At 67.4% G+C, this 56770-nt stretch carries 50 protein-coding genes and 8 tRNA genes (2 of these 58 running past the window's edge); 19 read left to right on the forward strand and 39 right to left on the reverse strand.

Annotation, left to right across the window (positions count from 1 at the left end; all coding sequences use genetic code 11):
* Together lplT and thiD are read left to right on the forward strand one after the other, a co-directional pair.
* Positions 1 to 1021: the 3' portion of a lysophospholipid transporter LplT gene (lplT, locus tag VXM69_RS30500; RefSeq protein ID WP_034188865.1), read on the forward strand. It extends 287 nt beyond the left edge of the window; 1021 of the gene's 1308 nt are visible here — the last part of the coding sequence; its start codon lies beyond the left edge, outside the window; the stop codon is at positions 1019 to 1021.
* Between the two features lie 58 nt (positions 1022 to 1079).
* Positions 1080 to 1889 carry a bifunctional hydroxymethylpyrimidine kinase/phosphomethylpyrimidine kinase gene (gene thiD, locus VXM69_RS30505; protein WP_034188866.1) on the forward strand — a complete coding sequence of 270 codons (810 nt, stop codon included), beginning with the start codon at positions 1080 to 1082 and terminating at the stop codon, positions 1887 to 1889.
* 18 nt (positions 1890 to 1907) lie between these two features.
* On the opposite strand, the gene VXM69_RS30510 is transcribed toward thiD, so the two are convergent.
* The 4 genes from VXM69_RS30510 to tsaB are packed head-to-tail and all read right to left on the reverse strand — an operon-like array spanning position 1908 to position 5110.
* Complete coding sequence (locus VXM69_RS30510; RefSeq protein WP_226228366.1) at positions 1908 to 2870, reverse strand: DUF1853 family protein; 963 nt, start codon at positions 2868 to 2870, stop codon at positions 1908 to 1910.
* Positions 2867 to 3859 (reverse strand): uracil-DNA glycosylase family protein, encoded by a 993-nt coding sequence (locus tag VXM69_RS30515; protein ID WP_367189718.1) that lies wholly within the window; start codon positions 3857 to 3859, stop codon positions 2867 to 2869. Before VXM69_RS30515 ends, VXM69_RS30510 begins: the two co-directional genes overlap by 4 nt.
* A complete protein-coding gene (gene rimI, locus VXM69_RS30520) occupies positions 3846 to 4346 on the reverse strand; it encodes a ribosomal protein S18-alanine N-acetyltransferase (protein WP_034188869.1) in 501 nt (166 codons plus the stop codon). Before rimI ends, VXM69_RS30515 begins: the two co-directional genes overlap by 14 nt.
* On the reverse strand, positions 4343 to 5110 hold the full coding sequence (tsaB, locus tag VXM69_RS30525; RefSeq protein WP_367189719.1) for a tRNA (adenosine(37)-N6)-threonylcarbamoyltransferase complex dimerization subunit type 1 TsaB: 768 nt from the start codon (positions 5108 to 5110) through the stop codon (positions 4343 to 4345). Before tsaB ends, rimI begins: the two co-directional genes overlap by 4 nt.
* A gap of 147 nt (positions 5111 to 5257) precedes the next feature.
* Here tsaB and VXM69_RS30530 point away from each other — a divergent pair, with 147 nt between their 5' ends.
* The 3 genes from VXM69_RS30530 (at position 5258) to aceA (ending at position 9144) form a co-directional block, all read left to right on the forward strand.
* Complete coding sequence (locus tag VXM69_RS30530) at positions 5258 to 5527, forward strand: acyl-CoA-binding protein (protein ID WP_034188871.1); 270 nt, start codon at positions 5258 to 5260, stop codon at positions 5525 to 5527.
* A gap of 361 nt (positions 5528 to 5888) precedes the next feature.
* The gene (locus VXM69_RS30535) at positions 5889 to 7439 is read left to right on the forward strand and encodes a DEAD/DEAH box helicase (RefSeq protein ID WP_034188872.1); all 1551 of its coding nucleotides are present in this window, start codon (positions 5889 to 5891) and stop codon (positions 7437 to 7439) included.
* Positions 7440 to 7836: 397 nt separating this feature from the next.
* Entirely contained in the window at positions 7837 to 9144 is a 1308-nt protein-coding gene (gene aceA / locus VXM69_RS30540; RefSeq protein WP_124610100.1) for an isocitrate lyase, read from the forward strand.
* Positions 9145 to 9347: 203 nt separating this feature from the next.
* Here aceA and VXM69_RS30545 read toward each other — a convergent pair whose 3' ends face one another.
* Together VXM69_RS30545 and VXM69_RS30550 are read right to left on the reverse strand one after the other, a co-directional pair.
* The gene (locus VXM69_RS30545; protein ID WP_034188874.1) at positions 9348 to 9782 is read right to left on the reverse strand and encodes a universal stress protein; all 435 of its coding nucleotides are present in this window, start codon (positions 9780 to 9782) and stop codon (positions 9348 to 9350) included.
* Positions 9783 to 9911: 129 nt separating this feature from the next.
* Entirely contained in the window at positions 9912 to 10847 is a 936-nt protein-coding gene (locus VXM69_RS30550; protein WP_034188875.1) for a LysR family transcriptional regulator, read from the reverse strand.
* A gap of 154 nt (positions 10848 to 11001) precedes the next feature.
* Between VXM69_RS30550 and VXM69_RS30555 the strand changes: the two genes are divergently transcribed.
* Both VXM69_RS30555 and aceB read left to right on the forward strand, forming a co-directional pair.
* The gene (locus VXM69_RS30555) at positions 11002 to 11763 is read left to right on the forward strand and encodes a haloacid dehalogenase type II (RefSeq protein WP_124610101.1); all 762 of its coding nucleotides are present in this window, start codon (positions 11002 to 11004) and stop codon (positions 11761 to 11763) included.
* A gap of 67 nt (positions 11764 to 11830) precedes the next feature.
* A complete protein-coding gene (aceB, locus tag VXM69_RS30560) occupies positions 11831 to 13423 on the forward strand; it encodes a malate synthase A (protein WP_343727426.1) in 1593 nt (530 codons plus the stop codon).
* Between the two features lie 123 nt (positions 13424 to 13546).
* Here aceB and VXM69_RS30565 read toward each other — a convergent pair whose 3' ends face one another.
* Positions 13547 to 13963 carry a gamma-glutamylcyclotransferase gene (locus tag VXM69_RS30565; RefSeq protein ID WP_124610102.1) on the reverse strand — a complete coding sequence of 139 codons (417 nt, stop codon included), beginning with the start codon at positions 13961 to 13963 and terminating at the stop codon, positions 13547 to 13549.
* A gap of 255 nt (positions 13964 to 14218) precedes the next feature.
* Between VXM69_RS30565 and VXM69_RS30570 the strand changes: the two genes are divergently transcribed.
* Entirely contained in the window at positions 14219 to 15097 is an 879-nt protein-coding gene (locus VXM69_RS30570; RefSeq protein ID WP_034188878.1) for a helix-turn-helix domain-containing protein, read from the forward strand.
* 23 nt (positions 15098 to 15120) lie between these two features.
* Here VXM69_RS30570 and VXM69_RS30575 read toward each other — a convergent pair whose 3' ends face one another.
* The 9 genes from VXM69_RS30575 to gltX form a co-directional block, all read right to left on the reverse strand.
* Positions 15121 to 15585 carry a GNAT family N-acetyltransferase gene (locus VXM69_RS30575; protein ID WP_034188879.1) on the reverse strand — a complete coding sequence of 155 codons (465 nt, stop codon included), beginning with the start codon at positions 15583 to 15585 and terminating at the stop codon, positions 15121 to 15123.
* Positions 15586 to 15740: 155 nt separating this feature from the next.
* Positions 15741 to 15817, reverse strand: a tRNA-Asp gene (locus tag VXM69_RS30580).
* Between the two features lie 73 nt (positions 15818 to 15890).
* Positions 15891 to 15966, reverse strand: a tRNA-Glu gene (locus VXM69_RS30585).
* A 65-nt stretch (positions 15967 to 16031) separates the two neighbouring features.
* Positions 16032 to 16108 (reverse strand) — tRNA-Asp (locus tag VXM69_RS30590).
* A 79-nt stretch (positions 16109 to 16187) separates the two neighbouring features.
* Positions 16188 to 16263: transfer RNA gene (locus VXM69_RS30595), tRNA-Glu, on the reverse strand.
* Positions 16264 to 16326: 63 nt separating this feature from the next.
* Positions 16327 to 16403 (reverse strand) — tRNA-Asp (locus VXM69_RS30600).
* A gap of 81 nt (positions 16404 to 16484) precedes the next feature.
* Positions 16485 to 16560, reverse strand: a tRNA-Glu gene (locus VXM69_RS30605).
* Between the two features lie 137 nt (positions 16561 to 16697).
* Positions 16698 to 16773 (reverse strand) — tRNA-Ala (locus VXM69_RS30610).
* A gap of 127 nt (positions 16774 to 16900) precedes the next feature.
* Positions 16901 to 18310: a glutamate--tRNA ligase gene (gene gltX / locus VXM69_RS30615; RefSeq protein ID WP_034188880.1), complete on the reverse strand. Its 1410-nt coding sequence runs from the start codon at positions 18308 to 18310 to the stop codon at positions 16901 to 16903.
* 279 nt (positions 18311 to 18589) lie between these two features.
* On the opposite strand from gltX, the gene VXM69_RS30620 reads away from it, so the two are divergent.
* Positions 18590 to 19504, forward strand: a complete 915-nt coding sequence (locus VXM69_RS30620; RefSeq protein WP_034188881.1) for a patatin-like phospholipase family protein — start codon at positions 18590 to 18592, stop codon at positions 19502 to 19504.
* A gap of 135 nt (positions 19505 to 19639) precedes the next feature.
* On the opposite strand, the gene VXM69_RS30625 is transcribed toward VXM69_RS30620, so the two are convergent.
* From VXM69_RS30625 to VXM69_RS30650, 6 genes are all read right to left on the reverse strand, one after another.
* Complete coding sequence (locus tag VXM69_RS30625; RefSeq protein WP_034188882.1) at positions 19640 to 20314, reverse strand: C40 family peptidase; 675 nt, start codon at positions 20312 to 20314, stop codon at positions 19640 to 19642.
* A 128-nt stretch (positions 20315 to 20442) separates the two neighbouring features.
* Positions 20443 to 22065, reverse strand: coding sequence for a dipeptide ABC transporter ATP-binding protein (locus VXM69_RS30630; protein WP_343727427.1), 1623 nt, complete (start codon positions 22063 to 22065; stop codon positions 20443 to 20445).
* Positions 22062 to 23159, reverse strand: coding sequence for an ABC transporter permease (locus tag VXM69_RS30635; protein ID WP_034188884.1), 1098 nt, complete (start codon positions 23157 to 23159; stop codon positions 22062 to 22064). The genes VXM69_RS30630 and VXM69_RS30635 overlap by 4 nt, the downstream gene beginning before the upstream one ends.
* A 48-nt stretch (positions 23160 to 23207) precedes the next feature.
* Positions 23208 to 24251 (reverse strand): microcin C ABC transporter permease YejB, encoded by a 1044-nt coding sequence (locus VXM69_RS30640; RefSeq protein WP_034188885.1) that lies wholly within the window; start codon positions 24249 to 24251, stop codon positions 23208 to 23210.
* A gap of 51 nt (positions 24252 to 24302) precedes the next feature.
* Entirely contained in the window at positions 24303 to 26186 is a 1884-nt protein-coding gene (locus tag VXM69_RS30645) for an extracellular solute-binding protein (protein ID WP_367189720.1), read from the reverse strand.
* A gap of 150 nt (positions 26187 to 26336) precedes the next feature.
* A complete protein-coding gene (locus VXM69_RS30650) occupies positions 26337 to 26702 on the reverse strand; it encodes a hypothetical protein (RefSeq protein ID WP_034188887.1) in 366 nt (121 codons plus the stop codon).
* A gap of 296 nt (positions 26703 to 26998) precedes the next feature.
* Between VXM69_RS30650 and VXM69_RS30655 the strand changes: the two genes are divergently transcribed.
* From VXM69_RS30655 to VXM69_RS30670, 4 genes are all read left to right on the forward strand, one after another.
* A complete protein-coding gene (locus VXM69_RS30655; RefSeq protein ID WP_367189721.1) occupies positions 26999 to 30217 on the forward strand; it encodes an efflux RND transporter permease subunit in 3219 nt (1072 codons plus the stop codon).
* Complete coding sequence (locus VXM69_RS30660; RefSeq protein ID WP_124609706.1) at positions 30207 to 31382, forward strand: efflux RND transporter periplasmic adaptor subunit; 1176 nt, start codon at positions 30207 to 30209, stop codon at positions 31380 to 31382. The genes VXM69_RS30655 and VXM69_RS30660 overlap by 11 nt, the downstream gene beginning before the upstream one ends.
* Positions 31375 to 32790, forward strand: coding sequence for an efflux transporter outer membrane subunit (locus VXM69_RS30665; protein WP_367189722.1), 1416 nt, complete (start codon positions 31375 to 31377; stop codon positions 32788 to 32790). The genes VXM69_RS30660 and VXM69_RS30665 overlap by 8 nt, the downstream gene beginning before the upstream one ends.
* A gap of 110 nt (positions 32791 to 32900) precedes the next feature.
* Positions 32901 to 33158 carry a DUF4148 domain-containing protein gene (locus tag VXM69_RS30670; protein WP_367189723.1) on the forward strand — a complete coding sequence of 86 codons (258 nt, stop codon included), beginning with the start codon at positions 32901 to 32903 and terminating at the stop codon, positions 33156 to 33158.
* 73 nt (positions 33159 to 33231) lie between these two features.
* Here the strand turns inward: VXM69_RS30670 and VXM69_RS30675 are convergent, their stop codons facing one another.
* Genes VXM69_RS30675 through VXM69_RS30685 form a run of 3 tightly spaced genes read right to left on the reverse strand, consistent with a single transcriptional unit; the run spans position 33232 to position 35994 of the window.
* The gene (locus VXM69_RS30675; RefSeq protein ID WP_069706664.1) at positions 33232 to 33897 is read right to left on the reverse strand and encodes a winged helix-turn-helix domain-containing protein; all 666 of its coding nucleotides are present in this window, start codon (positions 33895 to 33897) and stop codon (positions 33232 to 33234) included.
* A gap of 19 nt (positions 33898 to 33916) precedes the next feature.
* A complete protein-coding gene (locus VXM69_RS30680) occupies positions 33917 to 35308 on the reverse strand; it encodes a HAMP domain-containing sensor histidine kinase (protein WP_034188991.1) in 1392 nt (463 codons plus the stop codon).
* Positions 35309 to 35319: 11 nt separating this feature from the next.
* Positions 35320 to 35994 carry a response regulator transcription factor gene (locus tag VXM69_RS30685; protein ID WP_034188892.1) on the reverse strand — a complete coding sequence of 225 codons (675 nt, stop codon included), beginning with the start codon at positions 35992 to 35994 and terminating at the stop codon, positions 35320 to 35322.
* A 218-nt stretch (positions 35995 to 36212) separates the two neighbouring features.
* On the opposite strand from VXM69_RS30685, the gene VXM69_RS30690 reads away from it, so the two are divergent.
* Positions 36213 to 36512, forward strand: a complete 300-nt coding sequence (locus VXM69_RS30690; RefSeq protein ID WP_034188893.1) for a DUF4148 domain-containing protein — start codon at positions 36213 to 36215, stop codon at positions 36510 to 36512.
* A gap of 113 nt (positions 36513 to 36625) precedes the next feature.
* Here the strand turns inward: VXM69_RS30690 and cyoD are convergent, their stop codons facing one another.
* From cyoD to cysS, 12 genes are all read right to left on the reverse strand, one after another.
* Positions 36626 to 36958: a cytochrome o ubiquinol oxidase subunit IV gene (gene cyoD, locus VXM69_RS30695; RefSeq protein ID WP_011352504.1), complete on the reverse strand. Its 333-nt coding sequence runs from the start codon at positions 36956 to 36958 to the stop codon at positions 36626 to 36628.
* Complete coding sequence (gene cyoC / locus VXM69_RS30700) at positions 36959 to 37567, reverse strand: cytochrome o ubiquinol oxidase subunit III (RefSeq protein ID WP_034188894.1); 609 nt, start codon at positions 37565 to 37567, stop codon at positions 36959 to 36961.
* Positions 37567 to 39573 carry a cytochrome o ubiquinol oxidase subunit I gene (gene cyoB, locus VXM69_RS30705; RefSeq protein WP_367189724.1) on the reverse strand — a complete coding sequence of 669 codons (2007 nt, stop codon included), beginning with the start codon at positions 39571 to 39573 and terminating at the stop codon, positions 37567 to 37569. Before cyoB ends, cyoC begins: the two co-directional genes overlap by 1 nt.
* A gap of 3 nt (positions 39574 to 39576) precedes the next feature.
* Positions 39577 to 40464, reverse strand: a complete 888-nt coding sequence (cyoA, locus tag VXM69_RS30710) for a ubiquinol oxidase subunit II (protein ID WP_034188896.1) — start codon at positions 40462 to 40464, stop codon at positions 39577 to 39579.
* A 269-nt stretch (positions 40465 to 40733) separates the two neighbouring features.
* Positions 40734 to 42263: a NuoM family protein gene (locus VXM69_RS30715; protein WP_034188897.1), complete on the reverse strand. Its 1530-nt coding sequence runs from the start codon at positions 42261 to 42263 to the stop codon at positions 40734 to 40736.
* A 482-nt stretch (positions 42264 to 42745) separates the two neighbouring features.
* Entirely contained in the window at positions 42746 to 44134 is a 1389-nt protein-coding gene (locus VXM69_RS30720; RefSeq protein WP_124670801.1) for a hypothetical protein, read from the reverse strand.
* A 205-nt stretch (positions 44135 to 44339) separates the two neighbouring features.
* Positions 44340 to 44433: transfer RNA gene (locus VXM69_RS30725), tRNA-Ser, on the reverse strand.
* Between the two features lie 110 nt (positions 44434 to 44543).
* Positions 44544 to 45797 carry an aspartate kinase gene (locus VXM69_RS30730; RefSeq protein ID WP_034188899.1) on the reverse strand — a complete coding sequence of 418 codons (1254 nt, stop codon included), beginning with the start codon at positions 45795 to 45797 and terminating at the stop codon, positions 44544 to 44546.
* Between the two features lie 343 nt (positions 45798 to 46140).
* Positions 46141 to 47562: a tRNA lysidine(34) synthetase TilS gene (gene tilS / locus VXM69_RS30735; RefSeq protein ID WP_367189725.1), complete on the reverse strand. Its 1422-nt coding sequence runs from the start codon at positions 47560 to 47562 to the stop codon at positions 46141 to 46143.
* 46 nt (positions 47563 to 47608) lie between these two features.
* A complete protein-coding gene (locus VXM69_RS30740) occupies positions 47609 to 48580 on the reverse strand; it encodes an acetyl-CoA carboxylase carboxyltransferase subunit alpha (RefSeq protein ID WP_006478433.1) in 972 nt (323 codons plus the stop codon).
* A gap of 103 nt (positions 48581 to 48683) precedes the next feature.
* Entirely contained in the window at positions 48684 to 49511 is an 828-nt protein-coding gene (locus VXM69_RS30745; protein WP_034188901.1) for a DNA-3-methyladenine glycosylase, read from the reverse strand.
* Positions 49512 to 49554: 43 nt separating this feature from the next.
* Positions 49555 to 50952, reverse strand: a complete 1398-nt coding sequence (gene cysS, locus VXM69_RS30750) for a cysteine--tRNA ligase (protein WP_034188902.1) — start codon at positions 50950 to 50952, stop codon at positions 49555 to 49557.
* Between the two features lie 233 nt (positions 50953 to 51185).
* Here cysS and VXM69_RS30755 point away from each other — a divergent pair, with 233 nt between their 5' ends.
* The 4 genes from VXM69_RS30755 to VXM69_RS30770 all read left to right on the forward strand — a co-directional run bounded on the left by VXM69_RS30755 (position 51186) and on the right by VXM69_RS30770 (position 53928).
* Positions 51186 to 51908: a tetratricopeptide repeat protein gene (locus VXM69_RS30755; RefSeq protein WP_034188903.1), complete on the forward strand. Its 723-nt coding sequence runs from the start codon at positions 51186 to 51188 to the stop codon at positions 51906 to 51908.
* 40 nt (positions 51909 to 51948) lie between these two features.
* The gene (locus VXM69_RS30760) at positions 51949 to 52524 is read left to right on the forward strand and encodes a peptidylprolyl isomerase (RefSeq protein ID WP_034188904.1); all 576 of its coding nucleotides are present in this window, start codon (positions 51949 to 51951) and stop codon (positions 52522 to 52524) included.
* 88 nt (positions 52525 to 52612) lie between these two features.
* Complete coding sequence (locus VXM69_RS30765; protein WP_006478428.1) at positions 52613 to 53104, forward strand: peptidylprolyl isomerase; 492 nt, start codon at positions 52613 to 52615, stop codon at positions 53102 to 53104.
* Positions 53105 to 53127: 23 nt separating this feature from the next.
* Positions 53128 to 53928 (forward strand): UDP-2,3-diacylglucosamine diphosphatase, encoded by an 801-nt coding sequence (locus tag VXM69_RS30770; RefSeq protein ID WP_034188905.1) that lies wholly within the window; start codon positions 53128 to 53130, stop codon positions 53926 to 53928.
* Positions 53929 to 53980: 52 nt separating this feature from the next.
* On the opposite strand, the gene cysE is transcribed toward VXM69_RS30770, so the two are convergent.
* Entirely contained in the window at positions 53981 to 54754 is a 774-nt protein-coding gene (cysE, locus tag VXM69_RS30775) for a serine O-acetyltransferase (RefSeq protein ID WP_034188906.1), read from the reverse strand.
* A gap of 296 nt (positions 54755 to 55050) precedes the next feature.
* Positions 55051 to 55875, reverse strand: a complete 825-nt coding sequence (locus VXM69_RS30780) for an RNA methyltransferase (RefSeq protein ID WP_124609701.1) — start codon at positions 55873 to 55875, stop codon at positions 55051 to 55053.
* Positions 55876 to 56155: 280 nt separating this feature from the next.
* Here VXM69_RS30780 and VXM69_RS30785 point away from each other — a divergent pair, with 280 nt between their 5' ends.
* On the forward strand, positions 56156 to 56770 hold the 5' portion of the coding sequence (locus tag VXM69_RS30785; RefSeq protein WP_034188908.1) for an inositol monophosphatase family protein. 189 nt of this gene lie beyond the right edge of the window; 615 of the gene's 804 nt are visible here — the first part of the coding sequence; its start codon is at positions 56156 to 56158; its stop codon lies beyond the right edge, outside the window.

Genomic DNA, 56770 nt, shown 5'->3' on the forward strand with positions numbered 1-56770 from the left:
GATCGTCGGCTTCGGCGCGGCCGCCTACTCGCCCGCCAAATACGGGATTCTCACCGAGCTGCTGCCGGCCGACCGGCTGGTCGCCGCGAACGGCTGGATCGAAGGCACGACCGTCAGCTCGATCATCCTCGGCACCGTGCTCGGCGGCGCGCTGATCAGCCCGCACATCGCCTCGCACGTGATCGCGCACACGCCCGCCTGGATCGGCACGCCCGCCGAAGCGGCGATGGCGATCATCATGGCGATCTACGTGGTCGCCGCGCTGTTCAACCTGCGCATTCCCGACACGGGCGCCCGCTACCCGAAGCAGGAACGCGGCCCGGTCAAGCTCCTCACGGATTTCGCCGACTGCTTCATGGTGCTGTGGCGCGACAAGCTCGGGCAGATCTCGCTGGCCGTCACGACGCTGTTCTGGGGCGCGGGCGCGACGCTGCAGTTCATCGTGCTGAAGTGGGCCGAGGTATCGCTCGGCATGTCGCTGTCGGAAGGCGCGATCCTGCAGGCCGTGGTCGCGGTCGGCGTCGCGGCCGGCGCGATCGCCGCCGCCGCCCGGATCCCGCTGAAGAAGTCGCTGACCGTGCTGCCCGTCGGCATCATCATGGGCATCGCGGTGATGCTGATGGCGTTCTACACGCGCGACCTGTTCCCGGCGCACTGGGCCGTGCACGTCGGCCACCTGCGCATGCCCGTCTACCTGATCATCGCGTATCTCTTCCTGATCGGCGTCGGCGCGCTGTCGGGCTACTTCGTCGTGCCGATGAACGCGCTGCTGCAGCATCGCGGCCACGTGCTGCTGTCGGCCGGCCACTCGATCGCGGTGCAGAACTTCAACGAGAACCTGTCGGTGCTCGTGATGCTGTGCCTGTACGCGGTACTCGTGTGGCTCGACGTGCCGGTCGGCGTCGTGATCGTGCTGTTCGGCACGTTCGTCTGCCTGACGATGTGGCTCGTGATGCGCCGCCACCAGGCGAACCAGCGTCAGTTCGACTCGGTCGCGCTGATCGGCGAATCGCGGCACTGACGCTACACTTCCCGTTTCCGTCCGCCGGCACCGGTCTTCGAACCGGCGCGCTGCCCTCATGACGCAACCGATACCCAACCTCCTGACGATCGCCGGCTCCGATTCGGGCGGCGGCGCAGGCATCCAGGCCGACCTGAAGACCTTTTCCGCGCTCGGCGCGTACGGCGCGAGCGTGATCACCGCGCTGACCGCGCAGAACACGCGCGGCGTGACGGGGGTACACGCGCCGGACGCCGCATTCGTCACCGCGCAGCTCGACGCGGTGTTCGACGACATCCGCATCGATGCGGTCAAGATCGGCATGCTCGCGAACGCGGCGATCGTCCACGCGGTCGCCGACGCGCTGCGGCGTTACGCGCCGCGCTTCGTCGTGCTCGACACGGTGATGATCTCGAAGAGTTCGCACGCGCTGCTCGCGCCCGATGCAGTCGATGCGCTGCGCGACGCGCTGCTGCCGCTCGCGACGGTCGTCACGCCGAACCTGCCCGAAGCGGCCGCGCTGCTGGGCGATGCGCCCGCCACCACCGAGGACGACATGGTCCGGCAAGGCCACGCGTTGCTGCAAACGGGCGCGCGCGCGGTGCTGATGAAAGGCGGTCACCTGCCCGACGCGTCCGCGAGCCCCGACTGGCTCGTCGAGGCGGCGCGCACCGTGCGGCTCGACGGCGCGCGCGTGCCGGTCAGCAACACGCACGGCACCGGCTGCACGCTGTCGTCGGCGATCGCCGCACTGCTGCCGCAGCAGCCCGACCTCGAAGGCGCGGTGCGTGAAGCCAAGGCCTACCTGACCGGCGCGATCGCCGCGAGCGGGCACCTCGACGTCGGCCGCGGCGTCGGCCCCGTCCATCACTTTCATCGCTGGTGGTAAGCGCCCGCTGACGCGGCGTCAGTGATCCTGCGCGGCGAACGCCCGCGCACGCGCCGGCCAGTCGTCGGGCACGACGAAGCCGCGCGCCGTTTCGCGCCACGTGCCGTCGCTGCCCTTTTCATGGATGCCGATCAATGAGGGCGCCTCGCGCGTCAGCACGGGCGGCAGTTCCAGGGGCGCCGCCAGCGGTTCGGGTTCGAAGCCGGCATCGGCGGCAACCCGCCGCGGCGCGAGCCACGCCAGCCGCGGCAATACACTCCACGCGAGACCGGCACGCTGCGCGGCCGCCCACGCCCGCCACTGCGCGTGCGTCAGCCAGAATCCACGCGGATGATCCGGCGCGATTTCCGCTGAAACCGGCGGCAACGGCGCGCCGTGCGGATAGAACAGCCAGCCCTTGATGAACATCTGCGCGTCGGACGGCGCGCCATAGCCGAGCCGCGCGAACCCGTCGTGTTCGCCGAGCCGCAACTGGTGATCGAGCAACCGGCCGCGCTTGCGGTCGAACCGGTCGACGAGATTGGGGCCGACGAAATCGGCGAGCGTCGCGCCATCGTGCACCGGTGCGCACAGATAGCACTTCACCGCGAGTTCCCAATGCAGGCGCTGCCCGTCCGGCGCGTCGACGAGGAAATCGACTTCGCCGAGCGTCCTGCCGTTGCTGCGCAGCGGGAGATTGGCCGCGACCAGCCGCAGCGACGGGCCGTGCGTGAGGAAATATTCGAGCAGGCATTCCGCGTAACGACCGAGCCGGGTCGGCCGGAACCCATCGAGCGCGCGATGCAGCGGCTCGGGCTGCGCATCGAGCGCGGCGAGCCACGCTTCGACGGCCGCTCGCCCGGCCGCATCCGGCCACGGCCGCGCAAGCGGCGCGCCCGGCACCGCGGTCAGCAGGCTCGGGCTGGCCAGCAGCCAGCCGAGATCGCGAACCGCGGTATCGCGCAGCGTATCGACGAATGCGTACGCCGCGCCGGTCGTCATTGCCCGGCCGGCCCGCTCGCGTCGGCGCCTTCCGTACGCTGGAACGTGTCGCGCGCAAGGCACAGGTCGGCCCACGCCTTCGACTTGTCCTGCAGGCTGCGCAACAGGTACGCCGGGTGATAGGTGACGATCACCGGCACGCCTTCGTAGGCATGCACGCGGCCGCGCAGCGACGCGATGCTCGCGTCCGTCTTCAGCAGCGTCTGCGCGGCGAAACGGCCGAGCGCGACGATCAGCTTCGGCTTCACGAGCGCGACCTGGCGCTGCAGATAAGGCTCGCAGCTGGCGACCTCGTCCGGCTCCGGGTTGCGGTTGCCGGGCGGGCGGCACTTGATCACGTTCGCGATGTACACGTTGTCGCCACGCTTGAGGGACAGCGACTGCAGCATGTTGTCGAGCAGCTTGCCGGCCTGGCCGACGAACGGCTCGCCCTGCTTGTCCTCGTTTTCGCCCGGCGCTTCACCGATCAGCATCCAGTCGGCTTCGCGGTCGCCGACGCCGAACACCGTGTTGGTCCGCTTCTCGCACAGCCGGCACAGCGTGCAGTCGGCCACGCGCGCGGCCAGCGCCTCCCAGTCGAGGGCGGCGACCGGCGGGCCGGCGGGACGCGCTTCGGCCACCGGCGCGGGATCGCCCGGCGGCGCCGCGTCGAACCACGCGAAATCGTCGGCGCCGGCGGGCGGCACGTCGTCCATCGGCGGGATCGTGTCGGCCGAGGCAACCGGCGCGGGCGCGCGATCGCCCGCGGCAACACGGCGCGCCGGTGCAGCATCGTCTGCGCTTACCGCTGCAGGCGACGCATCGTCTTGTACCGGCGGGCGCGCCGTGCGTCCCGGCCGCTCGGCCGCGGCGGCGGACACCCCGTCGTCCGCCCCGGCTTGCGCAAGAACAGGCGCTTCGGCCGCCGCACCGTTATCCGCGCGCTGCCCGCGTCGCACCCAGATCTGCGCGAGGCCCAGTTCCTCGAGCGCCGCTTCAGCCCATGCCATGCGCGTTCCCCTCGTCCTTGTTCAGCGTCAGACGCATCACGATCGCGTCCTCCCGGCTGCGATGCTTCGCCGGATAGTAGTTCTTGCGGCGGCCGATCGTCACGAAGCCGAACCGTTCGTACAGATGAATCGCACGCGGATTGGACGGCCGCACCTCGAGCAGCACCCCGTCGAGCCGCTCCGCGCGCGCAATGCGCACGGCCTCGCGCAGCAGCGCAAGGCCCGCGCCCGCGTGCTGCGCGGCCGGCGCGACGCACAGGTTCAGCAGGTGCATCTCGTCGATCACGGGCATCAGCACGCAATAGCCGACGAGCGTCCCCGTCACGTGCCGCAGGCACACGCCCAGGTAGCCGTTGCGCAACGAATCCTCGAAGTTGCCGCGGCTCCACGGGAATTCGTACGCGACGTGCTCGATCGCGACGACCTCGTCGAGATCGGCGTCCGTCATCGGCGTGAGATAGCGGTCGCTCAGCAAAACCCCTGTCATCCCTTCGCTCCGCCCGTCTGCGCGGCCCGTGCCGCGACGCGCTCGGCGGTCGTCTGCGCGACCTTGTCACGCACGTATTCCGGCGCGGCCTGATCGGCCGGCACCACCCGCCCGGCGCGGAAGGCGCGCAGCGCGGCATGCGCGACGGCCAGCGCATGCGGCATCGCGTCGCCGTCGATCACGGCCGCACGCGCCGCGGCCGGCAACTGCGCGCCGAACGCGGCGGCCGCGTTGCCCGCGAGCGTGAACGGCACGTCGGGCACACCGACGGCACCCGGCGCATCGAGCGAAGCCGGATGCAGCGTGCGCCAGTCGCCGGCGGCGGCGTCCCATTCGAAATCGGCCCAGTAGGCCTCATCCATCCGCGCATCCAGCGCGGCCAGCACGCGGGTCGTGCCGGGTGGGCGCAGCCGCGCGTGCTCGGCGCACGCGAGCAGCGTGCCGATCGGCACGACCGGCAGCCCGCCGCCGAACGCGAGGCCTTGCGTGATGCCGGTCGCGGTGCGCAGGCCCGTGAACGAGCCGGGGCCCGCGCCGAACGCGATCGCGTCGCAATCGGCGAGCGTCAGCCCCGATTCGGCGAAGAGTTCCTGGATCGCCGGCAGCACGCGCGTGCTCGACACGGCGCCCGTCGGTTCGTGGCGGACCCAGGTTTGCGGGGAGGAAACGGCGTCATCGGCATGGGCCGAGCGCAGCAGCGCGACCGAGCAGTATTCGGTCGACGTATCGATGGCGAGGAGCACTGTTTGCGTCATGGCCGACATTGTAATGCGGCGCCCCGCTCCCACGGGCGATCGGGACCGATCCGTGCGCATACGCGGCAGCGGCGGCGGTTTGGAAGGATCGCTCGACCCCGCGCGGCGGTCCGCTTGTTAAGATCGCCCGATCTGAAACCCTTACGGAGACACCCGATGAGCGAACTCGCCGCCCAATTCGACCAGGCCCAGATCGACGTCAAGCAACTGACCGAACGCCCGGGCAACCTGACCCTGCTGCGCCTCTACGCGCTGTTCAAGCAGGCCACCGACGGCGATGCGCATGGCGACAAGCCGGGCTTCACCGACATCGTGGGCAAATACAAGTACGACGCGTGGGACGCGCTGAAGGGCACGTCGCCGGATGCGGCAAAGCAGCAGTACGTCGAACTCGTCGAATCGCTGAAAAACGGCACGGCTTCCTGAGCGGATCGCCCGCCGCCGCAATAGGCAATCAAATCAGTGGCGCAGCGCAGCAAATATCTTTATAATGCTGGCTGCGTCACCTCCCGCGCTCGGCTCGCAAGCCGTTCCGGCCAGACGCCTCGTAGCGTTAAGCTCCAATCCGGTTTAGAACCTGTCCCCTCCTGCTTCGACCTTCGCGGTCGTCACTTATCAGGCTGGCGGCCCCGCTCCTGAAGCGCGCCGCACCCAAAACAGCTTCTAATGCCTCATCCGCCGACGGTTCGGCGGATTGCACCCGTTTCCCGATTTGCTCGCTGAATCCGACGACTTGGGTATGCGCGATTGGCGCCGACGTTTCACCCACTGTGTTTCAAGGATTGTTATGACTTCGAGCATCAACTCCAGCCCGCTCAACGCGATCGCCGACCAGGCGCTCGGTCTCGACGACGCCGCCGCACCGGCCGCGGTCGAACCGGCGTCGGACGAGCCGAGCTTCGCGTCGCTCGGGTTGTCGCCGGAGATCGTCTCCGCGCTGCAGGCCGCCGGCTACGTGAAGCCGACGCCGGTCCAGCAGCGCGCGATTCCGGCCGGCATCGCCGGCCGCGACCTGCTGGTGTCGAGCCCGACCGGTTCGGGCAAGACCGCCGCATTCATGCTGCCCGCGATCGAACGTTTCGCGCAGCTCCAGAAGACGCTGGCGCAGCAACCGCGCGCGCCGCGTGAACCGAACCAGGGCGACCGCCGTGCGCGCCGCCCGCAACCCGTCGCGCGCCCGGGCCTGCTCGTGCTGACGCCGACCCGCGAACTCGCGATGCAGGTCACCACGGCCGCATCGACGTACGGCAAGCACCTGAAGCGCCTGCGCACGGTCAGCATCCTCGGCGGCGTCGCCTACGGCCAGCAGCTGATGCTGCTCGCGAAGAACCCGGAAATCCTGGTCGCCACGCCGGGCCGTCTGCTCGATCACCTCGAGCGCGGCCGTATCGACCTGTCCGAACTGAAGATGCTCGTGCTCGACGAAGCCGACCGCATGCTCGACATGGGCTTCATCGAAGACATCGAAACGATCGTCGACGCCACGCCCGCGTCGCGCCAGACGATGCTGTTCTCGGCCACGCTCGACGGCAAGATCGGTTCGCTGACGAGCCGCCTGCTGAAGGATCCGGAACGCATCGAGATCCAGCAGCGCCTCGAGTCGCGCGCCAACATCGCGCAGACCGTGCACTACGTCGACGACCGCGATCACAAGGATCGCCTGCTCGATCACCTGCTGCGCGACGACGCACTCGACCAGGCCATCATCTTCACGGCGACCAAGATCGACGCCGACCAGCTCGCCGGCCGTCTTGCCGATGCAGGCTTCGAATCGGCCGCGCTGCACGGCGACCTGCCGCAGGGCGCGCGCAACCGCACGATCCGTGCGCTGCGCGAGCGCCGCGTGCGCGTGCTGGTGGCCACCGACGTCGCGGCACGCGGCATCGACATCCCGGGCATCACGCACGTGTTCAACTACGACCTGCCGAAGTTCGCGGAAGATTACGTTCACCGTATCGGCCGTACCGGCCGCGCAGGCCGTTCGGGCACGGCAGTGAGCCTCGTGCACCACGCCGAGCAAGGCGCGCTCAAGCGCATCGAGCGCTTCGTGCGCTCGCCGCTGCCGGTCAACGTGATCGAAGGGTTCGAGCCGCGCAAGGCGCCCCCGCGCAACGGCGGCACCGGCGGCCGCGGCCGTCCGGGCGGCGGTAACGGCGGCGGTCGTCGCTTCGGCGGCAAGCCGGGCGGCGGTTACGCCGGCAACGGCAGCGGCGGCCGCAGCTACGGCGGCGGCAATGGCGGCGGCTGGAGCGGCAAGCCGGGTGGCAGCCGTGACGGCGGCCCGCGTCGCGACGGCCAGCGCAGCGGCGGCCCGCGCCGCAGCAACTCCGCGTCGTAAGCACGCACGGGCGGCGCCTCGCCGCCGCCCCACGGATGGGCCCCACCCGTCCAGCCGACCGGCGCACCTGCGCCGGTTTTTTTTCGCCTCGCTCGACATTTCACGATGCGAAAAATTTTTTTGCGTCGTAAAAAATCATGTTGCACGGCACAACCGGTGCGATTGCGGGATGGGAAAAAGCATTTCTTATCTCGAAATGATAAATATAAATCGTTGATTTAAAACGGTTAAAAATTTACCCGATCCCGTGGAAAGCCCCCTGTTTCGCGCCTGCCGATTTGCCTAGACTCTTATACAAGACTTCACGAAACGGAATGGCACGCGCCCCGCTTCGCGAACCGCATCACGACCGTCAGATTCGGCGCATTCGGCAATACACCGCATCAAGGAGCTCATCATGTCGCGTCAGCAACAGGCACTGGAACTGCAGAAGCAATGGGAAACCGATCCGCGCTGGAAGGGCATCAAGCGCGGCTACTCGGCGGAGGACGTCGTCCGCCTGCGCGGCTCGGTCCCGATCGAGCACACGCTGGCCAAGCGCGGCGCGGAAAAGCTGTGGGGCCTCATCAACAACGAACCGTTCGTCAACGCGCTCGGCGCGCTGACCGGCAACCAGGCGATGCAGCAGGTGAAGGCCGGCCTGAAGGCCATCTACCTGTCCGGCTGGCAAGTGGCCGGCGATGCGAACGTCGCGGGAGAAATGTACCCGGACCAGTCGCTGTACCCGGCGAACTCGGTGCCGCTCGTCGTGAAGCGCATCAACAACACGCTGACGCGCGCCGACCAGATCCAGTGGTCGGAAGGCAAGAACCCGGGCGACGAAGGTTATGTCGACTTCTTCGCACCGATCGTCGCCGACGCGGAAGCCGGTTTCGGCGGCGTGCTGAACGCGTTCGAGCTGATGAAGGCGATGATCGAGGCCGGCGCATCGGGCGTCCACTTCGAGGACCAGCTCGCGTCGGTGAAGAAGTGCGGCCACATGGGCGGCAAGGTGCTGGTGCCGACGCGCGAAGCCGTCGCGAAGCTGTCGGCCGCGCGTCTCGCGGCCGACGTGATGGGCACGCCGACCGTGCTGGTCGCGCGTACCGACGCGGAAGCGGCCGACCTGATCACGTCCGACGTCGACGACAACGACAAGCCGTTCCTGACCGGCGAGCGCACGGTGGAGGGCTTCTTCCGCACCAAGCCGGGCCTCGGGCAGGCGATCTCGCGCGGCCTCGCGTACGCGCCGTACGCCGACCTGATCTGGTGCGAAACCGGCAAGCCGGATCTCGAGTACGCGAAGAAGTTCGCGGAAGCGATCCACAAGCAGTTCCCGGGCAAGCTGCTGTCGTACAACTGCTCGCCGTCGTTCAACTGGAAGAAGAACCTCGACGACGCGACGATCGCGAAGTTCCAGAAGGAACTCGGTGCGATGGGCTACAAGTTCCAGTTCATCACGCTGGCCGGCTTCCACGCGCTGAACTACTCGATGTTCAACCTCGCGCACGGCTATGCCCGCACGCAGATGAGCGCGTTCGTCGAATTGCAGCAGGCCGAGTTCGCGGCCGCCGACAAGGGCTTCACGGCCGTCAAGCATCAACGCGAAGTCGGCACCGGCTACTTCGACGCGGTGACGCAGACGGTCGAGCGCGAAGCGTCGACGACCGCGCTGCACGGCTCGACCGAGGACGAACAGTTCTTCGACGGCAAGAAGGTCGCGTAACACGCGCAAGCGCCGCGCCGGGGCGCGCCTCGTCACGGCGCGGCGCCGGCCACCGGACAACAATCAGGGAGGAGACGGCAGGCGCGCGATGCGAATCGCGCGACCGGCCGCGCGGCCTGCGGGCCGCCTGCAACGATGCGCGCCGGCTTCGTCCGGCGCGCCCTTTTTGCGACGCTGCCCGCCCGGCCGAGGGCGGCACCGCCCTACCGATAAACGATCACCGGAATTTTCGTATGGGTCAGCACGCGCTGCGTCTCGCTGCCGATCAGCAGGCTGCCGAGCCCGCGGCGTCCGTGGGACGCCATGAAGATCACGTCGCAACCGCCGCGTTCGGCCGCCTCGATGATGCCGAGATAGGGCGACGGATGCACGCTCGTCCACGTGTCGCAGACGACACCGGCCGCCCGCGCGGCCGCTTCGACCTCGCCGAGATGCGCGCGTGCCTCGCGCTCGCTGCGCGCGCGGAAATCCGCGGGCGGTTCGATGATCACTTCGGAAAACGGCGAGTACGGGTACTGCGGCAGGCACGCGTAGGCCGTCACGCGCGCGCCGACCGCGCGCGCCAGGTCGATCGCGCCGTCGATCGCCTTCTGCGACAGTTCGGAACCGTCGGTTGGAACGAGGATGTGCCGGAACATCGCGCCCTCCTTCGTCAATCGCACGCCGCGCGCCGCGAGCCCAGCGGGACCGGCCGCGACGCATCGGAGATGCCTCCTACGATTGTAGTGCGCGAAATCGCTCGACCGGCACCGGCAGCGGGTTCGCCCTCATATCGGAAACGCGCGGGCGCGCGCCGCCTGCTCGCCCCAATAACCGGGCTGCTCGTACGTGTGCTTCAGGTAATCGAGAAACAGGCGCACGCGCAGCGGCAGATGACGGCGCTGCGGAAACACCGCGTGGATGCCGATCGGCGGCGCGGCAAACGCGTCGAGCACGCTGACGAGCCGGCCGGCCGCGATGTCGTCGCCGACCTCCCACCACGAACGCCATGCCAGGCCGTAACCTTCGAGGCACCACTCGTGCAGCACCGCGCCGTCCGAGCATTCCATCGTGCCGTTCACGCGGATCGACACGACCTTGTTGCCCTCCTGGAACGTCCAGCCGCGCTGCTGGTTCGCGTTCGCCGCGAGCGCGAGGCAGTTGTGCCGTGCCAGCTCCGCGAGCGTGACCGGCGTGCCGCGCCGCGCCAGATAGGCGGGAGACGCGACGCAGACGCGGCGGTTCTCGCCGAGCTTCAGCGACACGAGCGACGAATCGGGCAGCTCGCCGAGCCGCACCGCGCAATCGAACCCCTCGTTGACGAGGTCGACCATCCGGTCGGACAAGTCGAGCGTGACCGATACGTCCGGATGCCCGACGCTGAATTCGGGCACGAGCGGCGCGACGTGCCGCCGGCCGAAGCCGGCCGGCGCGGAAATCCGCAGGTGGCCGCTCGCCTTGACGCCGCCGGCCGACACGCTCGCCTCCGCGTTCTGCATGTCGTTGATGATCCGCTGGCAATCCTCGAGGAACGCCGAGCCCTCGAACGTCAGCGTGAGCTTGCGCGTGGTGCGCACCAGCAGCTTCACGCCGAGCCGCTCCTCGAGCGCGTCGAGGCGGCGGCCGATGATCGCCGGCGCGACCCCTTCCGCGTGCGCGGCCGCCGACAGGCTGCCCTTCGCCGCGACCGCGGCGAACGTTTCGATCTGCTTGAACCGGTCCATGAGTCGCGAGGACGGCACCGCCGCCCTTCAAGTAGCTTGAGCCGCTCAAGATTAGGTATATGAAAGTAAAAGATCAAGTGATGAATAGCGTCTTTTTTAGACCATACGATCACGAATAGAATCGATCCGACCTCTGAAACTGGAGCGCAAGGCTATGTCGGCCACAACGACACTCTCCTCTCCCGACGCCATCCTCTTCGACGCATTCGGCACGTTGTTCGACGTCCGGGCGGTCCTGGCCGCGGCGGAGCAGATGTTTCCCGGACACGGGGAACGGTTGTCGCAGCTGTGGCGACGCAAGCAAATCGAATACTCGCAGCTGCGCACGCTCGCCGATCCGGGCGGTGCGCACTATCGCCCGTTCCGGGACATCACGCTCGACGCGCTGCGCTTCGCCGCGCGTCGGCTCGGGCTTGCGCTGAACAGCGCGGCCGAGAAGCGGCTGATGGACGAATACGCGTGCCTGTCCACCTATCCCGACACCGTGCCCGCGCTGCGCAAGCTGCGCGCGCTCGAACCGCGCCCGCCGCTCGGGATCCTGTCGAACGGCACCCCGCAGATGCTCGACATCGCGATCAAGAGCGCCGGCATGTCCGGACTGTTCGATCGCGTGCTGTCGGCCGACACGGCGCGTGCGTACAAGCCGAGTCCGGCCGCCTACGCGCTCGGCACCGCCGCGTTCGGGTCGAACCCGCGCGGCATCGTGTTCGTGTCGTCGAACGCGTGGGACGTCGCCGGTGCCGTCTGGTTCGGCTACACGACGTTCTGGCTCAACCGTACGGGCGCGCCCGCCGAGGAACTCGGCGCGCCGCCCGACGGCACGGGCACCGGCATGGCCGATCTGCTCGCCTTCCTCGCCGCCCCGGCTCCGTCCGGCAGGCCCGCAAACCGCACGCGCCCCGGCCCGGGCGCATGACGTTCGCGGCGCTGCCGCCTTCCCCCTTCACCGAAACCGCAACTGACCGACCAAGGAGATGAGACTCATGAGCACCCCGATCACGCTGCCGCAAGGCATGACGATCACCGGCGAAATCAAGCCGGGTTACGAAGCGATCCTGACGCCCGCGGCACTGGAACTCGTCGCCGCGCTGCACCGCGCGTTCGAACCGCGTCGCCAGACGCTGCTGCAGGCGCGCGTCGAGCGCACCAAACGCCTCGACGCGGGCGAGCGCCCCGACTTCCTGGCCGAAACGAAGTCGATCCGCGAAGGCGACTGGAAGGTCGCGCCGCTGCCGGCCGACCTGCAATGCCGCCGTGTCGAGATCACGGGGCCCGTCGAGCGCAAGATGATCATCAACGCGCTGAACTCGGGCGCCGATTCGTACATGACGGACTTCGAGGACTCGAATGCGCCGAGCTGGACCAACCAGATCGACGGCCAGATCAACCTGAAGGACGCGGTGCGCCGCACGATCTCGCTCGAGCAGAACGGCAAGTCGTACCGGCTGAACGACAAGGTCGCGACGCTGATCGTGCGTCCGCGCGGCTGGCACCTCGACGAGAAGCACGTGACGGTCGACGGCCAGCGCGTGTCCGGCGGCATCTTCGATTTCGCGCTGTTCCTGTTCCACAACGCGAAGGAACTGATCGCGCGCGGCTCGGGCCCGTACTTCTACCTGCCGAAGATGGAAAGCCATCTCGAGGCGCGCCTGTGGAACGACATCTTCGTCGCCGCGCAGGAAGCGGTCGGCGTGCCGCGCGGCACGATCCGCGCGACGGTGCTGATCGAGACGATCCTTGCCGCGTTCGAGATGGACGAGATCCTGTACGAACTGCGCGAACACAGCTCGGGGCTGAACGCCGGCCGCTGGGACTACATCTTCTCGGCGATCAAGAAATTCAAGAACGACCGTGACTTCTGCCTCGCGGACCGTTCGAAGATCACGATGACGGTGCCGTTCATGCGCGCGTACGCGCTGCTGCTGCTGAAGACCTGCCACAAGCGCAACGCGCCGGCGATCGGCGGGATGAGCGCGCTGATCCCGATCAAGAACGATCCGGAAGCGAACGACAAGGCGATGGGCGGCGTGCGCTCGGACAAGCAGCGCGACGCGACCGACGGCTACGACGGCGGCTGGGTGGCGCACCCCGGCCTCGTGCCGATCGCGATGGAAGAGTTCGTCAAGGTGCTCGGCGACCGGCCGAACCAGATCGCGAAGCAGCGCGACGACGTGCAGGTCGAAGGCAGCAACCTGCTCGACTTCCAGCCGGAAGCGCCGATCACCGAGGCCGGCTTGCGCAACAACATCAACGTCGGCATCCACTACCTCGGTGCATGGCTCGACGGCAACGGCTGCGTGCCGATCCACAACCTGATGGAAGACGCGGCCACGGCCGAGATCTCCCGCTCGCAGGTGTGGCAGTGGATCCGCTCGCCGAAGGGCGTGCTCGACGACGGCCGCAAGGTCACGGCCGAGCTCGTGCGCGCATTCGCGAAGATCGAGCTCGACAACGTCAAGCGCTCGGTCGGCGGCAACACGCAGCCGTACGAGCGCGCCGCGGCCATCTTCGAACAGATGTCGACGTCGGAAGGCTTCACCGAATTCCTGACGCTGCCGCTGTACGAGGAAATCTGACGTCGCGACACGCAGCGACCGGCGGCCTGCCACGCGTCGCCGCCCGTCCCATGCGATGACCGCAAAAAAGCGCCCCGCGGGGCGCTTTTTCATTTGACGCGAATCCGGCTGCCGCCGGAACGCTCACGCGGTTTCCTGCTCGCGTCGGTGCTGGACCCAGTCACCCGATTCGATACGCGGACGCCCGGCGACCGCATGCGCGGCGATCGGATAATACAGGCATGCATACTGCCGGCCGCCCAGCGCGACGGTCACCTCTTCCGGCTTGAACAGCGAGTCGACGCCCGGATAGACGCGCTCGATCTCGTCGAGCACGGGGACGAGTCGCTCGTCGACCTCGTAGACATCGCCCCAGACCAGCGACTTGCCGGACACCGGCCCGGCGATCATCCCCGGATACGTGCCGAAATCGTACAGCTCGCCCGGCAGCGCGGCCGCGCCCAGCAGCGTCGGCGCCGCGATTCCGTGCCGTGCGGCAGCATGGCCGATGTCGTTGGCTTGTCCGGCACGCAAGGTGCCGTAGACGAATACGTAACGCATCGTGGTTCTCCTCTTCGATTCGTGATTGCCGTGTTCGCGCGCTTCACATGAAAATGCGCCTGCCACGATAGACCGCGATACCGGCCGGATGGTTCGAAGCCGCCGGCGCTCGCAGCGGCGGCCCGCTGCCCGGGAAGCGCCGGCGCCCACACAACGTTCATTTGAACACGGCATGATCGCCCGGGAAACCGCCGCATGCGCACGCGCTGCGCCTTCTAAAATAACGGCATCGCCGCCGCGCTGCCCGAACCGCCCATGAATCCGCCCGTCCAAGCCGACGCATCGAACCCGTACGACGTCATCGACATTCCGCCCGAATTCGCGCCGACCGCCGTCCATCCGATGCGCGTGCGCGCGCGGCAGGTCGACGCCGGCCGCCGCATCCCGCTGCATACGCACGCGTGGGCGCAGCTCGCGTATGCGTCGCGCGGCGTGCTGCGCGTCGCGACGACCGGCACGACGTGGATGGTGCCGCCGTCCCGCGCGATCTGGGTGCCGCCGCACGTGACGCACGAGGTCGTGATCGTCGAGGAGGCCTATCTGCGGACGCTGTATATCGACGAGTCGATCGTGCCGGACGGGCTCGACGCGTGCCGCGTCGTCGAGGTGACGGGGCTGCTGCGCGAGCTGATCGTCGCGCTCGACGCACGCGACCTGAGCGCCGCGCGCGAGCGGCTGCTGTGCGGCCTCGTGCTCGACGAGCTGAGCCACGCCGAACCGCTGCCGCTCGCGGTGCCGATGCCCGACGAGAAGCGTCTGCGCATGCTGTGCGAATCGGTGCTCGCGCACCCGGCGCATGCGGAGTCGCTCGAACACTGGGCGAGCGAGGTCGGCGCGAGCACACGCACGATTTCGCGGCTCTTCAAGCAGGAGCTGGGCGTGAGCTTTTCGCAGTGGCGCCAGCAGGCGCTGCTGGCGCGGGCGATCCCGCTGCTGAACCAGGGGCGCCCGCTGTCGCATATCGCGCGCGAACTCGGCTACCAGAGCCAGAGCGCGTTCTCGGCGATGTTCCGCCGTGCCTTCGGTCAAAGCCCGCGCGCGTTCATGCTGCGCGGCTACGAGCATCGCGGCGCGGAAGGCAGCCTCGCGGAAGACGAAACACCCGACGACAACGCGATCGACGCGGCTCGCTGACCGCGCGCCGCATCGCCGGACCTTCAGACCGGCCGCACCATGTGGCGGATCGAGCCCAGCTGCGAGAGCCGCGGCCCGGCGACCCGGTAGCCCATGCGCAGGTAAAGGCGCGCGGCGGGATTGTCGACGAACACGCGCAGCTGCAGTTCGTGCAGCCCGCGCGCACGCGCCCAGCGATGCGACATGTCGAGCATGTAGGTGCCGGCCCCCTGCCCGCGATGGCCGGCCGCGATCTGCACGTCGCGGATGTGCAGCGAATCGCCTTCCTCGGTCACGCGCAGCACGCCGATGCGCTCGCCGTCGGCCTCGAGGATGAAGTTCTCGGATTCACGCCAGCTCGCGTAGAACAGGTCGCTGCGCCACACGAGTCCATGGCGCTTGTAATAGCCGCCCATGTTGCCGTGCGTCAGCGCTTCGGCGAACGGGAAATCGCCGGGTTCCGCGGGCCGGAGCTGATACAGGAGTCGCAGGTCGGTCGGGTCGAGCATCACGCAGGGGTCAAGAACGCATCCCGCCACGATAGCGCAGTCGCGCGCGGATGCAATCGCGAATTTCTCGTAGCGGTGGGCGGGTGCGCGACCGGCGATATGCGCGACGACGATGCAAATGAAAAAGCCCGCACGAGGCGGGCTTCTTCATTTTTTGGCGGAGCGGACGGGACTCGAACCCGCGACCCCCGGCGTGACAGGCCGGTATTCTAACCGACTGAACTACCGCTCCAGTCTTGCTGCTTGCCTGGCAGGCGTCGGTTACTTCCTGCCGGCGCATCGTTTGTTCGAACGACGCCGAAATCTGGCGTCCCCTAGGGGATTCGAACCCCTGTACTCACCGTGAAAGGGTGATGTCCTAGGCCTCTAGACGAAGGGGACAACGTACTGCTTACATCCTTAACGAGAAAGCCCGTTCAAAAACGTTCTTTGAACGGGCTTCGTTCTGGCGGAGCGGACGGGGCTCGAACCCGCGACCCCCGGCGTGACAGGCCGGTATTCTAACCAACTGAACTACCGCTCCAGCTTTCTGCACCACCGCCTGCAGGATCTCGTCACGTTCCTGCACGCGTTGCGACACTTCGATGAAACGCCGCTGAATCTGGCGTCCCCTAGGGGATTCGAACCCCTGTACTCACCGTGAAAGGGTGATGTCCTAGGCCTCTAGACGAAGGGGACAACGTACTGCTTACATCCTTAATACAAAAGCCCGCTCAAAAACGTCTTGAACGGGCTTCGTTCTGGCGGAGCGGACGGGACTCGAACCCGCGACCCCCGGCGTGACAGGCCGGTATTCTAACCGACTGAACTACCGCTCCAGCTTTCTTACCCAACCCGCAGGACGTCGGTTACGTTCCTGCAAGCCTCGCGACACTTCTACGACGAAACGCCGCTGAATCTGGCGTCCCCTAGGGGATTCGAACCCCTGTACTCACCGTGAAAGGGTGATGTCCTAGGCCTCTAGACGAAGGGGACATGATCTTTTCAGATCCGTCTGACTTTCGCTATTCACTTCTGGTCAACAGCGAAGGCCGAAATTCTAACTGCTTTGAATCATTTTGTGAAGCATTTATTACCACCACTGCTTCGCAAATCAACTCAGCTTGTTCTGTTGGTGGAGGTAAGCGGGATCGAACCGCTGACCTCTTGCATGCCATGCAAGCGCTCTCCCAGCTGAGCTATACCCCCTTGCAGAACAGAAATGAGATTATATGGACCTACTTTGAACTTGTAAATACCCTTTTTGCGATTCGCGCGAAATATTTTGCGAAGCTGCCGCGCACCCGCACGCGGACAGCTTCGTCGACGCACGACCTCAGGCGAGCGCGGCCTCGATGCGCGACACCACGACGTCGCGACCGAACAGCACGAGCACCGCATCGATCGACGGCGTATGCGTCGTGCCCGCCACCAGCAGACGCACCGGCATCGCGAGCTGCGGCATCTTCAGCTTGTGCGTGGCAAGCGTCGCCTTCAGCGCGGCCGACACCGCTTCCTTCGTCCAGTCGGCCGCCTTCAGCGCGGCGGCGAGATCGGCCAGCGCCGGGCGCACCGCATCGGTCACGTGCTGAGCAAGTGCGTCGGCTTCCGGTGCCGGCACCCGGTAGAACATCGTCGCGCCTTCGGCGATCTCCTTGACCGTCGTCGCGCGATCCTTCATCAGGCCGACCACCGCGTCGAGCGCCGGACCCGTCGCGATCGCCGCGTCGTCGATGCCGAGCGCGTCGAGGAACGGCTTCGCGAGTTCGGCAAGGCGCGCGTTGTCGGCTTCCTTGATGTAATGCGCGTTCAGCCAGCTCAGCTTGCTGTGGTCGTACTGCGCGGGCGACTTGCCGAGATGCTCGAGATCGAACCATTCGACGAACTGCTCGCGCGAGAAGATCTCGGCGTCGCCGTGCGACCAGCCGAGGCGTGCGAGATAGTTGACGACCGCCTCCGGCAGGAAGCCCGCGTCGCGGTACGCCATCACGCTCATCGCGCCGTGCCGCTTGCTCATCTTCTCGCCCTGCTCGTTCAGCACGGTCGGCAGGTGCGCGTAGACGGGCGGCTCGCCGCCGAGCGCATTCAGGATGTTGATCTGGCGCGGCGTGTTGTTCACGTGGTCGTCGCCACGGATCACGTGCGTGATGCCCATGTCCATGTCGTCCACCACCACGCAGAAGTTGTAGATCGGCGTGCCGTCCGGGCGCGCGATCACGAGGTCGTCGAGTTCCTCGTTCGAGATCTCGACACGCCCCTTCACCGCGTCGTCCCACACGACCGTGCCCGTCAGCGGATTGCGGAAGCGCAGCACGGGCTTCACGCCGGCCGGCGGCTCCGGCAGCACCTTGCCGGGCTCCGGACGCCACGTGCCGTCATAACGCGGCTTCAGGCCGGCTTCGCGCTGGCGCTCACGCAGCGCGTCGAGTTCCTCGGCCGACATGTAGCACGGGTAGGCGAGGCCCTTCTCGAGCATCTGCGCGAGCACCTCGCGATAGCGGTCCATCCGCTGCATCTGGTAGATCGGGCCTTCGTCGAAATCCAGGCCGAGCCATTGCATCCCCTCGAGGATCGCGTCGACCGCTTCCTGCGACGAACGCTCGACGTCGGTATCCTCGATGCGCAGCACGAACGTGCCCTTCATCTTGCGGGCGAATGCCCACGGATACAGTGCGGAGCGGATGTTGCCGAGGTGAATGAAGCCGGTGGGACTCGGCGCGAAGCGGGTACGGACAGGACGGGTCATAAACGGTAACTCGAACGCCTGGGGCGCATGAATGATTCGACGCGGGACGGCGGCGGCAGCCCGGACAGCAACGGAGCCGGCGACGCCCGGAACGGGAAAGAAGCCGGAATTATACTCGCGCCGGACATCGCGCCAAGCGCGCCGCTTGCTTTATGATGTGCGCGCCGCGGCCGCCAGCCGGCGCGGCGCCGGCCGCCCGGAACCTGCCGCGCGGCCGCTCGGAACCTATCGCCGCCGCGGGCCGTGTAACCCGCCGCCAAGCCGCCGGAGAACCATTCGATGTCGTCCCCTCGCCTGTCGCGCCGCCACTTCACGATCGCCTGCGCGTCCGCCAGCCTCGCCGCCTGCACGTCATTCGGCGACAAGTCCCGCCCCAACCCGGCCCAGTCGCAGGAGAAGCCCGTGAAGATCGGCATCGCGCTCGGCGGCGGTGCCGCGCGCGGCTTCTCGCACATCGGTGTGCTGAAGGCGCTCGAGGCGCGCGGCATCCCGGTCGAGATCGTCGCCGGCACGAGCGCGGGATCGGTGGTCGGCGCGCTGTATGCGTCCGGCATGAGCGCGCTGCAGATCAACAAGATCGCGCTCGACATGGACCAGGCGGCCATCAGCGACTGGGCGCTGCCGTTCCGCTCGCGCGGCCTGCTGCAAGGCGTCGCGCTGCAGAACTTCCTGAACAAGACGCTCAACAACCGGCCGATCGAGAAGATGGCGAAGCCGCTCGGCGTCGTCGCGACGGATCTGCAGAGCGGCCAGCCGATCCTGTTCCAGCAGGGCAACACGGGCCTCGCGGTGCGCGCGTCGTGCAGCGTGCCGTCGGTGTTCGAACCGGTGAAGATCGGCAATCGCGAATATGTCGACGGCGGCCTCGTGAGCCCGGTGCCGGCGTCGTACGCGCGCAAGATGGGCGCGAGCTTCGTGATCGCGGTCGACATCTCGGCGCGGCCGGACGGCGCGGCAACCAACAACCCGATCGAGATGCTGCTGCAGACCTTCACGATCATGGGCCAGACGATCAAGACCTACGAGCTCGACAAGTACGCGGACGTCGTGATCCGCCCGAACCTCGCGGCGATGGGCGGCAGCGACTTCAACCAGCGCAACGCGGCGATCCTCGCGGGCGAGGAAGCGGTCGCGCGGATCATGCCGGAACTGCAACGCAAGCTCGCGGCCGCGCGCGGCGTGGCTGCCGCGTAAGCCCGGCTGTCGCCGCAACGGGCGGCCCGGGCCGCCGCCTCGCGACCCGCCTCGCCACCAACGCCGGCCCCAAAAACAAAAAACCCTGCCGCCTTTCGGTGACAGGGTTTTTCCGGTCCGACCGACCGGCGAACGTCAGTTGTTGCCGTTCGCCGAATCGTCGCCGATCGTCGCGCGCACGCGCCGCAGGTCTTCCGGCTTCATCGCCGGGAATTCCGATTCGATGCGGCGCGCGCCGGTGAACCGCTTTTCCCAGTAGCCGCTGTCGAGATCGTCGACGCGAACGGTGCTGCCCGTCGACGGCGAGTGCACGAACTTGTTGTCGCCGATGTAGATGCCGACGTGCGAGAACGTACGGCGCATCGTGTTGAAGAACACCAGATCGCCCGGCTTCAGGTTGCTCATGCTCACCTTCTCGCCGACGCGGCTCATCTCTTCCGCGCGACGCGGCAGCGACATGCCGAGCGTGTCCTGGAACACGTAGCGGACGAAGCCGCTGCAGTCGAGGCCCGAATCCGGCGAGTTGCCGCCCCAGCGATAACGCACGCCGATCATGTTCAGCGCGCCGACGACCACGTCGCCCGCCTTGCCGGCCATGCCGGCGAGGAACGACTTCGCGCCGCCGCTCGACGGCTGCGTGCTGGCCTGCTGGAGGGAGGAACCCGACCCGATCTGAGTCGAATTGGTGACATTCTGGTTAAAACTGCTGACTTCGTCGGCGAACGCGCCGGGAGCTGCTGCGAACAGGGCGCCGATGAATAGCCCGGCGATGGTGCGCGCGCATGCCTGGGTCAGGGATCGATGCTGCATTGGTCGATGGAATGTGCTTAAAAATCAGCTGATTGGCGGAAAATTTCGGTCGATACTAGCCAGCGCGTAATCGTTTGTCAAAACAAATTAATAAATACAATCGAGATGATCAGACCATTGGACGCCTATCACGCTTTCCAGACCGCTTTCAACAGCTTTTGTGTGTAAGGATGTGACGGTCTCGCGAAGATGTCGGACACGTCCCCCGACTCGACGACGGCGCCGCCCTGCATCACCGCGACGCGGTGCGCCATCGCGCCGATCACTTCCAGGTCGTGGCTGATGAACACATAGCCGAGGTTGTATTTCTGTTGCAAATTCGCGAGCAGCTTCAGCACCTGCTGCTGGATCGACACGTCGAGCGCCGACGTCGGCTCGTCGAGGATCAGGATCCGCGGCTCCAGCACCAGCGCCCGCGCGATCGCGATCCGCTGGCGCTGGCCGCCCGAGAATTCGTGCGGATAACGCTGCAGCACCGTGCGGTCGAGGCCCACCTCGCGCAGCACCGCGAGCGACTTCGCGCGGCGCGCGTCGGGCGTCATGTCCGGGCGATGCAGTTCGAGCCCCTCGCCGACGATCCGCTCGATCGTGTGACGCGGCGAAAGCGAACTGAACGGATCCTGAAAGACCACCTGCATGTTCGAGCGCAGCGCGGTCTGCTCGCGGCCGCGATAGCTCGACAGCGCGCGCCCCTGGAATTCGATCTCGCCGCCGGCCGTCTTCTGCAGCCCGAGCAGCGCCATCGCGAGCGTCGACTTCCCCGACCCGGATTCCCCGACGATGCCGAGCGTCTCGCCCTGCCGCACCGACACCGACACGTCGGCGACGGCCGTCACCGGCACCGTGCCGAACCAGCCCGCGAAACCCGGCCGCTTGCGCGCGAACTGCACGCTCACGTGCCGCGCATCGAGCACGACGGGCGCGATCGGCATCACCGGCATGACCGTGCGCTGCGGCCGGCTGTTCAGCAGCCGCTGCGTATACGGATGCTCGGGTTGCGCGAAGATCCGCTCGACCGGCCCGCTCTCGACGAGCCGGCCATGCTCCATCACCGCGACGCGCTCGGCGAAATGCCGCACCAGATTCAGGTCGTGCGTGATCAGCAGGATCGCCATCCCGCGCTTTTCCGCTTCCTCGCGCTGCAGTTCCAGCAACAGGTCGACGATCTGCGCGCGGATCGTCACGTCGAGCGCGGTGGTCGGCTCGTCGGCGAGCAGCAGCCGCGGCCGGCACGCGAGCGCCATCGCGATCATCGCGCGCTGCCGCTGGCCGCCCGACAACTGGTGCGGATAGCTGTCGACGCGCCGGTCCGGCTCCGCGATGCCCGTGCGCGCGAGCAGCGCGATCGCGCGCTTGCGCGCCTCGACGGCCGAGACGCCGTCGTGCAGCACGATCGTCTCGCCGATCTGCACGCCGATCGTATACAGCGGGTTGAGCGCCGTCATCGGCTCCTGGAAGATCATCGCGATGTCCGAGCCGCGCAGCCCGCGCATCTCGCGCTCGCTCCTGGTCGAAAGGTCCTGCCCCGCGAAGCGGATCGCGCCGCTGACCTCCGCGTCGCGCAGCAACCGCAGGATCGACAGCGCGGTCACGCTCTTGCCGGAACCCGACTCGCCGACGAGCGCGACGCGCTCGCCGCGGCCGATCGCCAGCGTCACGTCGTCCACCGCGACCGTGTCGCCGAAGCGCACGCGCAGATGCTCGAGCGACAGCAGCGGCTCGTGCTGCGTCGATACGGTCGGCTCGCTCATCGCTGCCCTCCCGCCGCGCGCACCGAATCGGCGATCCGCGTGTCGAGCGCATTGCGCAGCGCATCGCCCATGAAGGTCAGCAGCAGCAGCGTCGCGACCAGCACGCCGAACGTCGACAGCGAGATCCACCACGCGTCGAGGTTGCCCTTGCCCTGCGCGAGCAATTCGCCGAGGCTCGGCGTCGGCGGCGGCACGCCGAGCCCGAGGAAATCGAGGCTCGTGAGCGCGAGGATCGAGCCGCTCATCCGGAAAGGCAGGAACGTGATCACCGGCGTGAGGCTGTTCGGCAGCACGTGGCGCCAGATGATCTGCCAGTTCGTGAGCCCCATCGCGCGGGCCGCGCGCACGTAGTCCTGCGTGCGGTTGCGCAGGAACTCCGCGCGCACGTAGTCGGCGAGCCCGATCCAGCCGAACAGCGACAGCAGCACGATCAGCAGCAGGAAGCTCGGCTCGAAGATCGACGCGAAGATGATCAGCAGGTACAGCTCGGGCAGCGAGCTCCAGATCTCGATCAGCCGCTGCCCGACGATGTCGATGCGCCCGCCGAAGAAGCCCTGCACGGCACCCGCGGCGATCCCGAGCAGCGTGCCGATCACGGTCAGGATCAGCCCGAACTCGACCGAGATGCGAAACCCGTAGACGAGCCGCGCAAGCAGGTCGCGCCCCTGCGCGTCGGTGCCGAGCCAGTTCTCGCGCGACGGCGGCGCCGGGTTCGGCACGTTCGAGAAGTAGTTCAGCGTGTCGTAGTAATAGCGATTCGGCGGATAGACGACGAAGTTGCCGGGCGCCTCGAGCCGCTTGCGCACGTACGGATCGAGATAGTCGGCCGGCGTCGGGAAATCGCCGCCGAAGGTCGTTTCCGGATACGCATGGAACATCGGGAAATAGGTCTGGCCGTCGTAGCGCACGACGAGCGGCTTGTCGTTCGACCACAGCGGCGCCGCGAGGCTCGCGGCGAACGCGACGACGAAGATCACGAAGCTCCAGTAGCCGAGACGCTGCTGCCTGAAGCGCTGCCACACGCGGCGCGCGGGCGACGGCGACACGCGCGCGCGCGCGGCGTCGATGCGGGATGACGCGACGGCCCGGTTCATCGCGCCCCTCGCCCGATCACGCCGGGCATGCGAATGGATCGTTTCATGTCAGCGTTCCAGGTTGTCGAATTGAATGCGCGGATCGACCCACACGTAGCAGAGATCGGAGAGCAGCTTGGTCGCGAGCCCGATCAGCGTGAACAGGTACAGCGTGCCGAGCACGACCGGATAGTCGCGCCGCACGACCGACTCGTACGACAGCAGCCCGAGGCCGTCGAGCGAGAACAGCGTCTCGATCAGCAGGCTGCCGGTGAAGAACGCGCCGATGAACGCAGCCGGGAAGCCGACGATCAGCGGCAGCATCGCGTTGCGGAACACGTGCTTCCACAGCACGCTGCGCTCGGAGAGCCCCTTCGCGCGCGCGGTCAGCACGTATTGCCGGCGGATCTGGTCGAGGAACGCGTTCTTCGTGAGCATCGTGACGACCGCGAAGCTGCCGACGACCGACGCCGTGATCGGCAGCGCGATGTGCCACAGGTAGTCGAGCACCTTGCCGACGAGCGACAGCTGCGCGAAATTGTCCGACGTGAGGCCGCGCAGCGGAAAGAGCTGCCAGAACGAGCCGCCGCCGAACAGCACGAGCAGCAGCACGCCGAGCACGAAACCCGGGATCGCATAACCGACGAGCACGACGAGGCTGGTCGCGACGTCGAACGGCGAACCGTTGCGCACGGCCTTCGCGATGCCGAGCGGCACCGAGATCAGGTACGTGAGGAAGAAGGTCCACAGCCCGATGCTGATCGACACGGGCAGCTTCTGCACGACCAGCGACCACACGCTCTGGTGGCGAAAGTAACTGTCGCCGAGATCGAAGCGCGCGAAGCGCTTGAGCATCAGCCAGTAGCGTTCGAGCGGCGGCTTGTCGAACCCGTACAGCGCCTTGAGCTGCGCGAGCTGCTGCGCGTCGACGCCGGTGTGCGCGCGCATGCCGAACGGCACCGCGCCCTGCTCCGTCGCGCCCTTGCGCAATTCCTGCACGGCCTGCTCGACGGGGCCGCCCGGCACGAACTGGATCACCGCGAACGTCAGCGTCAGCACGCCGACGAGCGTCGGGATCATCAGCAGCAGGCGTTTGAGGATGTAGCTCCACATAGGGCGTCGACTCGTGATCGGTTGGGCGATTGGACGAAAGGCGGGTGCGGGTCAGTGATCGGGCTTCGCCCACCAAGTCGACACGACCCAGCCTTCGGCCGAATAGTACAGCGGCAGCGTCTGCGGATAGGCGAGCGAGCGCTTGTAGGCGATCCGGTGCGTCGTGCTGTACCACTGCGGCACCGCGTAGTAGCCGTGCATCAGCACGCGGTCGAGCGCGTGCGTCGCGTCGAGCAGATCCTCGCGCGTCTGCGCGGTGCCGAGCGCGTGCAGCAATGCGTCGACGGCCGGCGACTTCAGCCCGATAAGGTTGTCGGAGCCCGGCTCGTCGGCGAACTTGCTCGCGTAACGCGAATATTGCTCGGCGCCCGGAACCTGCACGCCCGGCAGGCGGATCGTCGTCATGTCGTAGTCGAACGCGTCGAGACGCTTCTGCAGCAGCGCGAAATCGGCCGTGCGAAAACGTACGGCGATGCCGAGCTTCGCGAGGTTGCGCTGGTACGCGGTCACGACGCCTTCCATCGCGCCCCCCGCATCGTCGAGGATCTCGAACGCGAACGGCTCGCCCTTCGCGTTGCGCAGCGCGCCGTCGCGATAGGTCCAGCCGGCCTGCGCGAGCAATGCGCGCGCCTTCAGCAGGTTCGCGCGCAGCGAACCCGGCGGATTCGTGTCCGGCTGCGTGACCATCGGGCCGAACACGGCCGGATCGAGCTGCGCGCGCAGCGGCTCGAGCAGCTTCAGCTCGCCCTCGCCCGGCATGCCGGTCGCCTGCAGGTCGGTGTCGGCGAAATAGCTGTCGAGGCGCGTGTACGCGCTGTAGAACAGCTGGCGGTTCAGCCATTCGAAGTCGAACGCGAGGTCGAGCGCCTGGCGCACGCGCGCGTCGCGAAACAGCGGACGGCGCAGGTTCATGAAGAAACCCTGCATGCCGGCGCCGTTGTGCTGGCGGAATTCGCGCTTGACGAGCTCGCCGCTGTCGAAACGCTTGCCGACGTCGCGCCGCGTCCAGTTGCGCGCGATGTACTCGACGAGCACGTCGTATTCGCCGGCCTTGAACGCCTCGAGCCGCGCGACGCCGTCGCCGTACAGCTTGTAGACGATCCGCTCGAAGTTGTTGGTGCCGATCCGCACCGGCAGGTCGGCGCCCCAGTACGCGGGGTTGCGCCGATAGGTGATCGTGCGGCCGTTGTCGTAGCGCTCGATCAGATACGGGCCGCTGCCGATCGGCTGCTCGAACGCGAGCTGGTCGAACGGGATGCGCGAGCCGTCCGCGCGCACGCCCCACTTGCGCGAGAACACCGGCACGCCGCCGGCGATCAGCGGCAGCTCGCGGTTCGCGCTGCGGAACTCGAAGCGCACGGTGGCCGGATCGACCACCACGGCCTTCGCGATTTCCGCGAAATACGCGCCGAACTGCGGCGCGGCCTGCTTGCTCTTCAGCGTATCGAACGAAAACTTGACGTCGTCGGCCGTGACGCGATCGCCGTTCGAGAAACGCGCGCGCGGATTCAGGTGGAACGTGACCGAACGACGATCGGGCGCGACGTCGATGTCGTCGGCCAGCAGCCCGTAGGCGGATGCCGGTTCGTCCGAGCTGCCGGTCGCGAGGCTCTCGAACAGCATGTCGATGCCCGGCGCCGGATTGCCGCGCATCGTGAACGGATTGAACTTGTCGAACGACGTCAGCCGGTTCGGGTTCGCGAGCACGAGCGTGCCGCCCTTCGGCGCATCGGGGTTGACGTAGTCGAAATGCTTGAAACCCGGCGGATACTTCGGCTCGCCGTACTGCGCGATCGCATAGGCCGCGTGCGCGGCCGGCGTGGCCAGCGCGGTGCATAGCGCAAACGCCGCGGCCGCGCGGCCGGCAGCCCGTACGGCACGCAGCGCGCCGGAACCGGCCCGCACGGCGGCGGCCCGGGGCGAACCCTTCGTCATAGAGGCCCTGTCGGTCGAATGAGGGTAGTAACGTGGGACGATTCTACCCATTCAATCGGCCGGGCCAAAAGAAAACCGCCACGCGGGCGGTTTCCGGTCTTGTTGACGGGCAGACGGCGCGCACGCGTCACGCGCGCGCACCGCGCCGTATCAGCGCCAGCCGTTGTGGCGACCGTTGTCCCAGTGACCGTGACCGCGGTCCCAGCCGGGACGCCCGCCATGGTGGCGATACCAGTCGTCACGGCCCCAGTAGCGGCGGCCGTCCCAGTAGCGGTCGCCGTGCCAGCCGATCACGATCGCCGGTCCCGGCGCGTACACGGGCGCCGGCGCATACACCGGCGCAGGCTGGTAGACGACCGGCGGCGGGGGCGGCGGCGCATACACGGGCGCGGGCGCGACGTAGACCGGCGCCGGCACGCCGACGTTGATCCCGACATTGACTCCCGCCATTGCTGCGCCCGACACGAGCAAGGCCGTCATACCGGTCAAGAGCGAGGCAACACGCAAGGTCTTCATGGATTCCTCTTCTGGTTGTGTCATGTGTGACTGGACTATAACGGCAAGCCCCGCCTCCGCATATTTCAAGTTTGTAAGAACTGATGCGTCACATCGCAACGGAAAGCCCGCGCTAACGTCTTGTAACAATCGGCGCCCGTCCGCCCCCGCCGTGCCCTTTCCTAAAACATCTTTCATCCTGCCTCGCGCCCGGCGTTAAGCGCCGCCTCGCACACTGCGCGAGCCGGATCGGGCGCCCGCCACGCTTCGGCACTTTGCTGACAGGCCGGCGCCCCGCGCCGGCGGAGACCTCGCCGATGCTGAAACTCGTCCGACTCGCGCTCGCGCGCCCCTACACGTTCATCGTCCTCGCGCTGCTGATCCTGATCGCGGGGCCGCTCGCCGCGCTGCGCACGCCGACCGACATCTTTCCCGACATCCGGATCCCGGTCATCAGCGTCGTATGGAACTACGCGGGCCTGCAGCCGGCCGACATGTCCGGGCGCATCGTCACGTATTACGAGCGCACGCTCGGCACGACGGTCAACGACGTCGCGCACATCGAGTCGCAATCGTTCCGCAGCTTCGGGATCGTCAAGATCTTCTTCCAGCCGAGCGTCGACATCCGCACCGCGACCGCGCAGGTCACGTCGATCTCGCAAACCGTGCTCAAGCAGATGCCGCCCGGCACCACGCCGCCGCAGATCCTCAACTACAACGCGTCGACGGTACCGGTGCTGCAGCTCGCGCTGACGAGCGACACGCTGAACGAACAGCAGCTCGGCGACTACGCGACCAACGTGATCCGGCCGCAGTTGCTGTCCGTCGCGGGTGTCGCGATTCCGTCGCCGTACGGCGGCAAGGTGCGCCAGGTGCAGATCGACCTCGACCCGCAGGCGCTGCAGGCCAAGGGGCTGTCCGCGCAGGATGTCGCGACCGCGCTCGCGCAGCAGAACCAGATCATCCCGGCCGGCACGCAGAAGATCGGCGGCTTCGAATACAACATCCGCCTCAACGACAGCCCGCTGACCATCGACCAGCTCAACGCGCTGCCGATCCGGACGGTTAACGGCGCGGTGATCTTCATGCGCGACGTCGCGCATGTCCGCGACGGCTTTCCGCCGCAGGGCAACATCGTGCGCGTCGACGGCCGCCGCGCGGTGCTGATGAGCGTGCTGAAAAGCGGCTCGGCGTCGACGCTCGACATCATCGCGGGCGTCAAGGCGCAGTTGCCGCGCATCGAGGCGACGCTGCCGCCGTCGCTGCGGCTCGTCGTGATGGGCGACCAGTCGGTGTTCGTCAAGGGCGCCGTGAGCGGCGTCGCGCGCGAAGGCCTGATCGCCGCGGCGCTCACTTCCGCGATGATCCTGCTGTTTCTCGGCAGCTGGCGCTCGACGCTGATCATCGCCGCGTCCATCCCGCTCGCGGTGCTGGCGGCGATCGCCGCGCTGGCGGCCGCGGGCGAGACGCTCAACGTGATGACGCTCGGCGGGCTCGCGCTCGCCGTCGGTATTCTGGTCGACGACGCGACCGTCACGATCGAGAACGTCAACTGGCACCTGGAACAGGGCAAGGACGTGCGCAGCGCGATCCTCGACGGCGCGTCGCAGATCGTCGCGCCGGCCTTCGTGTCGCTGCTGTGCATCTGCATCGTGTTCGTGCCGATGCTGCTGCTCGACGGCGTCGCGCGCTTCCTGTTCGTGCCGATGGCCGAAGCCGTGATCTTCGCGATGATCGCGTCGTTCGTGCTGTCCCGCACGTTCGTGCCGATGATGGCCCGTTACCTGCTGAAGCCGCATGCCGCCCATCCGGCCGCCGTGCTCGCGCCGCACGGCGCGCCGTTCGCGCCGCCGCGCGCACGCAATCCGCTCGTCGCGTTCCAGCAGGGCTTCGAACGCCGCTTCGCCGCGCTGCGCGCCGGCTACCGCGTCGTGCTCGGGCTGGCCCTCGCCCACCGCGGCCGCTTCGTCGCACTGTTCCTCGCCGCGGTCGCCGTGTCGTTCGTGCTGGTGCCGGGGCTCGGCCGCAATTTCTTCCCGTCGGTCGACTCGGGCGAGATCGCGATCCACGTGCGCGCACCGATCGGCACGCGCATCGAGGAAACGGCCGCGCTGTTCGACCGCGTCGAACGCACGGTGCGCGGCGTCGTGCCGCCGCGCGCACTCGCGAGCATCGTCGACAACATGGGCCTGCCGAACAGCGGGATCAACCTCACGTACAGCAACAGCGGCACGATCGGCCCGCAGGACGGCGACATCCTCGTGTCGCTCACCGGCGACCACGCGCCGACGGCCGGCTACGTGAAGCAACTGCGCACCGCGCTGCCGCACGCGTTTCCGGGCGTGACGTTCTCGTTCCTGCCCGCCGACATCGTGAGCCAGATCCTCAACTTCGGCGCCCCGGCGCCGATCGACGTGCAGGTGACCGGCCCCGACCGGGCAGCCAACCGCGCGTACGCGACCGAGCTGCTGCGCCGCATCCGCACGGTGCCGGGCGTCGCCGATGCGCGCGTGCAGCAGGCGTCGACCTATCCGCAGTTCACGGTGTCGGTCGACCGCGCGCGCGCCGCGCAGCTCGGCGTCACCGAGCAGGACGTCACCAATGCGGTGGTCGCCAGCCTGTCCGGCACGAGCCAGGTGTCGCCGACCTACTGGCTCGATCCGCACAACGGCGTGTCCTATCCGATCGTCGCGCAGACGCCGCAGTACCGGATGACGTCGCTGTCGGACCTGCGCGCGTTGCCCGTCACGGGCCGCACGGGCGCCCCGCAACTGCTCGGCGGCCTCGCGACGATCGTGCGCGGTCAGACCGACGCGGTCGTCTCGCACTACGACATCGCACCGCTGTACGACATCTTCGCGACGACGCAGGATCGCGATCTCGGCGCGGTCAGCGCCGACATCGAACGCGTGCTGCGCGCGAATGCCGCCGGCCTGCCGAAGGGCTCGCGCGTGACCGTGCGCGGCCAGGTGCAGACGATGAACGGCGCATTCGGCGGACTGCTCGCCGGCCTCGCCGGCGCGGTGCTACTGATCTACCTGCTGATCGTCGTGAACTTCCATTCGTGGCGCGACGCGTTCGTGATCGTGAGCGGGCTGCCCGCGGCGCTCGCCGGCATCGTCTGGATGCTGTTCGTCACGCGCACGCCGCTGTCGGTGCCGGCGCTGACGGGCGCGATCCTGTGCATGGGGGTCGCGACCGCGAACAGCATCCTCGTCGTCACCTTCGCGCGCGAACGGCTCGCGCACAGCGCCGACGCGGCCGTCGCCGCGCTCGAGGCCGGCTTCACGCGCTTTCGGCCCGTGATGATGACCGCGCTCGCGATGATCATCGGCATGGCGCCGATGGCGCTCGGTCTCGGCGACGGCGGCGAACAGAACGCCCCGCTCGGCCGCGCGGTCATCGGCGGCCTGCTGTGCGCGACCGTCGCGACGCTGGTGTTCGTGCCGGTCGTGTTCAGCCTCGTCCACCGGCGCGATCGCGCGCCGCGCCCCGAATCCCTTTCCGTCACTCCGGGAGAACAGCATGTCCACTGAATTCGAAGTCCGTCCCCCCGGCACGCCGCGCTACCTGAAGCCGCTCGCGATCGCAGGCGCCGTCGCCGCGCTCGCGGTCGCGGCCGCCGGCGTCCTCGCCCGCGTGCACGATGCCCATGCGGTCGCCGCGTGGACCGCGCAGCAAGCGATCCCGACCGTCGCCACGGTCGCGCCGCGGCCGGCCGCGGCCGACGCACTCGTGCTGCCGGGCCGGCTCGACGCCTATGTCGACGCCCCGATCTACGCACGCGTGCCGGGCTACCTGCATGCGTGGTACGCGGACATCGGCGCGCACGTGAAGGCGGGCCAGCTGCTTGCGTCGATCGACACGCCCGATCTCGACCAGCAGTTGCAGCAGGCCCGCGCGGACCTGCAAAGCGCGAGCGCGAACGAGCGGCTCGCCGCGATCACGGCCGCCCGCTGGGCCGAGATGCTTGCGCAGGATTCGGTGTCGCAGCAGGAGGCCGACGAGAAACGCAGCGACCTCGATGCGAAACGCGCGGCCGTCGCCGCGCGCACCGCCGACGTACGGCGGCTCGAAGCGCTCGAATCGTTCAAGCGGCTCACCGCGCCGTTCGACGGCGTCGTGACGGCCCGCAAGACCGACGTCGGCGCGCTGATCGACGCGGGCAGCGGCAACGGCGCCGAGCTCTTCACCGTGTCGGATGCGCGGCGACTGCGGCTGTACGTCCACGTGCCGCAGGACGACGCGGCCGCGATCCGCGCGGGCATGCAGGCCGTGCTGACCGTACCCGAGCGCCCGGGCCAGACGTTCGACGCCACGCTCGCGGATTCCGCGCAGTCGATCGACCCGGCGTCCGGCACGCTGCTCGCGCAGTTTTCGATCGCCAATCCGGCGGGCACGCTCTTTCCCGGCGAATACGCGCAGGTGCGGCTTGCGATGCCCGGCGCCGCGCATGCGCTGACGATTCCGGCCAGTACGCTGATCTTCCGCCACGACGGGTTGCAGGTCGCGGTGCTCGACGCGAACGGGCATGCGAGGTTGCGCAACGTGTCGATCGCGACCGATCTCGGCACGCGCGTCGAGATCGCCTCGGGACTCGCGGCCGGCGATCGCGTGATCGACAATCCGCCCGATTCGCTCGCGGACGGCGACCCCGTACGCATCGCCGGCACCGCGACGACGGAGCACGCACATGGCTGACCGACTGCTTGCCGCGTGGCTGGGCAGCATCGCGCTGCTCGCCGGCTGTTCGCTCGCACCGGCCTACCGCGTGCCGGCCGTTCCGGTGCCGGCCGCGTTTCGCGAAACGGGCCCGTGGGTCGATGCCGCGCCGGCCGACCGCCTGCCGCGCGACGGCTGGTGGCGCGTGTACGGCGACGCGACGCTCGACCGGCTCGAACCGCTCGTCGCACGCGCGAATCCCGACCTCGCGGCCGCCGTCGCGCGGCACGACGAGGCGACCGCGCTGTTCGACGAAGCGCATGCGGCGTTGCTGCCGAGCGTGGGTATCGAAGCCGAACCCGACCGCGACCGGCAGTCGGCGCGCCGGCCGCTGCGCGGCAGCGGCCAGCCCGACGTGTACGAGTCGAACACGCTCGAAGCCGGCATCGGCTACGACGTCGATCTGTGGGGCAAGGTCCGCAACACGGTCGCGGCCGGCCGCGACGACGCGCAGGCGGCCGACGACGATCTCGCGTCGGTCCGGCTCAGCCTGCAGGCCAGCGTGGCCGCCACCTACTTCGACCTCGCGGGCCTCGACCGCGAAGCAGCCACGCTCACGCAAACGATCGACACGTATCGCCGCGCGTGGCAACTCACGGTCAGCCGTCATCGCGGCGGCCTCGCGTCGGGGCTCGACGTGTCGCGCGCACGGACACAACTCGCGCTCGCCCGGGCACGCGCCTCCGACATCGCCGCCCGCCGCGCACTCGACGAACACGCGATCGCCGCGCTCGTCGGCACATCCGCGTCGACGTTCACGCTGCCGCCCGTCGCGGCGCTGCCCGGCGTGCCGGCGATTCCGACCGGCCTCGCGTCGACGCTGCTCGAACGCCGGCCGGACATCGCCGCCGCCGAACGTCGCGTCGCGGCGGCGAACGCGCGGATCGGCGTCGCCCGCGCCGCCTATTTCCCCGACCTGTCGCTCGGCCTCGCTGCCGGCTTCCAGAGCGATACGTTCTCGCCGTGGCTCGCCGCGCCGAACGAGATCTGGTCGATCGGGCCGCGTCTCGCGGCGACGCTATTCGACGGCGGCCTGCGCGCCGCGGGCGTACGCAAATCACGTGCGCAATTCGCCGAGCAGGGCGCGCGCTATCGCGCCGTCGTGCTGCAGGCATTCCGGGAAGTCGAGGACGATCTCGCGCTGCTGCACCGCCTCGGCGACGAATCCGACCAGGACGACGCGGCGCTCGTCGCGGCGCGGCAGTCGCTCGCACTCGCGATGTCGCGCTATCGCGACGGCGCGGTCAGCTATCTCGACGTGGTCACGGCGCAGACGACCGAACTCGATACGCAGATCGCGTCGCTCGATGCCGATGCGCGACGCCTGCAGGCATCCGTCGGGCTCGTGCGCGCGCTCGGCGGCGGCTGGCACGGCACGCGTTCATGAACGTTTCTTCATCGGCGCGCCCGGCGCCCGCACGGGCGCGCCCGATAACGTGGTGCCTGCCGGCATCGCCATCACGTCACCGGCTACTGTCACTTGAAAAGGACCGCGCCATGAAGACCCTGATGTTCACCTCCCTCCTCTGCGCCCTCTGCGTCACGTTGCCCGGCCGGGCCAGCGCGATGCCGCCCGCCGCGGCGACCGCACCACACACGTTCGCGTCGGCCGCACCCGCACCGCTGCCGTCGCGACCGGCATGGACGGCCTCGCCAGCCGCGCCGCTCACGCGCGCGCAGGTCTATCGCGAACTCGTCCACGCCGAACGCGACGGGCAGCTCGCGCAACTCAACCGCGACCTGTATTCGCACTGACTGCACGCACACGGACGTGTCGCGCGACGCGCGGCACGCCTGCGCTCGTCGCACGCAACGCGCTACCGCGCCGTCATCCGCCCGCGTCGAACCTGAACCCGAATCGCGCGACGGTCTCGATTCGCGCGGAGAATGCGTGGGCGGCCAGCTTGCGCCGTAACCGCACGACCAGCGCATTGACCGTTTCGGGTTCGATATCGGCGTCGCCCCATGCGTAACGCAGCACGGCGTCGCGCCCGACCGGCCGGCCCGATTCGCGCAGCAGGCATTCGACGAGACGGAATTCTCGCGCACTGAGCGCGAGCCGCCTGCCGTGCTCCTCGAGCGCTCGCGTCGCCGCGTCGAGCCGGACCGGCTCGCGCGTCCCGATCGCGCCGGTCCGGCGCCACAGCGCGCGCAACCGTTCGTGCAGCTCGACGAACGAACACGGATGGGCAAGACACACGTCGCACCCGGCCTGCAGCATCCGCGCGCGCTGCACGGGCGTGGCGCCGGTGACGATCGCGGCGATCGTCGCGCCGCCGGCCGACACGGCAAGGTGCGGCAATCCCGTGAGGATCGCCGGATCGGCCGCCGCATCGGGTGCAACGATCACGATGGCGTCGAAGCGGTCCTGCGTCGCCGCGAAGCAGCCGTCGCGCCATCCGTCGACCCGCTCGACGCCGTGCATGCTCTCGCGAAACGCCTTGCCGAGCCGCGCGGCCTCCGGCGTCGACGGAGCAATCAGCAGGATGCGCATCGATCGCTCCCCGGCGCCGTCACGCGAGCGAGCGCGGCCAGCATTCGACCGTGATCGCCGTGCCGGCCGGCTGCGCATCGCCGATCCGCAGTGCGAAATCGTGCACGCGCATCACGGCCGACACCACGCTCAAGCCGAGCCCCGACCCGTTCACGTGGCGCGTGCGCTCGCCGCGATAGAAGCGTTCGAGCACCGCGTCGCGCTCGCCTGGCGGGATGCCCGGACCGGTGTCCTCGAACCGGACGAGCGGGCCGTTCGGCGTCGTGTGGAGCACGACGTGCACGCGCCCGCCCGGCGGCGTGAACTTGATGGCATTGTCCGCGAGATTGCTGAACGCCTCGAACAGCAATGCGCGGTCGCCGTGAATGCCGTCGACGCGTGCGGCATCGAGTTCGAACGACACGTCGACGGCTTCGGCCAGCGGCTCGTAGAGGTCGCACACGTCGCGCAGCAACGCCGCGACGTCGACCGCGGCAAAGCCGCCGCGCCGGCTCAGCGTGCCGATCTCCGAGATGCGCAGCATCGCGCGAAAGCGTTCGAGCAGCCGGTCGGTTTCGTCGCGCGCGGACGCCAGCAGTGCCGCCGACGCAGGATCGTCCGCGCAGAACGGCTGGTCGGCCAGCCGCGCCAGCATCGTATGCACGCGTGCGAGCGGCGTGCGCAGGTCGTGCGCGATGCCGTCGCAGGTATGGCGCACCTCGCCCATCAGCCGCTCGACTTCGTCGAGCATGTGGTTCACGAGATGCGCGAGCAGGTCGAGTTCGTCGTAGCGGCCGACCGGCAGCCGCTTGCCGAGATCGCCTTCGGCGATCTGCCGCGTGACGCGCCGGATCGCGGCAACGCGGCGCATCTGCCGCATGCCGAGCATGCTGCCGCCCGCGATGCCCGCGATCAGGATCATCACGCCGCCGATCACGAGCCCGCGGATCGCGACATCGCGAATCTGGATGAAATGCGACAGGTCGCGCGCGACGACCAGTGTCATCCCGTTGTCGCGGCGCACGGCCATCGCGCGCGTGATAGGCGCGGGCTGGCCGTCGAGCGGCGCGAGCGTGCGGTTCAGCGTGCGGCCGTCGCGATCGGTGCGCAGCGCGGGCAGCGTCGCGATGTCGCCGGCCACGCGATGCCCGGCCGCGTCGAACAGCCCGTAGAAACTCGTATGCATGCGCTCGTGCTCGAGCCGCCGGTGGATCGCGAGCGGCAGCGCCGCATCGGGGATCGAATCGAAATAGATCAGCTGCCACGCGAGCACCTCGTCGGTGTCGTGCGTCATCGTGTGTGTCGCCGCCGCGTTGATGACGCCCGCGAGCAGCAGCAGCGACACCGAGAAGATCGCCGCATACGCGCACAGCCAGCGAAACGTCGTCGTATGCCAGCGGCGCGTGAAATTCGCCGCGCGAGCCGTGTCCATCGCCGCCTCCGTCACGCGAGCATGTAGCCCGAGCCGCGCACCGTCTGGATCATCGGTTCCGCGCCCGGCGGATCGATCTTCTTGCGCAGCCGGCCCATGTGGACGTCGATCAGGTTGGTGCCGGGATCGAAGTGATAACCCCACACGGTCTCGAACAGCATCGTGCGCGTGATCGTCTGGCCCGCGTTGCGCATCATGAACTCGAGCACGCGAAATTCGGTCGGCAGCAGCGGAATCTCGTCGCCGCCGCGCCGTGCGCAGCGCGAAATGAGGTCGAGCTCGAGTGCGCCGACCTTCAGCAGCGTCTGCTGCGGCACGCCCGATGCCTGCCGGCGGCGCAGCAGCACCTCGATGCGCGCGCTCAGCTCGCCGGAATCGAACGGCTTCGTCAGGTAATCGTCGCCGCCCGCGCGCAGCCCGCGGATGCGCTCGTCGACATCGCCGAGCGCACTCAGCATCAGCACCGGCGTATCGATGCCGACCGTGCGCATCGCGGTCAGGATCGCGAGGCCGTCCGCGCCCGGCAGCATCCGGTCGAGCGTGATCGCGTCGTACGATGCGCTCATCGCGCGCATCATCCCTTCGCGGCCGTTGTCGATCCAGTCGACCTCGAACCCGCGCGCGGTCAGCTCGCCGACGATCTCGTTCGCGGTCACCGCATCGTCCTCGACCGTCAGTACTCGCATGATTGTCCTCTCAATGAACGTCGCGACGGGCGCACACGACGCGCCCGCGACTATCGTAGGCGACGCGCGCGCCGTCCGGCGTTACATGAAAAATGCTTCATCCCGCGCCGCGACCAGCACGCGTGAAACATGTTTCATCCGTGCGTCGCCCGCCTCGTCGTGCGGGCCGCCTACGCTGACGTCATGCGGCATCGAGCCGCGCAACCAGGAGCCACCGGATGAAACTGTCGACCACCGTCGCCTGCATGCTGCTCGCATGCGCCAGCACCGCCGCGTTCGCGGGCCCCCGCCTCACCCCGCAGGAATGTCGTGCGTACCCGTTCGTTCACACGGGCCACGACGTCACGCATGCGGACCTCGTGCGCGAACTGACCGAGCTCGAACAGGTCGGCTACAACCCGGCTCACGCGAGCCCCTACTACCCCGACGATCTCGACGATGCGAAGCAGCGCCTCGCCGCCGAATACCGCGCGGACTGCACCCATGCGCTGACGGCCGACGCCGGCGTGCGGCACTGACCGCGCACGGCCCGGCGCAACGCGGCCGGGGGAGAAATGAAAAAGGCGGCACGCGAGTGCCGCCTTTTCGTCATGAGCGCGCATGGATATCGACCGCCGCGCCGCGACGCCGCTCAACGCGACATCATGTTCATGCTGACGTTGTGCATCACCCACAACGTGCCGACGATCAGGATCGCCGCGGTCAGCACCGTGTAGCTGAACGCCATCACGTTCCAGCGCTGGCCCGACGAGCCGTTCATGTGCAGGAAGTACACGAGGTGCACGACGATCTGCACGAAGGCGAGCACGGCCAGCGCGATCAGCGACGCATGCGGCGACAGCACGCCGCCCATCACGAGGCCGAACGACGCGGCCGTGAGCAGCACCGACAGAATGAAGCCGGCGACGTAGCCGCCGACGCTGCCGTGCCCTTCTTCGAGTTGAGACGAATGCGAATGGGCCATTTAGATCACGCTCGCGAGATAGACAAAGGAAAACACGCAGATCCACACGATGTCGAGGAAGTGCCAGAACAGGCTCAGGCACGTGAGGCGCCGCAGGTCGCGATCGGTCAGGTCGCCGCCGCGGAACACGATCTGCCCGGCGAGCACGATCATCCACAGCAGGCCGGCCGTCACATGCAGCCCGTGCGTGCCGACCAGCGTGAAGAACGCCGACAGGAACGCGCTGCGCTGCGGGCCCGCGCCTTCCGCGATCAGGTGCGAGAACTCGCGCAGTTCCATCGCGAGAAACGCCGCGCCGAGCACGAACGTCACCGCGAGCCATGCGAGCAGCGCGCCGCGCCGCTGCTTGTACGCCGCGAGCATCGCGAAACCGTACGTGATGCTCGACAGCAGCAGCGCGGCGGTTTCCACCGCGACGCCCGGAATGTCGAACAGCTCCTTCGCGGTCTGGCCGCCCGCGTACTGGTGGCCCAGCACCGCGAACGTCGCGAACAGCGCCGCGAAGATCACGCAGTCGGTCATCAGGTACAGCCAGAAACCGAACACCGAATGCGACGGCGGATGGTCGTCGTGCTCGAGCAGGGTTGCGCTCAAGGTTTTCTGCAACATCAGTTGGCCTCCAGTTCCACGTCGTCGACGCGCGCGGCCGTGCGCGTCGTCGGCTGCTTGTCCTCGATCTTCCGCACCGTCGACGCGGGGATGTAATAACCGTCGTTATCGCGCGAGCTGTAGATCACGAGCGTCGCGATGATCCCGACGAGTCCGCCGATCGCCATCCACCAGATGTGCCACACCAGCGCGAAGCCGAGCACCAGGCTGAAGATCGCGATCACGAGACCCGCGCAGGTATTCGACGGCATGTGGATGTCGCGGAACGTCGCCGGGTTCGGCCGCCCTTCGCCGCGTGCCTTCATGTCCGCGTACGCGTCGAGCGTGCGCACCTGCGGGATCACCGCGAAGTTGTAGTCGGCCGGCGGCGACGACGTCGCCCACTCCAGCGTGCGGCCGCCCCACGGATCGCCCGTCGTGTCGCGGTACTCGGGCAGGTGGCGATTGCGGATGCTGACCACCAGTTGCAGCAGCTGGCACGCGATGCCGATCGCGATCAGCACGGCGCCGAACGCGGCGACCAGCAGCCACGGATGCCAGGCCGGGTTGTCGTAGTGGTTCAGGCGGCGCGTCATGCCCATGAAGCCGAGCACGTAGAGCGGCACGAACGCGACGTAGAAGCCGATCTGCCAGAACCAGAACGCGGCCTTGCCGAGCTTCTCGTGCAGCTTGAAGCCGAACGCCTTCGGGAACCAGTAGTTGAAGCCCGCGAGATAGCCGAACAGCACGCCGCCGATGATCACGTTGTGAAAGTGCGCAATCAGGAACAGGCTGTTGTGCAGCACGAAGTCCGCGCCGGGAATCGCCATCATCACGCCGGTCATGCCGCCGAGCGTGAACGTGACCATGAAGCCGATCGTCCACAGCACGGGCGTCGTGAATTCGATCCGGCCGCGATACATCGTGAACAGCCAGTTGAACACCTTCACGCCGGTCGGGATCGCGATGATCATCGTCATGATCCCGAAGAACGCGTTCACGTTCGCCCCCGAGCCCATCGTGAAGAAGTGATGCAGCCACACGAGGAACGACAGCACCATGATCGCGCAGGTCGCGTACACCATCGTCTTGTAGCCGAACAGCGGCTTCTTCGCGAACGTCGCGATCACTTCCGAGAAGATCCCGAACGCCGGCAGGATCAGGATGTACACCTCCGGATGGCCCCACGCCCAGATCAGGTTCAGGTACAGCATCGCGTTGCCGCCGGCGTCGTTCGTGAAGAAGTGCATGCCGAGGTAACGGTCGAGGCCGAGCAGCGCGAGCGTCGCGGTCAGGATCGGGAACGATGCCATGATCAGCACGTTCGTGCAGAGCGCGGTCCACGTGAACACCGGCATCTTCATCAGCGTCATGCCGGGCGCGCGCATCTTGATGATCGTCACGAAGAAGTTCACGCCGGTCAGCAGCGTGCCGACGCCCGAGATCTGCAGTGCCCACAGGTAGTAGTCGACCCCTACCCCCGGACTGAACTGCAGCTCCGACAGCGGCGGGTACGCGAGCCAGCCCGTCTGCGCGAATTCGCCGATCACGAGCGACACGTTGATCAGGATCGCGCTGACGGCCGTCATCCAGAACGAGAGCGAGTTGATGAACGGGAACGCGACGTCGCGCGCGCCGATCTGCAGCGGCACGATCAGGTTCATCAGGCCGACCATGAACACCATCGCCATGAAGAAGATCATGATCACGCCGTGCGCCGTGAAGACCTGGTCATAGTGGTGCGGCGGCAGGTAGCCGGGCCCGTTGTACGCGAGCGCGAGCTGCATGCGCATCATGATCGCGTCGGCGAAGCCGCGCAGCAGCATGATCAGCGCGACGATGATGTACATCACGCCGAGTCTCTTGTGGTCGACCGTGGTCAGCCATTCCGTCCACAGCCATTTCCACCGGCCGGTGATCGTCAGCGCGGCGAGAATGCCCAGCACGACCAGCCCCATGAAGGCGCCTGCCCCCATGATGATGGGCTGATCGAACGGGATCGCCGAAAGTGTGAGTTTGCCGAACATGCGTTACCCCTTCGTGCCGCAGGCGGCGTCCTTCAGGTCGAGGACGTGGCCATCGTTGTATTTCGCGATGATGTTGTGGAAGAGCCGCGGATCGACCGACGAGAAGTAGCGCACCGGCGCCTTCTCGCTCGGCTGCGCGACGGTGCCGTACACGGTCGCGTCGAGCCGGTCCGGCGACGCCTTGACCTTCTGCACCCAGGCATCGAACTGTTCGCGCGGCTCCGCGAGCGTGCGGAACTTCATGTCGGAGAAACCGCGGCCGCTGAAGTTGGCGGAAGTGCCCGCGTAGTTGCCGGGTTCGTCGGCGATCAGGTGCAGGCGCGTCTGCATCCCGGCCATCGCATAGACCTGGCCGCCGAGCTGCGGAATGAAGAACGAGTTCATCACCGAATCCGACGTGATGCGGAAATTCACCGGCGTGCCCACCGGAATCGCGAGCTGGTTGACCGACGCGATGCCGAGCTCCGGATAGATGAACAGCCACTTCCAGTCGAGCGCGACGACCTCGACGTCGATCGGCTTCACCGACGACTCGAGCGGCTTGTACGGGTCGAGCTCGTGCGTGGTCTTCCACGTGAGCACCCCAAGGAACAGGATGATCAGCGTCGGCACCGTCCAGATCACGACCTCGATCGCGGTCGAATGCGACCAGTTCGGCGCATAGGTCGCGTTCCGGTTCGATGCGCGATAACGCCACGCGAACCACAGCGTGAGCAGGATCACCGGCACGACGACGACCAGCATCGCCCAGGTGGACGTCGCGATCAGCGCCTTTTCGGCGGCGCCCACGCTACCTTTCGGATTTAGTACATCTAAATTACAGCCTGACAGGCTCAACGCCGCGCCGATCGACATCAGCGCCGCCCAGCCTCTTGAAGCTTTTCTTTTCATCACACAGCCCGAGGGTCATTGAATCCGTTTGCGTATGCCCGATGCGCATTCGATCCACGAAAGTGGCCGAATCATACGTCGCGCGGGTGTGATGAAAAACCGGTGGATGCGGCAAATCATCATTGCAAAATCTGCCGTGAGTCACATTGTCGCGGGGCAATTTCACGCAGCCGGAAGCAGGCCTGGCGCCCCTGCGCCGGACCTCGATCGATGTGCGCGCAACGACCGCGTCGCCACGCGATGCGGCCTGCGTGGCGCGCGCGCCGCGCTCAGTCGTGCGTCGACGCCATGTACGACGGCAGCGCCGGCACGGGGCCGTCCCCTGCCGGCACCTTCGAGTGGCTCGCTTCCTGGATCAGCTTGCCGACGGTCGGATCGATCGCGTCGGTGAACGGCTTCGGATCGATGCCGATCGCCAGCACGATCAGCGCGAGCGACGCGAACATCACGATCTCGCGACGGTTCAGGTCGGCGAGCTTCGCGATCCGCTGGCTCGCGACCTTGCCGAACACCACGCGCTTGAGCATCCACAGCGTGTACGACGCGCTGAGGATCAGCGTGAGCGCCGCGATCGCGCCGATCCAGAAGTTGAAGCGGATCGCCCCCATGATGACCATGAATTCGCCGACGAAACCCGACGTGCCCGGCAGGCCGACGTTGGCCATCGCGAACAGCAGCGTGAAGGTCGCGAAACGCGGCATCACGCCCGCCACGCCGCCGTACGCGGCGATCTCGCGCTGCTTCGTGCGATCGACGAGCACGTTCACGCACAGCAGCATCGCGCCGGCGACGAAGCCGTACGACACGAGCTGCACGATCGCGCCTTCGACGCCGATCCGGTTGAACAGGAACAGCCCGAGCGTGACGATGCCCATGTGTGCAACGGTCGAATACGCGAGCAGCTTGCCGAGATCGGTCTGCGCGAGCGCGATCAGGCTCGCATAGACGATCGCGAACAGCGATAGCGCGATCACGGCCGGTGCGAAGAAGTGGCTCGCATCGGGCGTGACCGGCAGCGCGAAGCGCAGGAACCCGTAGCCGCCGAGCTTGAGCATCGCGAGCATCAGCGCGGCACCGGTCGGGCCGTCGGTATAGACATCGCTCAGCCACGTATGGACCGGCCACATCGGCACCTTCACCGCGAACGCCGCGAAGAAGCCGAGGAACACCAGCAACTGCGGCGCGAAGCCGAGTTGCAGCGTGCGCCACGCGGCCATGTCGAACGTATGCGACTGCGCATACAGGTACAGCATCGCCATCAGCAGCAGCAGCGAGCCGGCGAACGAGATGAAGAAGAACTTCACGGCCGCATAGACGCGGCGCTCGCGCCCCCACGTGCCGATCAGCAGGTACAGCGGGATCAGCGTCGCCTCGAAGAAGATGAAGAACAGCAGCCCGTCCTGCGCGACGAACACGCCGACCATCAGCCCCGACAGGATCAGGAACGACGCGTAGTACTGCGCGACGCGCACCGTGACCGACTCCCACGACGCGATCACCACCACGAGCGTCGTGAAGGCGGTCAGCACGACGAGCCACAGCGACGCGCCGTCGATGCCAACACGCCATCCGGAATTGAACGCCGCCAGCCAGTCGCGGCTTTCGACAAACTGCATCGCCGCCGAATGTGCGTCGAAGCCGGCAACCAGCGGGACGACGGCCGCCAGCCCCACGATCGCGCCCGCGAGCGCGATCAGCCGCGTCCGGCGCGGGTGATGGTCGGAACCGACGCGCAGCAGGCACGCGCCTAACAGGATCGGAGCCCAGATGGCCAGGCTCAGGAAGGGGAAATCATGCATGTCAACAAAGCCTTGAGGAGGTCGCGCACTGTATCGGGGACAGGCGAGACGAAAGGTACGAAATCAAATCGACAGGTAGATTTCGTGAATCGCCAGCGTTGGCAAAATGTAAAGCGGCATCACGGAAAAACTTGATGCCGCTCAAACGCGATCGGGTTAACGAGCATAAGGCGATTGATTATTTTCTGCAGCGCAGCAGAGCCTCAATTTTCCACGCCGACGCATGACGCTGATTTTATTGAGTAATTTTTTGTATTACGCGCCGGGGCTCATCATGAAAAACGACGCAGTGCCGCATTTTTGACATCGTCGGTTCATTTCGTGGGGCCGGAATGGAATTATCGAGGCCGGGCAGGACGATGGTCCGGCGCACCTCTTTTTCTTACATCGATACTTACATTCATCTTCCGGTCGGCCGAGCGAATGGCCACCCTGCCCGCCCACCGTCACGGCAGCCCGCGCATGCTTCATGCTCCCGGCCGTCAGCGCCGATGGCTTTGCCGGTCCCACACGCGCATCGTCACCGCTCGATAGTGGTCGTGTTGCGCGGGGAAATGAACGAAGCGGCTGTCGCGCGTCGCGTAGACCGGCGACGCCGCAAGCGTCGTCGCGTCGACGATATGACGCGCATCGATCATGCCGGACTCCAGCAGTTCCACATAGATCGCCTGCTGGTCGCCGCCGCTCGCGTAGACCGACGACCGATCGTCGAAGCGCTCGATGCGCGCGCAGATGCGCTCGACGAGTGCGCGCATCGGCGCCACGTTGCGTACGCCGATCATGCACGAATTGATCGCCCAGGCCGTGTGATCGGTACCGATCAGGAAGTCGCGGCCCTCGATCACGCCGTCGATGGACCGACTCTGGTCGATTGCCAGGATGTCCGCATCGACCCAGAACACGAATTCGTGGTGCGGCAGATGTTCGCGAATCAGATGCAGCTTCGCCCAGTTCGCATCGATGCCGCCCGGCAGGAACGCGGGTGCCTCGCGATACGTGTGGTACGCATAACCGTGCCGCGTGCAGTAGCGGACGAAGTTTTCCTCGTGCAGATCGCCATAACCCGCAATATGCGGCGTATGCAGGCTCACGAACGCAATACGCGCGTGCGGATTCACGTGCCGCTCCGCTTCGCGCGTTCGCTGCTGCGCGGCGCGCCAGTCGTCCAGCGCGCGCGGGGAATCGCCGCGCTGGTACCGCTCGGCATCGTCGACGAGCGCGACCACGTAGCGAAAGTCGTAGTCGGCCGCCGGCGCCCAGCCACCGTCCACGTCCTGCCACTCGGGCGCGTGGTGCGCGACCAGCGGCCGCGCGCCGGCGATCGAATCGATCGCGATGCCCTCGCTCCAGACCGTCTGCACCGACGCGAAATGCCCGTTCGCGAGCGGTACATCGAACGGCAGTGGCGCAAAGTGCTCCGCGAGCAGCGTCGCCTCGCACGCGTGACGCCGTTCCGGAAGGCGCATCGCCCACTTGCCCAGTTCGAGCGCGAGCTCGCGCAATCGCTCCCGCACGCCGGGCACGTTGCGGAAAATCATGCCGCTCGCGGCAGGCAGCGGCGACTTCGACGTCTGGGTGGTGACGATTGCGTCGTAACCGTGCGCGACGTCCGGCAGCGCGTGCGGATCGAACACGACGGAGAACGGATCGAGCACGAGCAGCAACGCGCCCGGCTCCATCGCGACGAGCTGCGCGATGAGCGCGTGGTACTTGTGCAGGATCTGCTGGCGCTCGCCGTACACGTGCGTGCCGTCGACGATCGCATGCCGGTAGCCGTGCAACTGCGCGTAACGCGCGTGATTGTCGACGAGTCCGTCGACAGGCCGATGAGAGCGGAACGTCAGAACTGCATGCGGGCTTGCCACGAGCATCACCTTGAATTGCGCCGGTCGATACGCGTATGTTGCGCATGACAGGGGCTCAAGTCGAGCATTCATTGCCCGAGGGGCCGCGACGAGGTTCGCGTGAGGACGCGATCCGGCAGCATCGGACCTGTCGCGCGCGACACGGCACGACGGGCCGGAAAAAGAAAAAGCCCCGCAAGTCCGAGAACTTGCGGGGCTTTGTCACCGCTTTTGGCGGAGACGGAGGGATTCGAACCCTCGATCCAGGTTTTGGCCCAGATGCTCCCTTAGCAGGGGAGTGCCTTCGACCTCTCGGCCACGTCTCCCAAACTTTCGCTCGCACCAGGGAGGCAGTGCGACGAGAACGAGATATTATAGGGTTTCGAACCGTGCGTCAATTTCGCTGATGCATTTTCTTCAATGCATCACGAAAAATTCACGACGCCTGGTCGAGTTCGAATGCCTTGTGCAGTGCGCGGACGGCCAGCTCCATGTATTTCTCGTCGATCAGCACCGAAATCTTGATTTCGGACGTCGAGATCATCTGGATGTTGATGCCCTCTTCCGACAGCGTGCGGAACATCTTGCTCGCGACGCCCACGTGCGAACGCATGCCGACGCCGACGACCGACACCTTCGACACCTTCGGGTCGCCCTGCACGCGCTCGGCGCTGACATGGCCCTGCACCTGGTTGGTGAGGATGTCCATCGCCTTCTGGTAGTCGCCGCGGCCGACCGTGAACGTGAAGTCGGTTTTGCCTTCGACGCTCTGGTTCTGGATGATCATGTCGACATCGACGTTCGCGTCGGCGACCGGGCCGAGGATCTGATATGCGATGCCCGGCTTGTCGGGCACGCCCATCACAGCAATGCGTGCTTCGTCGCGCTGGAACGCGATGCCGGAAATGACTGCCTTTTCCATGGTCTCGTCTTCTTCAAAAGTAATCAGGGTGCCCGAGCGCATTTCTTCGTCGAGCGCAATCAGCGGATCGGTCAGGCTCGACAGCACACGCGTCTTCACCTGGTATTTGCCGGCGAATTCGACCGAGCGGATCTGCAGGACCTTCGAGCCGAGGCTGGCCATTTCCAGCATCTCTTCGAACGTCACGCGATCGAGGCGGCGCGCCTCTTCGACGACGCGCGGGTCGGTCGTGTAGACGCCGTCGACGTCCGTGTAGATCAGGCACTCTTCGGCATCCAGCGCGGCCGCGACCGCCACCGCCGACGTATCGGAGCCGCCCCGGCCCAGCGTCGTGATGTGGCCGTCCGGATCGACGCCCTGGAAGCCCGTGATGATCACGACCTTGCCGGCGTTCAGATCGGCCTTCACGCGCTCGTCGTCGATCGAGTGGATGCGCGCTTTCGTGAACGCGCTGTCGGTCTTGATCGGTACTTGCCAGCCGGCGTAGCTCACGGCCTCGACGCCGATTTCCTGCAGCGCGATCGACAGCAGGCCGACGCTGACCTGCTCGCCGGTCGACGCGATCATGTCGAGCTCACGCGGGCTCGGCTGGCTCGAAATCTCTTTCGCAAGACCGAGCAGACGGTTGGTTTCGCCGGACATCGCCGAAGGCACGACCACCATCTGGTGCCCGGCCTGATGCCATTTTGCGACGCGTTTCGCGACGTTCTTGATGCGCTCGACCGAGCCCATCGAAGTGCCGCCGTATTTGTGTACGATGAGTGCCATTGTCGTTCTGAACTGGAGGAGAAACCGCACGGGCGCGCTGGGCAGGCCGCGTAGCCGTTCGGTCACGCGGCTTGTGGCTGTGGACGGACGACAAGGGGGACGGCTGGGACGCAACACGCAAGCGTGACGGATTTTGCCCGGAAGGCCGATCAGGCCGCGCAAACCGGGTACGTCACGCGGAAAACCTGCACAAAACGCTCAAAAATCGAGCCGAGCAAACGACCGAGCGTACCCGATAGAAGCCCGCTTGACAAGCCGCCCGCCGTGCTGGGAGCCGTTCAGGCGCTGTTTACCAAATGGTGAAAATGGGCGCGCCATCGCGCCGCCGGACGTGTGCCGGACGCTACGCGATCAGCAGGTCGGGGCGCCATTCGATCCGGCGCCAGTCGCCGTTGCCGGCCGCCTCGCTCCCGGACAGGCCGATATCGCGATCGAGGCCAAGCCGCGGCACGTAGAGCAGCCGGTCGCCCGCGAACAGAAGCGGCACGTCGCGCTGCCAGGCCGGCACGCCGCGCTCCTGGAACAGGTTCTTCAGCGTGCGGCCCGGGCCGCCCGGCGACATGCGCATCCGCTCGCCGCCCGCGCGGGCGCGTACCGTGAGCCTGGCGCCGCGCAGCAGCGCCTCCGGCACCGCGCCGGCGCTCGCCGCGTCGGCCGGCGCGAACACGAACGTGCCGCGCCAGCCCGGCACGTGCCAGACCTCCTGCCCATCCCACGCGAGCGCTGCTTCCGGGTGCGGCGTGCCCGTGCCGTCATCGGCCGGTTCGCTGCTGTCGCCCGCTTCCCAGTAAACGGTATCGCGATAGAGCCGCAGGCACTGCCCTGCGTGATCGACACGCAGCGCGTGCGCGTCATGCGCGGCGCGCAGCTGCCGCATCATGTTGGCGAGCCGCGCGGCCGACGCGCCCGGCAAGCCGAGCCGGCGCATCCAGAAGCGCAGCAGGTTCGCGCCGCGCGTGTCGTCGAACGCGACCAGCGCGTCGCGCGACAGCGCATGCCCGTCGTCGCGCGCAACGGCGGCGAAATCCAGTTCGGCCAGATCGTCGAGCAGCTTCTGCGCGGCGGCCGCATGCTGCGCCGCGCGGCCGAGCGCATCGCGAAAGCCCGGGAAATGCACGGCCAGCGCCGGCAGCACGTCGATGCGCAGCGCATTGCGCGCATAACGCGTGTCGCCGTTCGATTCGTCGTCGATCCATGCGAGCGCATGCTGCTCCGCGTAGCGCTCAAGTTGCGCGCGCAACAATCGCAGCAACGGGCGCACCCGTTCGACGCTCACGCCGTCGGGGCGATAGCGCGGCGCCATCGCGGCGAGCCCGGCGATGCCCGCGCCGCGCAACAGCTGCAGCAGCACCGTCTCCGCCTGATCGTCCGCATGTTGCGCGAGCCACAGCGTGGCCGCGCCATGGCGCTCGCACATCGCGTCGAGCGCCGCGTAACGACGCTCGCGTGCCGTGGCCTCGATACCGAGGCCGCTGTCGCGCGGCACGTCGACGCGCATCGATTCGAACGCGACGCCGAGCCGCGCGGCTTCCGCTTCGGCATGTGCAACCCATGCATCGGCGTTCGCGCTCAGGCCGTGATGCACATGCAGCGCGACGCAACGCGACGCGCCCGCGACGCGCACGGCCGCATCGAGCAGCACCGTCGAGTCTAGGCCGCCGCTGAAGGCGATCGCGATGCGCGCATCGGCCGGCATGCCGGAAAGCGCAACGCCGACCGCGTCGAGGACGGCGCGGTCGGCGGAGAATTCGGTCGGTGGGGTCACGAGAGGAACGCGCGCGCAGCAGCGCGCGAATCGAATACGCAGCCGGTCATGCGCCCGGCGTGGTTTCCTTGAACTTGCCGTAGGCCATCAGGCGCTCGAAACGGCGCTCGCGCAGCGCATCGATGCTCATGCCCTGGAACTGGCGCAGCGAATCGGCGAGCGCGCGGCGCAGCAGCGCGGCCATGCCCTTCGGGTCGCGATGCGCGCCGCCGAGCGGCTCGTTGATGATCTTGTCGATCAGGCCGAGCGCCTTCAGGCGGTGCGCGGTCAGGCCCAGCGCTTCCGCGGCTTCCGGCGCCTTCGCGGCGCTCTTCCACAGGATCGACGCGCAACCTTCCGGCGAGATCACCGAATAGGTCGAGAACTGCAGCATCATCACGGTATCGGCCACGGCGATCGCGAGCGCGCCGCCCGAACCGCCCTCACCGATCACGGTCGTGATGATCGGCGTCTTCAGCTCGGCCATCACGTACAGGTTGCGGCCGATCGCCTCCGACTGGCCACGCTCTTCCGCGCCGATGCCCGGGTACGCGCCCGGCGTGTCGACGAACGTGAAGATCGGCAGCCCGAACTTCTCGGCGAGACGCATCAGGCGTTCGGCCTTGCGATAGCCTTCCGGACGCGGCATCCCGAAATTGCGCGCGGCGCGCTCCTTCGTGTCGCGGCCTTTCTGGTGACCGATCACCATGCACGGATGACCGCCGAAGCGCGCGAGACCGCCGACGATCGACAGGTCGTCCGCGAATGCGCGGTCGCCATGCAGCTCGTGAAAATCGGTAAACAGTTCCGCAACGTAATCGAGCGTGTACGGACGCTGCGGATGCCGCGCGATCTGCGACACCTGCCACGGCGACAGGTTCGCGTAGAGGTCTTTCGTCAGTTGCTGGCTTTTCTTCGACAGCCGCTCGATTTCTTCCGAAATATCGACAGCCGAGTCGTCCTGCACGAATCGCAGCTCTTCGATCTTGGCCTCGAGTTCGGCGATCGGCTGTTCGAAATCCAGAAACGTGGTCTTCATGTGTTCGAATCCTTGGGTCTTGCGGCAGCGCGTATTCTACCCGCGCGGGCGACGCTCAAAACCGGCTCTCAACTATTGACATTCAAAACCCGATAGTCGACGCTCAGGCGTCGGCGTCGGGCGCATCGAGGCTGCGCCACATGTACCAGGTCGCGACGGTGCGCCACGGCTCCCAGTTGGCGGCGACTTCACGCGCCTCGCTGCGTGTGACGGGTTCCCCGCTGAAGTAATTGACGCTGATCGCGCGGATCAGGCCCGGGTCGTCGAGCGGCAGCACGTCCGGCCGCGACAGGTTGAAGATCAGGAACATCTCGGCCGTCCAGCGGCTGATGCCGCGGATCTGCGTGAGTTCCGCGATCACGTCCTCGTCGTCCATCGACGTCCATTTGTCGACGTGCAGCGCCCCCGAGACGAAATGCTGCGCCAGATCCAGGATGTATTCCGTCTTGCGTTTCGACAGCCCGCATGCGATCAGCTTGTCCGCACCGAGCCGTATCACCGGCTGCGGCGCGAGCTTCGGACACGCGTCCTCGATGCGCGCCCACAGCGACTGCGCGGACGGCACCGAAATCTGCTGGCCGACGACCGAGCGTGCGAGCGTGACGAACGGGTCGCCGCGCTTCACGAGATGCGCGGGACCGAACTTCGGAATCAGTTTCTTCAGGATGCGGTCGCGCTTGACGAGATCGGCGCACGCCTTGTCCCAGTAGGCAGGACGCACGACGACCTCCTCGCCGCCCGCTTCGGGCGCACGCGTCTTGCGGGCCGCGTCGGCGGCCGGCTGCGCAGCCGCCGGCTGCGCGTGACCGTTCAGCGCACCGTTCGGCACGGCGCGCGTCGCGTCCGCCTTCGCCGCCGGCACGCGCCTGGCTGCCGGACGTGCGGCGACCGCGGTCGCGCGCCTGACCGGCGCTTTTCTAGCCGTTGCCATCTTGCCTCCTACCTGACGGATCGGTCAGTGGAACGCGCCGCGCTCATACGCGACGCCATTCGGTCGATCCGCCCGGTTTGTCTTCAAGTGCGATCCCGGCTTCGAGCAGCTGCGCCCGGATCCGGTCCGCTTCGGCATAGTCCTTCGCTTGCTTCGCCGCGACACGCGCGGCGATCTTCGCTTCGATCTCGTCGGCTGCGAGCGCGCCCGCCTGCGCGGCGCCGGACGCCTGCTGCAGGAATGCGCGCGGTTCGCGGCCCAGCAGGCCGAGCAGGCCCGCCAGCTGTTTCAGCTGCCGCGCGAGCGACGCGTCGCGCGTGCGATTCACTTCGCCGGCGAGCTCGAACAGTGTCGCCACCGCGACCGGCGTGTTGAAGTCGTCGTTCATCGCGGCCGCGAAACGCTGCGCATGCGGCTCGTTCCAGTCGAGCGCGAGCGTGTCGGCCTCGACGTCCTTCAACGCCGTATACAGGCGCGTGAGCGATGCGCGCGCGTCGTCGAGATGCACGTCGCTGTAGTTGAGCGGCGACCGGTAGTGCGTGCGCACGATGAAGAAGCGCATGACTTCCGCGTCGTAGCGCTCGAGCACCTCGCGGATCGTGAAGAAGTTGCCGAGCGATTTCGACATCTTCTCGTTGTCGACCTGCACGAAGCCGTTGTGCATCCAGTAGTTGACGAACGTCTCGCCGGTCGCGCCTTCACTCTGCGCGATCTCGTTCTCGTGGTGCGGGAATTGCAGATCCTGCCCGCCGCCGTGGATGTCGAAGTGATTGCCGAGCAGCGAGCAGCCCATCGCCGAGCACTCGATGTGCCAGCCCGGGCGGCCCATCCCGTACTTCGACGCCCACGACGCGCCTTCCGGCTCGTCCTCCTTCGCGCGTTTCCACAGCACGAAGTCGAGCGGATCCTGCTTCGCGTCGTTCGCCGCGACGCGCTCGCCCGCGCGAAGGTCGTCGAGCGACTTGCCCGACAGCTTCCCGTAGTTCGCGAACTTGCGCACCGAGTAATTGACGTCGCCGTCGGTCGCCTGGTACGCGTAGCCGTTCGCCTCGAGCGTCTCGATCATGCCGAGCATCTGCGGGATGAACTGCGTCGCGCGCGGCTCGAGGTCGGGCCGCTGGATACCGAGCGCGGCTTCGTCCTCGTGCATCGCGTTGATGAACCGGTCGGTCAGCGACTTGATCGTCTCGCCGTTCTCGACCGCGCGGCGGATGATCTTGTCCTCGATGTCGGTGATGTTGCGCACGTACGTGACCCGATAGCCGATCGCACGCAGCCAGCGCTGGACGAGGTCGAACACGACCAGCATGCGCGCGTGGCCCACGTGACAATAGTCGTAGACGGTGATCCCGCATACGTACATCCGCACTTCGCCGGACTGGCGCGGCACGAAGACTTGCTTGTCACGCGCGAGCGTGTTGTAGATGCGCAGTGATTCCATAGAGATGAACCGTGAGCCGAAGGAAACCGCCCTGGCGAAGCTCGCCCAGCATGCGACACGGACGGACCATCTGCTGCGGCACCGGGCCGAGCGTCCTCGTATCACATGGGGCGGTCAGGCTGCAAGCACAGCGGTGACGGCCACGAGAGGCTAAGAAAGACTGTCTGCGGCTCGCCGGAACGCGCAGACGTTTTGTTAGAATGGCTCGGAGTATAACATTCCGATTTACGCCTATGAAACCTCATCGCGGCCGCGCGCCGAGCGCTGCGACCCTCGTTGCGACCACCGTCATGGGCGTCGTGCTGACGCTTTTCGCGGCCCCCGCGGCGCATGCGCAGAAAGCCCCGGCCGTCGCCGACGGCACCCCCGAAATCGACTCGTCCATCGCCGGCAAGCAGTGGAAGCAGGCGCTCGCGCAACTCGACGCGCGCATCGCGTCGAACCCGCACGACGTTCAGGCGCAGTTCAAGCGCGGCACCGTGCTGGCCCGCCTGAACCGCGACGACGACGCGATCCAGCAGTTCGTCGCGATCACGCAGGCGTACCCGGAACTGCCCGAGCCGTACAACAATCTCGCGGCGCTTTACGCGAAGCATGGCCGCTACGACGAAGCGCGCACCGCGCTCGTCACCGCGACGCAATCGAACCCGAGCTATTCGCTCGCATACGAGAACCTCGGCGATCTCTACCTGCGCCTCGCGGCCGAGTCGTACAAGCGCGCGCAGTCGCTCGGCCGCACGAGCGGCGCGACCGCGCAACGCCTCGCCGATCTCCAGAAGATCGTGTCGCCGCCGAAAGCCGCGCCGAATGCGCGCGCGGTGACGCCGGCCACGCGCGACTACACCGACCGCGCCGCCGCGAACGTGAGCACCACCACGCTGCCGATGTCGCCGACGTTCCAGTTCAACGGTCCGTCGGGCGCGCTGGCGGCGCCGTACGTCGCGCCGTCGCAATAAGCGGCGCGGCCTTCTTTCCCCTCCCAACCTGAGGATCGCAATGAAACGTCTGTTGCTGGCGCTTGGCGGCGCCGCCCTTCTCGCGACCGCACCCGCGTTCGCGCAATCGGCCACCGCGCACCCCGTCGTGCAGCTGAAGACCTCGCAGGGCGACATCCGTGTCGAGCTCTACCCGGAGAAGGCGCCGAAGTCGGTCGCCAACTTCCTCGATTACGTGAAGGCCGGCCAGTACAACGGCACGATCTTCCATCGCGTGATCAAGGGCTTCATGATCCAGGGCGGCGGCTACAAGACCAACTTCGAGGAGAAGCCGACCCGCGCGCCGATCCCGCTGGAGAGCCGCAATGGTCTGAAGAACCTGACGGGCACGATCGCGATGGCCCGCACGAGCGATCCGAATTCGGCCACCGCGCAGTTCTTCATCAACACGGTCGACAACAGCGGCCTCGACTACCCGAACCCGGACGGCAACGGCTATGCGGTGTTCGGCAAGGTCGTGTCGGGTCTCGACGTCGTGAAGAAGATCGAAGGCGTGGCGACGACCTCGCGCGGCCCGATGCAGGACGTGCCGGCGCAACCGGTCGTGATCGAATCGGCCAGCATCGTCTCGAAGTAAGAACCTGCCGGCACGTCCGGCGACTCACGCGGCCGCGTCGCACGACCGGCCGCGTGCCATTTAAACCGCCTCACCGAAGGAATTCATCATGGTTGAACTGCATACGAACCACGGCGTGATCAAGCTCGAACTCGACGCCGCGAAGGCACCGAAGACGGTCGAGAACTTCCTGAACTACGTGAAGAAGGGTCACTACGACGGCACCGTGTTCCATCGCGTGATCAACGGCTTCATGATCCAGGGCGGCGGCTTCGAGCCGGGCCTGAAGCAGAAGCCGACCGACGCGCCGATCGACAACGAGGCGAACAACGGCCTGAAGAACGACAACTATACGGTCGCGATGGCGCGCACGAACGATCCGCACTCGGCGACCGCCCAGTTCTTCATCAACGTGAACGACAACGACTTCCTGAACCACTCGTCGCCGACGCCGCAGGGCTGGGGCTACGCGGTGTTCGGCAAGGTCGTCGAAGGCCAGGACGTGGTCGACAAGATCAAGGGCGTCAAGACGGGCAACGCTGGTTTCCACCAGGACGTGCCGACCGACGACGTCGTGATCGAAAAGGCCGTCGTGGTCTGACGCACGGTTACGGAGACACTTCGATGTTGCAGGAGAGTCCGCCGCGAAGCGTCTCCGCGGGCGTGCCTGGCGAACGCCAGTACGCGCAAGCCGCACGCCCGTTCCTGTTTCTGTCCGATCTGCATCTGAGCGAAGCGATTCCGAAGACGGTCGCCGCGTTCGAGCATTTCGTGAAGTACACCGCCGACAGCGCCGACTCGGTGTTCATCCTCGGCGATCTATTCGAATACTGGATCGGCGACGACCTCCTCGACGACGACCCGTTCGCGGCCCGCATGGCCGCGCTGATGCACACGTTCTCCGAGCGCGGGATCGCGCTCTACGTGATGCACGGCAATCGCGATTTCCTGCTCGGCCGGCGCTTCATGAAGGCAGCCGGCGCGATGCTGCTGCCCGACCCGTCGCTGATCATGGCGTTCGGCCAGCGTATCGTGCTCGCGCACGGCGACGCGCAATGCACGGCCGACCGCGGCTACCAGGTGTTCCGCCGCTTCGCGCGCAACCGCGTCGCGCAATGGCTGTTTCTCGCGTGGCCGTTCCGCTGGCGCCGCGCGCTCGCGCAACGCATGCGCTCGAACAGCGAAGCGGGCCGGATGCGCCCTGCCTCGGCCATCTACGACGTCACGCGCGAAGGCGTGGCCGCCCTGTTCCGCAAGAGCCGCGCGAGCGTGATCATTCACGGCCACACGCACCGCCCCGCGCGCCATCTGGAACCCGGCGGCATCCGCTGGGTGCTGCCCGACTGGGATCTCGATCACGGCACGCCGCGTGGCGGCTACCTGCGCGTCGATGCGGAAGGCATCCACGCCATGCCGCTCGAGTGACGCCGCCGCTGCCGTTGCATTGACCGGCCGCCGTCGGCGCCCGCCGCGTGAATTACATCTGGCGCTCGACCGTCTTGCCTTCCAGCACCGCCGACAGCCGGCGCAGATCGAGGCGCGCCGCATCGGCGCCCTGCAGCGTTTCCAGATGCGTGCCGAGCTGCTCGAGCGCCGCGACGATCTCGTCGACACGACGGCTTTCCTTCGCCGCGTGATCGATCAGGCCGTGGATCGCGAGCGACATCGGATCGTCGGCGTTCGGCGTGATCCCGTAGGCGCAGAATGCCGCACGCTCGGGCTGCGGCTTCGGCTGCGCCGGCATCACGATGCGCGCCGGATTGCCGACCGCCGTGCCGCCTGCCGGCACCGGCTTCACGACGACCGCGTTCGAGCCGATCTTCGCCCCCGCCCCGACCGTGAAACCGCCGAGCACCTTCGCGCCCGCGCCGACGATCACGCCGGCTTCGAGTGTGGGGTGGCGCTTCGCGCCGCGCGTGAGCGACGTGCCGCCCAGCGTCACGCCCTGATAGATCGTGCAGTCGTCGCCGATGATCGCCGTCTCGCCGATCACGACGCCCATGCCGTGGTCGATGAACACCCGCCGGCCGATCGTCGCGCCGGGGTGGATCTCGATCCCGGTCAGGAACCGCCCGGCCTGCGACGCGAAACGCGCGAGCCAGTAGCGCTTCGCGCGCCAGCAGGCGTGCGCGAAACGATGCAGCACGAGCGCATGCAGCCCCGGGTAACAGGTCAGCACTTCCCATGCACTGCGAGCGGCGGGATCCCGCTCGCGAATCGTGGCAACGTCTTCGCGCAGTCTCGTGAACATGATGTGGTCTGGGAAAAGGCCGGCGGGCATCGCCGGCAATGCCCGGCCGTTATCGCACCGGGTAATTTGCTTATGACGTCCGGCGATTGTAGGGCCAGTCGCGCATGGCCGCACACGGTCGCGCGTTCACCCCGCCGCCGGCGCGGGTATTCGAACGACAGGCTTGCTGCAACAGGCTTGCGGGGAGGATCGGCCGGATGGAATGGACCGGACCCGGCGCCGCCGGTCGACCGACGCACGGCCCGACGCGATACCCGGGCGGCGACCGAACGACCGGCAACCGGTGCGCCGGCCGCTTACGCGTCGCCGTCGGGCTTGCCCGACTTCAGCAGGATGTGCTTCGCGACGCCGCGCAGGATGTTGACCTCCTCGCGCTCGAGGCCCGTGCGCGCGAACAGGCGCCGCAACCGCGGCATCAGCTTCTTCGGATTGCGCGGATCGAGGAAATCGAGCGCGATCAGCGCGTGCTCGAGGTGGACGTACATCCGCTCGATCTCGTCGCTCTGCGCGAGCGTGCCGGTTTCGGCCGACGGTTGCGCCGACGGCTCGCTCGCCTGCTCGAGAAACGCGACGCGCAGCTCGTACGCGAGCACCTGCACGGCCTGCGCGAGGTTCAGCGAGCTGTAGGCCGGGTTCGCCGGAATATGCGCGAGCGCGCTGCACTGCTCGACATGCTCATTGGCCAGGCCCGTGCGCTCGTTGCCGAACACGAGCGCGATGTCGCCCGTGCCGACCTGCGCACACGCCTGCGTGGCGGCCGCGCGCGGCGCAAGGCGCGGCGGCCCGTATTCGCGCGTGCGCGCGGTCAGCGCGATCGACCAGTGGACGCCCGACAGCGCGTCGCCGAGCGTCGGCACGACATGCGCGGACGCGAGGACGTCGTCCGCGCCGCTGGCCATCGCGATCGCCTCGGGGTCGCTCTGCACGTGCGGCACGCGCGGCGCGACCAGCACGAGACGCGAGAAGCCCATCGTCTTCAGCGCACGGGCGGCCGCCCCGACATTGCCGGGATGGCTCGGCTCGACGAGCACGAAGCGGGTGGACGTGAAGCCGCCGGACGGCGGCGGAGACGAGGCCGCGCCCGGCTCGGCCGGCGCGGCGGTGTTCTGCGGGGTTTCCACTACGATACGACTCGGTTCATCAGAATGGCAGTATGGTATCGCCATCGCCGCGGCAAACCCACTCGTCCGGACGGACAGTGGGGGTTTCCCCGTATCCCGGTCGCCTGAAACCGTCAAAAATCGGGTAAAATCATGCCTTTACGCGTCGCACACCGTGCGGCGCGGGTCGTACCCCGCTCTTTGTCAATTCGCGTCTCACCTCGCCCGGCATGCTTGCGCCGTTCCGGGCGGTTGTTCCACTTCGTGGCGGCCCGTGCCGCCGGCTACAGGATCCAGGCCCATGCATCCCATGCTCAACATCGCTGTCAAGGCTGCGCGCCGCGCCGGACAGATCATCAACCGCGCGTCCCTCGATCTCGACCTGATCGAGATCCGCAAGAAGCAGCAGAACGACTTCGTCACCGAAGTGGACAAGGCCGCCGAAGAGGCGATCATCGAGACGCTGAAGACCGCCTACCCCGATCACGCGATCCTCGCGGAAGAATCGGGCGAATCCGACAACGAATCCGAATTCAAGTGGATCATCGATCCGCTCGACGGCACGACCAACTTCATCCACGGCTTTCCGTACTACTGCGTGTCGATCGCGCTCGAGCACAAGGGCGTCGTCACGCAGGCCGTCGTCTACGATCCGAACAAGAACGACCTGTTCACGGCCACGCGCGGCCGCGGCGCGTACCTGAACGATCGCCGCATCCGCGTCGGCCGCCGCGACCGCCTGGCGGACGCCCTGGTCGGCACCGGCTTCCCGTTCCGCGAGAAGGACGGCCTCGACGCATACGCACGCCTCTTCACCGAAATGACGCAGGCCTGCACGGGCCTGCGCCGCCCGGGCGCGGCGGCACTCGATCTCGCGAACGTCGCGGCCGGCCGCCTCGACGCGTTCTTCGAGCAG

It is taken from the genome of Burkholderia sp. Ed8 (assembly GCF_040761425.1).
GTDB classification, from domain to species: domain Bacteria; phylum Pseudomonadota; class Gammaproteobacteria; order Burkholderiales; family Burkholderiaceae; genus Burkholderia; species Burkholderia seminalis.

Coding starts and splice junctions, on each gene's coding strand:
- gltX (WP_034188880.1), bottom strand. CDS start 18,310: ATGACCCGTCCTGTCCGTACCCGCTTCGCGCCGAGTCCCACCGGCTTC.
- VXM69_RS30675 (WP_069706664.1), bottom strand. CDS start 33,897: ATGCGCATCCTGCTGATTGCTCCGTCGACGCCGGAGGCCGCGCGGCTC.
- cysE (WP_034188906.1), bottom strand. CDS start 54,754: ATGTTCACGAGACTGCGCGAAGACGTTGCCACGATTCGCGAGCGGGAT.
- VXM69_RS30665 (WP_367189722.1), top strand. CDS start 31,375: ATGGCTGACCGACTGCTTGCCGCGTGGCTGGGCAGCATCGCGCTGCTC.
- cyoA (WP_034188896.1), bottom strand. CDS start 40,464: ATGAAAAGAAAAGCTTCAAGAGGCTGGGCGGCGCTGATGTCGATCGGC.
- VXM69_RS30660 (WP_124609706.1), top strand. CDS start 30,207: ATGTCCACTGAATTCGAAGTCCGTCCCCCCGGCACGCCGCGCTACCTG.
- VXM69_RS30765 (WP_006478428.1), top strand. CDS start 52,613: ATGGTTGAACTGCATACGAACCACGGCGTGATCAAGCTCGAACTCGAC.
- aceA (WP_124610100.1), top strand. CDS start 7,837: ATGTCGCGTCAGCAACAGGCACTGGAACTGCAGAAGCAATGGGAAACC.
- VXM69_RS30655 (WP_367189721.1), top strand. CDS start 26,999: ATGCTGAAACTCGTCCGACTCGCGCTCGCGCGCCCCTACACGTTCATC.
- VXM69_RS30645 (WP_367189720.1), bottom strand. CDS start 26,186: ATGACGAAGGGTTCGCCCCGGGCCGCCGCCGTGCGGGCCGGTTCCGGC.
- VXM69_RS30620 (WP_034188881.1), top strand. CDS start 18,590: ATGTCGTCCCCTCGCCTGTCGCGCCGCCACTTCACGATCGCCTGCGCG.
- VXM69_RS30730 (WP_034188899.1), bottom strand. CDS start 45,797: ATGGCACTCATCGTACACAAATACGGCGGCACTTCGATGGGCTCGGTC.
- cyoD (WP_011352504.1), bottom strand. CDS start 36,958: ATGGCCCATTCGCATTCGTCTCAACTCGAAGAAGGGCACGGCAGCGTC.
- rimI (WP_034188869.1), bottom strand. CDS start 4,346: ATGACAGGGGTTTTGCTGAGCGACCGCTATCTCACGCCGATGACGGAC.
- VXM69_RS30715 (WP_034188897.1), bottom strand. CDS start 42,263: ATGCATGATTTCCCCTTCCTGAGCCTGGCCATCTGGGCTCCGATCCTG.
- VXM69_RS30550 (WP_034188875.1), bottom strand. CDS start 10,847: ATGGACCGGTTCAAGCAGATCGAAACGTTCGCCGCGGTCGCGGCGAAG.
- VXM69_RS30685 (WP_034188892.1), bottom strand. CDS start 35,994: ATGCGAGTACTGACGGTCGAGGACGATGCGGTGACCGCGAACGAGATC.
- VXM69_RS30530 (WP_034188871.1), top strand. CDS start 5,258: ATGAGCGAACTCGCCGCCCAATTCGACCAGGCCCAGATCGACGTCAAG.
- VXM69_RS30635 (WP_034188884.1), bottom strand. CDS start 23,159: ATGAACCGGGCCGTCGCGTCATCCCGCATCGACGCCGCGCGCGCGCGC.
- VXM69_RS30570 (WP_034188878.1), top strand. CDS start 14,219: ATGAATCCGCCCGTCCAAGCCGACGCATCGAACCCGTACGACGTCATC.
- VXM69_RS30515 (WP_367189718.1), bottom strand. CDS start 3,859: ATGGCATGGGCTGAAGCGGCGCTCGAGGAACTGGGCCTCGCGCAGATC.
- VXM69_RS30755 (WP_034188903.1), top strand. CDS start 51,186: ATGAAACCTCATCGCGGCCGCGCGCCGAGCGCTGCGACCCTCGTTGCG.
- VXM69_RS30565 (WP_124610102.1), bottom strand. CDS start 13,963: ATGCGTTACGTATTCGTCTACGGCACCTTGCGTGCCGGACAAGCCAAC.
- cyoB (WP_367189724.1), bottom strand. CDS start 39,573: ATGTTCGGCAAACTCACACTTTCGGCGATCCCGTTCGATCAGCCCATC.
- VXM69_RS30740 (WP_006478433.1), bottom strand. CDS start 48,580: ATGAAGACCACGTTTCTGGATTTCGAACAGCCGATCGCCGAACTCGAG.
- VXM69_RS30575 (WP_034188879.1), bottom strand. CDS start 15,585: ATGCTCGACCCGACCGACCTGCGACTCCTGTATCAGCTCCGGCCCGCG.
- cysS (WP_034188902.1), bottom strand. CDS start 50,952: ATGGAATCACTGCGCATCTACAACACGCTCGCGCGTGACAAGCAAGTC.
- VXM69_RS30690 (WP_034188893.1), top strand. CDS start 36,213: ATGAAACTGTCGACCACCGTCGCCTGCATGCTGCTCGCATGCGCCAGC.
- VXM69_RS30630 (WP_343727427.1), bottom strand. CDS start 22,065: ATGAGCGAGCCGACCGTATCGACGCAGCACGAGCCGCTGCTGTCGCTC.
- VXM69_RS30720 (WP_124670801.1), bottom strand. CDS start 44,134: ATGCTCGTGGCAAGCCCGCATGCAGTTCTGACGTTCCGCTCTCATCGG.
- VXM69_RS30650 (WP_034188887.1), bottom strand. CDS start 26,702: ATGAAGACCTTGCGTGTTGCCTCGCTCTTGACCGGTATGACGGCCTTG.
- thiD (WP_034188866.1), top strand. CDS start 1,080: ATGACGCAACCGATACCCAACCTCCTGACGATCGCCGGCTCCGATTCG.
- VXM69_RS30545 (WP_034188874.1), bottom strand. CDS start 9,782: ATGTTCCGGCACATCCTCGTTCCAACCGACGGTTCCGAACTGTCGCAG.
- VXM69_RS30640 (WP_034188885.1), bottom strand. CDS start 24,251: ATGTGGAGCTACATCCTCAAACGCCTGCTGCTGATGATCCCGACGCTC.
- VXM69_RS30535 (WP_034188872.1), top strand. CDS start 5,889: ATGACTTCGAGCATCAACTCCAGCCCGCTCAACGCGATCGCCGACCAG.
- VXM69_RS30745 (WP_034188901.1), bottom strand. CDS start 49,511: ATGGCAACGGCTAGAAAAGCGCCGGTCAGGCGCGCGACCGCGGTCGCC.
- VXM69_RS30625 (WP_034188882.1), bottom strand. CDS start 20,314: ATGCAGCATCGATCCCTGACCCAGGCATGCGCGCGCACCATCGCCGGG.
- VXM69_RS30680 (WP_034188991.1), bottom strand. CDS start 35,308: ATGGACACGGCTCGCGCGGCGAATTTCACGCGCCGCTGGCATACGACG.
- aceB (WP_343727426.1), top strand. CDS start 11,831: ATGAGCACCCCGATCACGCTGCCGCAAGGCATGACGATCACCGGCGAA.
- cyoC (WP_034188894.1), bottom strand. CDS start 37,567: ATGTTGCAGAAAACCTTGAGCGCAACCCTGCTCGAGCACGACGACCAT.
- VXM69_RS30510 (WP_226228366.1), bottom strand. CDS start 2,870: ATGACGACCGGCGCGGCGTACGCATTCGTCGATACGCTGCGCGATACC.
- tsaB (WP_367189719.1), bottom strand. CDS start 5,110: ATGTCGGCCATGACGCAAACAGTGCTCCTCGCCATCGATACGTCGACC.
- VXM69_RS30555 (WP_124610101.1), top strand. CDS start 11,002: ATGTCGGCCACAACGACACTCTCCTCTCCCGACGCCATCCTCTTCGAC.
- VXM69_RS30770 (WP_034188905.1), top strand. CDS start 53,128: ATGTTGCAGGAGAGTCCGCCGCGAAGCGTCTCCGCGGGCGTGCCTGGC.
- VXM69_RS30670 (WP_367189723.1), top strand. CDS start 32,901: ATGAAGACCCTGATGTTCACCTCCCTCCTCTGCGCCCTCTGCGTCACG.
- VXM69_RS30760 (WP_034188904.1), top strand. CDS start 51,949: ATGAAACGTCTGTTGCTGGCGCTTGGCGGCGCCGCCCTTCTCGCGACC.